Below are 55,867 nucleotides of genomic sequence, written 5' to 3'. Positions count from 1 at the left end.
GCACCAGGTCGAAGTCGGCGGCGGCGAAGGCCGCCAGCGCCTGGGCCCCGTCGTCGACGATGACCAGCTCGACATCCTGGCTGGCGAGGATGAGCTCGACGACGCGCTGGTTGGTCGGGTGGTCCTCGGCCAGCAGCACCCGCAGCGGCCCGGCGCGCGGAGTCGGCGCGGCGGGCGCGGCGTCCTCGCGGGCGTTGTAGGCGGCCAGAGGTTCGGCGCGCGGCAACGGCAAGGAAACGACGAAGCGGCTGCCGATCCCGGCCTGCGAGGAGGCCGAGATTTCGCCGCCCATCATCTCGGCCAGCGAGCGGCAGATCGAGAGGCCCAGGCCCGTGCCGCCGAAGCGCCGGCTGATGGTGGCGTCGGCCTGGCTGAAGCGGGCGAACAGCCGGGCGGCGTGGTCGGGGCCGAAGCCGACGCCGGTGTCTTCGACGCTCAGCACCAGGCGGGCGGCGTCGGTCGCGTCGGTCATGCCCATGCGCAGGGTGATCGCGCCGGCATGGGTGAACTTGACCGCGTTGGAGAGCAGGTTGGCGACGATCTGGCCCAGCCGGGCGCCGTCGCCGACGAAGCGGCCGCGGGCCTGGGCGTCGCATTCGACCTGGAACGCCAGGCCCTTGTCGTGCGCCCGGTAGCGCATGACCTCGATGCAGGGGCCGAGCGCCTCGTCGAGGTCGAAGGGCTGGACGTCCAGCTCCAGTTCGCCGGCCTCGATCTTGGAGACGTCGAGAATGTCCGAGACCAGCCGCTCCAGAATGGTCCCGGAGTTGCGGATCAGGGCGACCATCTCGGACTGGTCGACCGCCAGCGGCGTGCGGGCCAGGGCGTCGACGATGCCGATGACCCCGTTCAGTGGGGTGCGGATCTCGTGGCTCATATTGGCCAGGAAGTCGGACTTGGCGCGGCTGGCGGCCTCGGCCGCGGCCTTGGCCTCGATCAGGGCGCGTTCGGCGGCGACGCGGGCGGTGACGTCGCGGGCGACGCCGTAGATGTGGTCGCCGCGGCGCTGGGCGCGCCACTCCAGGGTCAGGTAGCGGCCGTCCTTGTGGCGGTAGCGGTTGGTGAAGCCGACCACGGGGTCGTCGGGCCGGCGGTTCTCAACCTCCTCGACGCTGCCTAGCGTGCCGGGCATGTCGTCGGGATGGACGAGGTCGAGCAACCGCCAGCCGACCATCGCGTCCGGATCATGGCCGAGCAGACTGCGCCAGGAGGCGCTGGCCTTGACCACGCGCCCCTCCAGGTCGCGGATCACCAACAGGTCGAGGGAGACGTCGAAGAACGCGCCCACGTCGGCCAGCTCGCCGAACGGCTCCGCGCCAGGAGCAGGGGCGGCGAAGGGCTCCTGGGGCATGACGCAAATCCTCGAAATCACTGAACTAAGGGCTAGAGGATTAGGCCGATTGGTTAAGCCTCGATTGCCGTTCCCCGCCGCGGCGTCAACCGCCTAGCCTGACTCCCGCCTCTGGGAGGAAGCCATGGCCTATCAGCACATCACCAGCAGTCTGCAGGACGGTGTTCTCGAAGTCGTCCTCAACCGACCCGACAAGCTCAACGCCTACACCGCCCTGATGGGCCAGGAACTGGCCGACGCGTTCCGAAGCGCGGACGCCGACGATGATGTTCGCGTGGTGCTGGTGACCGGCGCCGGGCGCGCGTTCTGCGCCGGCGCCGACATTTCGGCCGGGGCCGATGCGTTCGACACCACCTCGGCGGCGGGCTCGGCCTCGTTCGGCGACGTCAGCAAGGGGCCGCGGCAGGGAAGCGGCGGGGGTTTCGTCGAGGCGATCTACGAGTGCCGCAAGCCCTCGATCGCGGCCTTCAACGGCGCGGCGGTCGGGGTCGGGCTGACCCTGACCCTGCCGATGGACATCCGCATCGCCGCCGAGGGCGCGAAGTTCGGGTTCGTGTTCGCGCGCCGCGGACTGGTGCCGGAGGCGGGCAGCGCCTGGTTCCTGCCGCGGCTGGTCGGTCTGCCGCAGGCGCTGCGCTGGTGCCTGGACGGGGCGCTGTTCCCGGCCAGCGAGGCGCTGGCCGGGGGGCTGGTCAGCGAGGTGGTCGCGGCCGAGGAGCTGTTGCCGCGGGCGCGGGCCATCGCCCGCTCGATCGCCGACAACACCGCGCCGGTGTCGGTGGCCCTGACCCGCCAGATGCTGTGGCGGCTGTCGCAGGCGCCCTCGCCGGCCGACGTGCTGAAGATCGACGGGCGCATGGCGATGACCCTGGGGGCCGGCGGCGACGTCAAGGAGGGGGTGGCCGCGTTCCTGGAGAAGCGGGCGCCGAACTTCCCGGGCAAGGTCTCGGCCGATATGCCGCGCGGCTATCCGTGGTGGGGCGAGTAGGTCTTGCGGCGGCCATTGCCCCCTTGGGGAGCTGCCGGCCGAATGGCTGACTGAGGGGGGCTCCAGCTAGAGAGCAGTCCCCCTCCGTCTCGATCCACCTCCCCCTGCAGGGGGAGGAATTCAGGCCGCCTTCAGCGGGGCCGGGCCGACATAGACCGACTGCGGGCGGATCAGGCGTCCGCCAGCCACCTGTTCGCGGGCGTGGGCGATCCACCCGGCGACGCGGCCCATGGCGAAGACGCAGGTGAAGGCGCTGGGCGGGAAGTCGAGCGCCTCCAGCAGCAGGGCGGTGTAGAACTCGACATTGGTGTCGAGCGCCCGGTCGGGCTTGTGCTCCTTGAGGATCGCCAGGGCGGCGGCCTCGACGGCCTCGGCGAAGGCGACGCGGCCGGGGCGGACGTTGGAGCCGTCGCCCAGCCGGCGCACCGCGGCCTTCAGGGCGTCGGCTCGCGGGTCGCGGACCCGGTAGACGCGGTGGCCGAAGCCCATCAGCCGGTCGCCGCGGGCCAGGGCCTGTTCGATCCAGGCGCGGGCGTTCTGCGGTTCGCCGATCTCGTCGAGCATCTCGATCACCGGACCCGGCGCGCCGCCATGCAGCGGCCCCTTCAGCGCGCTGATCCCGCCGAGCACGGCCGAGGTTAGGCCGGCGCGGGTCGAGGCGATCACCCGGGCGGCGAAGGTCGAGGCGTTGAGGCCGTGATCGCTGACCGTGACCAGATAGGTGTCGAGCGCGTCGGACTGGGCCTTGGCCGGGACCTGGCCGGAGATCATCCGCAGCGCGTCGGCGGCGTGGCTGAGCGCCGGGTCGGGGGCGACCGGGGCCAGGCCCTGATGGGCGCGGACCACGGCGGCGGTGAACACGGCCGGCGCCGCGATCAGGCGCAGGGCGACAGCCAGGTCGTCGCCGTCCGGCAAGCGGGCGGTGAGGGCGCGCATGGCCTCGACCGGGGTCAGGTCGAGCAGGCCGGGATCGAGGGCGGCGACCTCGGAGAACACCTCGGCGCGGGCCGCGCCCAGGGCCGGGGCGAGATCGGCCGGCAGCGCGTCGAAGAAGCCGTCGAACAGGGTGCGGACCAAGTCCTCGAACCGGGTGGCGCCGGCTAGTTCGTCGAGGGAGTGGCCGCGGATGATCAGCACGCCGCGCTGGCCGTCGACTTCCGACATCACGGTGTTGGCGGCGACGACGTCTTCAAGACCGTCGGACATGGAAAGAACTCCTCTTGCTTGCCGCGATATTTGCCCGCAAGCTGGATGCGTCAATCTTGATCAATATAATCAACATATGACCGCGCAAGCCGCCGCCAGACCGCCCGAATGGATCGCCGCCGACGAGGCGCGCGCGCGGCTCGGCGTGCGGCCGCAGACGCTCTACGCCTATGTCAGCCGCGGGCGGGTGCAGGTGCGGCCCGATCCGCATGATCCGCGCCGCAGCCTCTACCGCGTCGCCGACATCGCCGCCCTGACCGACCGCAAGAGCCGCAGCCGCAAGGTGGCCGAGGTGGCGGCGGGCGCGATCTCGTGGGGCGAGCCGGTGCTGACCTCGGCGATCACCACGATCTCGGGCGGCCGGCTCTTCTATCGCGGGCGCGACGCGGCCGAGCTGGCGCAGACCGAGACCCTGGAGTCGGTGGCGCGGCTGCTGCGCGGCGGACATGGCGCGGCGCTGAAGCGGACGGACCGGCCGGCGCCGCCCGAGGGGGCGGACATGCGCTCGCGCGCGTTCCTGGCGCTGGCGGCGCGGGCCGGGCAGGACCCGCCGGCCCGCGGCCGCAACCCGCTGGCGCTGGCGGTCGAGGCCGCGACGTTGCTCGACGTGCTGACCGACGCGGTCGCCGGCCAACAGGGCGGCGGGGCGATCGCCGGGCGGCTGGCGCTGGCCTGGGGCCAGGGGCCGGGCGGCCCGGGGGCGGACCTGATCCGCCGGGCGCTGGTGCTGCTGGCCGATCACGAGCTCAACGCCTCGACCTTCGCGGCGCGGGTGGCGGCCTCGACCGGGGCGTCGCTGGCGGCCTGCGCTCTGGCCGGGATGGCGGCGCTGTCGGGACCGCGGCACGGCGGCGCGGCGGCGGCGGTGCAGAGCCTGGCGCGCGAGGCTGGCGAGATCGGACCGCGGGGCGCGGTGAACGCGCGGTTGGCCGAGGACCGGCACATCCCGGGCTTTGGCCACAACCTCTATCCGGACGGCGACCCGCGGGCCGCGGCGTTGCTGGAGCGGTTCGAGCCGGACCCCGAGATGCTTCGGCTGCAGGCGACGATCAGCGCCATGACCGGCCTGGCCCCCAATGTCGACTTCGCGCTGGTGGCGATGGCGCGGGCGCTGAGGCTGCCGACCGACGCGCCGTTCGCGCTGTTCGCCGTCGCCCGCTGCGCCGGCTGGATCGCCCACGCGATCGAACAAGGCCAGGGCGGCGGCGTTATCCGCCCACGGGCCCGCTATGTCGGCGTCGAGCCTGGCTGAAGCGGAGAGCGTGATGGAAGCTGCCGTCAGGCGATTGTTCGAGCGATACCAGCGCTTCTTCATGCGCGCCCTGGGCGGGGATCTCGACCTGGACGAGGCGACCTCGCTCTACGCCTCGGAGTTCATCGCCGCCACGCCGGCCGGGGTGATGGGCGGCAAGAACGACGCCGCGTTCGGCGAGGCCATGGCCAAGGGCTACGAGCGCTATCGGGCGATCGGGACCAAGGCGATGACGATCCGGGCGGTGCGGGTGTCTCCGATCGACGCGCTGCATTGCGTGGCCCACGTGGCCTGGACGGCGACCTATGCGCGGGACGGGCGGGAGGACGCCGTGATCGACTTCGTCGTCCACTACCTGGTCCAGGCGCTGGCCGGCGAGCCGAAGGTGTTCGGCTGGGTGTCGGGCGACGAAGAGGCGCTGCTGAAGCAGCACGGGGTGGGGTAGGTACGGCCCCGGTTTCAGGGCGCTGACCGATGGCGAGCCCTGCTTGCGGCTGAGACCTTCGCTCCGGACTGAGGAGCGGTGGAGATGGGCGCGACCCTGTTGGGCTGGCTGCTGCTGACCGCGGTGCTCGTACTGGCGGTCGAGCTGGGTTACCGGCTGCACAGCCACGCGCTGGACCGCGCCCGCGGCAGGGGCGAGCTGGAGGCGAGCGAGTCGGGCTCGGGCTCGGGCTATGTGCTGAGCGCGGCGCTGGGGCTGCTGGGCCTGTTGATCGCCTTCGTGTTCAGCATGGCCAACGACCGCTATGTCGAGCGCCGCCAACTGGTGACAGCCGAGGCGAACGCCATTTCGACGGCGGTGCTGCGCTACCAGTTGATGCCCGAGCCGCACCGCAGCGAGCTGCTGCGCAGCATGGCGCAGTACGTGAAGGTGCGGCTGCAGTTCTACGACCTGGGCGCCGACATGGAGCGGGTCGGTGAAGCCGAGGCGCGGGCCGAAGCCCTCCAGGCCACGATCTGGCGGCAGGTCAACGCGGCGGTCCGCACGCCAGAGGGCGCGCCGTACGCCATGGGCGTGATGATGCCGACCAACGACATGTTCAATCTGGAGGCCTCGCGGCGCGCGGCGCTGGAGGAGCGGGTGCCGCCGCGGGCGCTGCATGTGCTGGTCATCTTCGCGGTGGTGACCGCGGCGATCATGGGTCACGGCCTGGCGCACGGGCGACGACGGCATCTGGTCGCGACCTGCGGGCTGTTCGTGCTGGTGGCGATGGCGATCAGCCTGATCGTCGATCTGGACAACCCGCGGCTCGGCAGCGTGCGGGTGCCGCAGACGCCGATGGAGAACGTCGCGCAGAACGTGGAGGCGCTGGCGGCGGGGCTCGTCCCCGGTCCGCCGTGATCCGCCAACGGCCAGGACGCTTGGCGGACGGCGGCGCGAGCCGTGGCGCGCCGCTTCAGCGAAGGAGGGCCAAATGGCTCTGACCATTGCAAGCTGGCTGGGCCTGGCGGTCGTCATGATCCTCGCCGCCGAGATGAGCTTTCGCCTGAGCATGAGGCTGCGTCCGCGACGGCCGAGGGCCGACGATGGCGACGAAGGATCCGGCTACGTGCTGAGCGCGGCGCTGGCCCTGCTTGGCCTGCTTGTGGCCTTCGTGTTCGGCATGGCGGCCGAACGCTACGAGGGCCGCCGGCTGCTCGTCGTCGACGAGGCCAACGCCATTTCCACGGCGGCGCTGCGCTATCAGCTGCTGCCGGAGCCGAACCGCTCGGAGTTGATCCGGACCATGTCGGGCTACGTGAAGGTGCGGCTGGCCTTCTTCGACGCCGGCCGGGACAAGACCAAGGTCAAGGCGGCGGAGGCCGAGGCGGAGGCGGTTCAGGGGCGACTTTGGGAGCAGATCGGGCGGGCGATCCGCACGCCGGAAGGTGCGCCGCTGGTCGTGCCGGTGCTGACCGCCACCAACGAGATGTTCGACCTGGCCGCCGCCCGCCATGCGGCGCTGGACGCGCGGGTGCCGCCGCGGGCGCTGCAGGTGCTGGTGTTGTTCGCGGTGGCGGCCGCGGCGTTGATGGGCCACAGCCTGGCCGCGGACGGGCGACGGCACTTCGTCTCGACCTCGGGCCTGTTCGTGCTGGTGGCGCTGGCGATCAGCCTGATCGTCGATCTCGACAGCCCGCGGGCCGGCAGGGTGCTGGTGCCGCAGGGCCCGATGATCCACGCGGCCGAACAAGTCGAGGCGATGGCGGCGAGGCTCGATGCGCCGCCGCCCCCGTCACCCTAACCCTCTCCCCAAAGGGGGCGGCGCTAAGCTCGGTGATGCACCGCCTCTTCCTCGGCCAACGGCTTGTCGAGGCGGTGGACCATTTCCTTGGGGACGATCTGCCAGAACTTGGGCAGGCAGCGATCCCAGTCGCGCAGGATGGTGTCGGCGAGGACCGAGCCGGTTTCGCGGGCGTGCTCTTCGACCAGGGCCTTGAGCTCGGCTTCCCAGTGGCGGGTCCCGATCCGTTCGACCACGACGCTGTCGCGGTTGAGCATGGTCAGGAAGCGGTCGTTGAGGTCGAGCACGTAGGCCATGCCGCCGGTCATGCCGGCCGCGAAGTTGAAGCCGACCGGCCCCAGCACCACGGCGACGCCGCCGGTCATGTATTCCAGGCCGTTGGTGCCGCAGCCCTCGACCACGGTGACGGCGCCGGAGTTGCGCACCCCGAAGCGCTCGCCGGCCAGTCCGGCCGCGAACAGCCGACCGCTGGTCGCGCCGTAGAGCACCGTGTTGCCGATAATGGCGTTGGTCTGCGCGGCGGCCAGTTGCGGGGCGGGCCGGATCACGAGGGTCGCGCCGGACAGGCCCTTGCCGACATAGTCGTTGGCCTCGCCGGTCAGCTCGATGCGCAGGCCCTGGACGGCGAAGGCGCCGAGGCTCTGGCCGGCCGAGCCCTTGAGCTGGACGGTCAGGTGGCCGGGCGGCAGGCCTTCCATGCCGAACTTGCGGACGATGTGCGAGGAGGTGCGCGAGCCGATCGCCCGGGCGGTGTTTCGCACGGTGTAGGTCAGCTGCATCTTCTCGCCGCGCTCGAGCAGCGGGGCGGCGTCGCGGACGATCTGGGCGTCGAGGGTGTCGGGCACCTCATTGCGGCCCTCGACCGTACAGAATGGCGCGTGCGGGCCGGGATCGGCGCGGACCAGCAGAGGGTTCAAGTCGAGGTCGTCGAGGTGCTCGCCGCCGCGGGAGACTTGTTGCAGCAGGTCGGTGCGGCCGACGATCTCGTTGAGGCTGCGGAAGCCGAGGCCGGCCAGGATCTCGCGCACCTCCTCGGCGATGAAGGTGAAGAGGTTGATGACCTTTTCCGGGCTGCCGGAGAACTTGTCGCGAAGGGCTTGGTCCTGGGTGCAGACCCCGACCGGGCAGGTGTTGGAGTGGCACTGACGGACCATGATGCAGCCCATGGCGATCAGGCTGGCGGTGCCGATGCCGAACTCCTCGGCGCCGAGCATGGCGGCGATGACCACGTCGCGGCCGGTGCGCATGCCGCCGTCGGCCCGCAGCCGCACAGAGTGGCGCAGATTGTTGAGCGTCAGGACCTGGTTGGCTTCCGACAGGCCCATCTCCCACGGACCGCCGGCGTACTTGATCGAGGTCTGCGGCGACGCGCCGGTGCCCCCGACATTGCCGGAGATCAGGATCACGTCCGCTTTCGCCTTGGCGACCCCGGCGGCGATGGCGCCGATGCCGGTCATGGCCACCAGCTTTACGCAGACCCGGGCCTCGGGGTTGATTTGCTTGAGGTCGTAGATGAGCTGGGCCAGGTCCTCGATCGAATAGATGTCGTGGTGCGGCGGCGGCGAGATCAGCATCACGCCGGGCGTCGAGTGCCGCAGCTTGGCGATCAGCTCGGTGACCTTGAAGCCGGGCAGTTGGCCGCCCTCGCCGGGCTTGGCGCCCTGGCTGACCTTGATCTCGATCTCGCGGCACTCGTTGAGGTACTGCGCGGTGACGCCGAAGCGGCCCGAGGCGATCTGCTTGACTGCCGAGTTCGGGTTGTCGCCGTTGGGCAGCGGCTTGTAGCGGGCCGGATCCTCGCCGCCCTCGCCGGAGACGCTCTTCGCGCCGATCCGGTTCATGGCGATGTTGAGCACGCCGTGCGCCTCGGGGCTGAGCGCGCCCATGCTCATGCCGGGGGTCAGGAAGCGCTTGCGGATCTCGTTGACGCTCTCGACCTCGTCGAGGCTGACCGCGCGCTCGGGCGAGCGCAGGTCGAGCAGGTCGCGCAGCTGGATGGTCGGCATCCGCCGCATGCCGTCGGAAAAGGTCTTGTAGGCGGCGTAGCTGCCGGTGTCGCAGGCGCGCTGCAGGGCGTGGATCATCCGCGCCTCGAAGGCGTGGGCCTCGCCGGCGCGGCGGGCCTTGTAGAAGCCGCCGACCGGCAGGGTGATGGCCGCGGCGTCCCAGGCCTTGCGGTGCAGTTCGAGGGCCTTGGCCTCGATTCCGGCCAGGCCGATGCCGGAAATGCGCGAGGGCATGCCCGGGAAGAACTCGGCGACCAGGGCGCGGGATAGACCCAGGGCCTCGAAGTTGTAGCCGCCGCGATAGGACGAGATCACCGCGATGCCCATCTTGGCGATGATCTTTAGGAGCCCGCCCTCGATGGCGTGCTTGAAGTTCAGGCACAGCTCGCGAAGCGTCAGGTCGCCGGTCAGGCCGCGGTCGAGCCGGTCCTGGAAGCTCTCCTGCGCCAGGTAGGCGTTGACCGCCGTGGCTCCGACCCCGACCAGCACCGCGAAGTAGTGGGTGTCGAGGCATTCGGCCGACCGGACGATGAGCGAGACGTAGGAGCGCAGCCCCTTGGCGACGAGCGAGGAGTGCACCCCGCCGGTGGCCAGGATCATCGGCAGGGCGACGCGACCGGGGCCGCTGGCCTCGTCGGTCAGCACGATGGTGGCGCAGCCGCGCAGGGCGGCGTCCTCGGCCTCGGCGCGGATGCGGTCGAGGTTGGCGCGCAGGGCGTCGCCGTCGCGGCTCTCGGGCGCGGGCAGCGGCATGGTGCAGTCGATGACCGCGACGCTCTTCTCGCCGATGAACTCGACGATGCGGCCGTACATGCCGGTGGTCAGCACCGGGCTTTCCAGCACGAAGACGTCGGTCTGGGCCTCGTCCTGGGCCAGGATGTTGCCGAGGTTCTTGAATCTCGTCTTGAGGCTCATCACCGAGGTCTCGCGCAGCGAGTCGATCGGCGGGTTGGTCACCTGGCTGAAGTTCTGGCGGAAGAAGTGCGACAGCGGCCGGTACTGGTCGCTGAGCACGGCCAGCGGGGTGTCGTCGCCCATCGAGCCGACCGCTTCCTTGCCGTCCTCGACCATAGGGGCGAGGATCAGCTCTATGTCCTCCAGGCTCTGCCCGGCGGCGACCTGGCGGCGGACCAGCTCCTCACGCGAATAGGCGCGCGGCTCGGGGCCGGGGGCGATGGTCTTTTCCAGGTCGACCATGTTGCCGAGCCACTGGTCGTAGGGGTGGCGGACGGCGAGCTGGTCGATGATCTCGTCCTCGCCGTAGAGCCGGCCTTCGGCCAGGTCGACGGCGATCATCCGGCCGGCGGAGATGTGGGTCTTGCGGACGATGCGCGACTCCTCGACCCGGCACATGCCGGCCTCCGAGCCCATGATCAGCAGGCCGTCGTCGGTATAGGTCACGCGCAGCGGGCGCAGGCCGTTGCGGTCCTTGCCGGCCACCACCCAGCGGCCGTCGCTGGCGCAGATCGCGGCCGGGCCGTCCCACGGCTCCATCACCGAATTGCAGTAGGCGTAGAGCGCCTTGTGCGCCGGCTTGATCTGCTCGTCCGAGCGGGCGTTCCAGGCCTCGGGCATCAAGAGCGCCTTGGCCATCGGCGCGTCGCGACCGGCGCGGACCAGCACCTCGAAGGTGTTGTCGAGGGCCATGGAATCGGAGCCGTGCGGGTCCTGGATGACCGGCTTCACGTCGTCGCCCATCTCGCCGAAGGCGTCGGCCGCCATCCGGATCTCGTGCGACTTCATCCAGTTGACGTTGCCCTTCTTGGTGTTGATCTCGCCGTTGTGGGCGAGCATCCGGAAGGGCTGGGCCAGGCGCCATTCGGGGAAGGTGTTGGTCGAGTAGCGCTGGTGGAAGATCGCCACCGCGGCGGCGAAGCGTTCGTCGCGCAGGTCGGGATAGAACTCGTCGATGTGCTGGGCGAGGAACATGCCCTTGTAGATCAGCTGTCGGGCCGAGAACGAGCACAGGTAGAAGTGCTGGATGCCGGCGGCGGCGACGCGCTTTTCGATGCGCTTGCGGCACAGGAACAGGGCGCGCTCCAGCGCCTCGCCGGTCAGGCCGGCCGGCGGCGAGAGCATGATCTGCTCGATCTCGGGGCGGGTGGCGTTGGCCTTCTCGCCGATCACCGAGGTGTCGACCGGCACCTGACGCCAGCCGTAGATGTAGAAGCCGAAGCGAAGGGCCTCGGCCTCGACGATGGTGCGGGCCGCTTCCTGATTTCCGAGGTCGTTGCGCGGCAGGAACACTTGGCCGACGGCGATCGGGCCGGGGCGCAGGACGTGGCCGATGCGGGTCACCTGGTCGGCGAAGAAGTCCTGCGGCACGCTCAGCAGCACGCCGGCGCCGTCGCCGGTCTTGCCGTCGGCGTCGACCGCGCCGCGGTGCCAGACGCTCTTCAGGGCGGTGATGGCCAGCTCGACCACCTCGCGGCGGGGCTTGCCGTCCAGGGCGCAGACCAGGCCGACGCCGCAGGCGTCGCGCTCGTCGGCGGGGGAGTAGGCGTGGGCGGCGGTCAGGGCGGCGCGGTTGGCGGCGTACCGATCCAACTCATCGCTCGCCCCGGCGAAGGCCGGGGCCCAGGCCGAGGTTTGGTTCTGCACGGCTTGCGCGGCTTCGACGCTGTTCGGGTCCCCGCCTTCGCGGGGATGAGCGGTCTTCATCTGAGTCACTCCGCGGCCAGCAGCGCGCGCTGCGAGAGGTGTTGGTGGATGGCGTCGGCGGCGTCGCGGCCGTCGCGGATGGCCCAGACCACCAGCGAGGCGCCGCGGACGATGTCGCCGGCCGCGAAGACGCCGGGCAGGCTGGTCTGCATGGTCTTGAAGTCGGCCTTGAGCGTGCCCCAGCGCGAGACCGCGAGGTCGGGGGCGGCGAACAGGGTCGGCAGGTCCTCGGGATCGAAGCCGAGGGCTTTGATCACCAGGCCGGCGGGCAGGTCGAAGTCGCCGCCCTCGACCTCTTCAGGCGCCTGGCGGCCGGAGGCGTCGGGCGGGCCGAGCCGCATGCGGATGGCGCGCAGGCCGTCGGCGTGGCCGGCGTCGCCGAGCACGGCGCGCGGGGCGGCCAGCCATTCGAACACCACGCCTTCCTCCTCGGCGTGGGCGACCTCGCGGGCCGAGCCCGGCATGTTGGCGCGGTCGCGGCGATAGAGGCAGGTGACCGACTTCGCGCCCTGGCGCACGGCGGTGCGCACGCAGTCCATGGCCGTGTCGCCGCCGCCGACCACGACGACGTCGCGGCCCGCGGCGTTGAGCTCGCCGCTGTCGTAGGCCGGAACGCTGTCGCCGAGCCCTATGCGGTTGGAGGCGATCAGATAGTCGAGCGCCGGCGCGACCCCGGCCGAGCCGGAGCCGGGGGCGACGAGCTCGCGCGCCGCATAGACCCCCGTGGCGATCAGGATCGAGTCGTGGCGGGCGCGCAGTTCGTCGAGGCTGGCGTCGCGGCCGACCTCGAAGGAGAGCTTGAAGACGACCCCGCCCTCGGCGAGGCGGGCGGTGCGGCGCTCGACGACCTCTTTTTCCAGCTTGAAGCCGGGGATGCCGTAGATCAGCAGGCCGCCGGCGCGGTCGTGGCGGTCGTAGACGGTGACGTCATAGCCGCCTTCACGCAGCCGCTCGGCGGCGGCGAGGCCCGCGGGGCCAGCGCCGATGATCCCGACCGACTGGCCGCGGGCGGGGCCGGCGCGCAGCGGCTGGACCCAGCCTTCCTCCCAGGCCTTGTCGGTCAGGTAGCGCTCGACCGCGCCGATGGTGACGGTGCCGTGGCCGGACTGCTCGATGGTGCAGGAGCCCTCGCACAGGCGGTCCTGCGGGCAGATGCGGCCGCAGATCTCGGGCATCGAGTTGGTCGCCTGGGAGAGCGCATAGGCTTCCTCGAGGCGGCCCTCGGCGGTCATCCGCAGCCAGTCGGGGATGTTGTTGTGCAGCGGGCAGTGGGTCTGACAGAACGGGATGCCGCACTGCGAGCAGCGCGAAGCCTGCTCGGTCGCCTTGGCGTCGATGAAGTCGGCGTAGATCTCGTGGAAGTCGCCCGAACGGGTCTGCGCGGCGCGTTTGGCGGGCGTCGTGCGCTCGACCGTCGTGAACTTCAGCATGCGCTCGGCCATGGCCGCAAAACCTCCACACCCGGATGTCAGGCAGGGTCGTGTAGCGGCGAATGCGCGGCGGCAAAAGCTGATGGTAAAATTATGAGACCAATTGAGTCCTCGCGGCGGCGTGCATCGGTCAACTCGTCCACTGGTCGCCGATAAATAGTCCCAAAAATGGATGAACTGGAAATTTACCCTGTTCATCGCCCTTGATCGCTCAATCTCAATCCATGGAGTCGCCCGTGTCGGACTGGATCGCAGCCGTCATCCTCGGCCTTGTCGAAGGCCTGACGGAGTTCATTCCGGTCTCGTCGACGGGCCACCTGCTGCTGACCAAGAAGCTGCTGGGCCTGCCCAGCGGCTTCTGGGACACCTTCAGCGTCATGATCCAGCTGGGCGCGATCCTGGCGGTGGTGGTGATCTACTTCCAACGGCTGTGGGGGGTGTTCATCCGCCTGCCCAGCGACCCGAAGGCGCGGTGGTTCGCGGCCAGCGTGCTGATCTCGGTGCTGCCGTCGATGGTGGTGGCGTTCTTCGCGCACGACTTCATCAAGACCGTGCTGTTCGAGAGCATCGGCCTGATCTGCGTGATGCTGATCGTCGGCGGCGTGATCCTGCTGCTCGTCGACCGCTGGGCCCCGACGCCCAAGGAAGACGACGCCATGAACTTGACCTGGAAGCGGGCGCTGGGCGTCGGCCTCTGTCAGTGCCTGGCGATGGTGCCGGGGGTCTCGCGCTCAGGGGCGACCATCGTCGGCGGCGTGATGATCGGCATCGACCGGCGCGCGGCGGCCGAGTTTTCGTTCTTCATGGCCATCCCGACCATGGTCGGGGCGTTCGTGCTGGACTTCTGGTCCAACAAGGACGTGCTGACCGGCGACAATCTGGGGATCATCGCGATCGGCTTCGTGGTCAGCTTCCTGTCGGGTCTGGTCGTGGTGAAGACGATGCTCGACTTCATCAACCGCTTCGGGCTGGCGCCCTACGGCTGGTGGCGAATCTTCGCCGGCGTGGTCGGCCTGGGCGTGCTGTACCTGCACGGGGGCTGAGCCCCCGTGGCCGACGGCCCGATCAGGCCGCGGTGATGACCTGATCGGCGAACTGGCCGCCCTTGCGGAAGCGGTAGAGATAGGTCGGGGCGATGGCCTCGAGCGTCATCGGCGAAGTGACGCCGAGATCGGCCAGGCCCGGCAGGGCCGGATCGGCGACGTTGTCGGTCTTCAGCACCTCGACCTGGCCGGCGGTGATCGGCGGCGACAGCGGCGTGATCAGGCCGATCGGAGCGCTGAGCTTGGCCAGCAGGCCGGCGATCCCGAACGGCATCGGGACCAGGAAGCGGCGGCGGCCGGTTTCGGCGACCACCAGCTCGACGATCTGGCGCACGGTGAAGACGCCCGGGCCGCCCAGTTCGTAGGTGCGCCCGGCGCAGGCCGGGTCGGTGACCGCGGTGGCCGCGGCGCGGGCCAGATCGCCGACATAGATCGGCTGCAGGCGGGTCTCGGCGCCGATCAGCGGCAGCACCGGGCTGTAGACCGCCATCTGGCCGAAGGTGTTGAGCAGCTTGTCGCCCTGACCGAAGACCACCGAGGGCCGCAGGATGACGGCGTCGGGGAACTCGGCGCGGGTGACGGTCTCACCCTCGGCCTTGGAGGCGACGTAGTCGGCGGCGCCGGCGGTGTGCGCGCCGATGCCGGAGATCAGCACCAGGCGCTCGACGCCGAGGTCGCGGGCGGCGCGGGCGACGTTGCGCGCGCCGTCGACGTGGACCGCGGCCAGCTTCTGGCGGCCAGTGTCATGGAAGATGCCGACGGCGTTGATCGCGGCCTGAGCGCCGGTGAGCGCGCGGCGCACCGAAGCCTCGTCGCGGATATTGGCCTGGACGACCTCGACCTGACCCACGTCGCCCATCAGGCGCATGGTGTGGGCCAGGTGCGGCTGGCGAACGGCCACGCGAATGCGCAGGCCCTGCTTGGCGAGGGCCCGAACAATCTGGGTTCCGATGAAGCCTGATCCGCCGAAGACCGTGACCAGATCCTGCATGCCGTGCGTCCGCATATGAAAACAAAGAAGGTTCCGAGCCGCCCGGATAGACGAACCGGCCCGGCGCTGCAACGAGACTTCGAATATTGCGACAGAGCGTGTTGACCGCGGCTGAGCGGCGCCCTAAAGAGCGCCCTCCCCGATCCGAAGGGACCGGGCCCAGGTGGCGGAATTGGTAGACGCGCTGGCTTCAGGTGCCAGTGGCCGAAAGGTCGTGGAGGTTCGAGTCCTCTCCTGGGCACCACTCTTTGACAGAGTGGCGCTCGTTCAGCTCCCAGACATCATGGATCCTGCAGGTTGCGTCGGCGTTGCGCGGCCGCGACAGGTGTATGTCGATCGCCGGTCTGCGCCTGTGCGACGCAGATCGCGCGCTATATAGGGTGGCGCGACGTGAAGTTTCGGAGACGGTTCTTGGCCAATCACCTGCATATCGGCGACCTTCCCGACGGCCTGTTCGCGGACGCGGAGGCTGTCGCGATCGATTCGGAGACCATGGGCCTGCAACTCGGCCGCGACCCGCTGTGCGTGGTGCAGCTGTCCGACGGCAAGGGCGACGCCCACCTCGTCCAGCTGAACCGCGAGACCTATGACGCGCCGAACCTGAAGCGGGTGCTGACCGACCCGAAGATCCTGAAGATCTTCCACTTCGGGCGGTTCGACATCGCCATGTTCCACCTGCACCTGGGGGTGGTCACCGCGCCGGTCTACTGCACCAAGATCGCCTCGAAGCTGGCCCGCACCTATACGGACCGCCATGGCCTGAAGGATGTCAGCAAGGAACTGCTGGGCGTCGACATGTCCAAGGCCCAGCAGAGCTCGGACTGGGGCGCGGCCAAGCTGTCGGACGAACAGATCGCCTATGCGGCCTCCGACGTGCTGCACCTGCACGCCCTGCGCGCCAAGCTCGACGCCATGCTGGAGCGGGAAGGCCGCGACGGCCTGGCCCGCGCCTGCTTCGACTTCCTCCCGCACCGCGCCCTGCTGGACGTGAGGGGCTGGGAAGAGGTCGACATCTTCGCGCACGCCTGAGGCGCCGATGTCGCTGGCCGCCGCCACAGTCCAACTACCTGTCCGCAGCGACTTCGAGCGCTGGCGGCGGCGTTCGCGGCTGATCCGGCGGCTACGGGTCATCCTGCCGGCGCTGATCGTGGCGATCCTGGTCAGCCTGATCGGCTTCATCGTCCACACGACCTTTCTCGGCCGCGACGCCGCCCCGCGCGAGGCCGACGCCCCGATCGAGCTGGTCAATCCGCGCTTTGTCGGCAAGGACGACAAGGGCCGCGCCTTCGTGCTGACCGCGGCGACGGCGGTGCGCGACGAGAACGACTACCAGCGGGTGCTGCTGGACAAGCCGGCGCTGATCCTCGACGCCGAAGGGGTGAACCCGACGCGGGTGACCGCCAAGTCCGGCGTCTACAGCGAGGATCGGCGGGTGCTGAACCTGGACGGCGGGGTGAAGATGAGCGGCGGCGACGTGACCTTCGACACCGCCAGTTCGATCTTCAACACCGCGACGGGCGAACTGGAGGGCGAGGGGCTGATCTCCGGCGCCTCGTCGCTTGGCGAAATCACGGCGAAGTCCTATGGCGTGTACGACAAGGGCGAGCGCCTGGTCTTCAAGGGCGGGGTGCGCGGACGTATCGATTCGAAGTAGAGCTTGCGGACTCGATCTTTTCGCACTCGACTTTCGGACCGGGCTTCCCAGATGGGCTTCATGAGCATGAGCGGGCTTGAAATGACGAAGCTGGCGGCGCTGGTCGCAGTCACGATGGTGCTGGGCGCGGGCCCGGCCGCCGCGCAGCTGAGCCAGAGCTCGGACGCGCCGGTGGACATCACCGCCGACGCGCTGGAGGTCATCAACAACCAGTGCCTGTCGATCTGGAGCGGATCGGCCGAGGCGCTGCAGGACCGCACGCGGCTGCGCGCCGACGTGATCAAGACCTTCTCCAAGCAGCAGGCCGCGCGGCCGGGCGGCGCCGGCGGCGCGTGCGGCGCGCTGGACCGCATGGAGGCGATCGGCAACGTCTACTACGTGACCCCGCAGCAGAAGGTGCGCGGAGACAACGCCAACTATGACGTGACCGCCGAGCGCATCGTCATAACCGGCGACGTGGTCGCCGTCTCCGGTCAGAACGTGATCCGCGGCGACCGGCTGGTGGTCAATGTCGCGACCGGCGACGCGCAGATGCAGTCGGGCGCCAAGGGCCCCGGCAAGGCGCGTCCGCGCGCGGTCATCTTCCCGAACCAGCAGGCGGGCCAGCCCGCCGCCCGCCGCTAGGAGTTCACTTGGCCGAGGCCGAACAGTCGTTGCCGGGCCTGGCCGGCGAAGGTCTTGTCGTCGACAACATCGGCAAGTCCTTCCGCAAGCGTGCGGTGGTGAAGGGCGTGTCGCTGCGCCTGGCGCGCGGCGAGGTCGCGGGCCTGCTCGGCCCGAACGGCGCGGGCAAGACCACCTGCTTCTACATGATCACCGGCCTGATCCCGGCCGACTACGGCTCGATCTACCTGGACGGCGAGAACATCACCCGCCAGCCGATGTACCAGCGCGCCCGCATGGGCGTCGGCTACCTGCCGCAGGAAACCTCGATCTTCCGCGCCATGACCGTTGAAGAGAACGTCATGGCCGTGGTCGAGCTGCGCGAGCGCAGCCAGGCGCGCGCCAAGCAGACGGTGACCGAGCTGTTGCAGGAGCTGCGCATCGAGCATCTGCGCACCTCGCCGGCGGTGTCGCTGTCCGGCGGCGAGCGCCGCCGCGTCGAGATCGCCCGCGCCCTGGCCAGCGAGCCGTCGTTCATGCTGCTGGACGAACCGTTCGCCGGCATCGATCCGCTGGCCATCGCCGACATCCGCGAGGTGATCACCTACCTCAAGGGCCGCGGCATCGGCATCCTGATCACCGACCACAATGTCCGCGAGACGCTGGACATCATCGACCGCGCCTCGATCATCCACGCCGGCGAAGTGCTGTTCGAAGGCACTCCCGACCAGATCGTCGACGATCCGGAAGTGCGCCGGGTCTATCTCGGCGAGCGCTTCGGCCAGGACTGACCGGCAGCGCCTTCGGGCAAGATCGTCCGCATCTGGACAATCACCGCGCAAGTTCCTTCTATGGCGCCGCCGCGATAGGGCGGTCGGGGATGCTTCGCCTACATGCGTTACGCCAGTTTGCTTCTCGCGGCCTGCGCCGCTCTTTCCGTGACGCCGGCGCTCGCCCAGGTCGCGGAGGCGCCCTCGCGGGTGTTCGCGCCGCGCGACCTGTTCGGCCTGGAATACGCCTCCGATCCGCAGTTCCGGCCTGACGGCGGCGCCATCGCCTATGTGCGGGTCGCCAACGACATCATGACGGACCGGGCGCGGCGGTCGATCTGGCTGGTCGATCCGAAGACCGGCGCCCAGAGCCCGCTGATCGCTGACGAGCGGTCCAACAGCCGGCCGCGCTGGTCGCCGGACGGCCAGCGCCTGGCCTATGTGGTCTCCGGGCCCGGCGGCCCGCAGGTCCACGTGCGCTGGATGGCGAGCGGCCGTTCGGCCCAGGTCGCCACCCTGGAGCAGGCGCCCAGCGAGCTGGCCTGGTCGCCCGACGGCAAGTCGCTGGCCATCCTGATGCTGACCGCCGACGAGCCGGCCAAGCTGGGCGCGCCGCTGGCCAAGCCGGAGGGTGCGACCTGGGCTCCGCCGCTGAAGGTCGAGGACCGGATGACCTGGCGCGCCGACGGCGACGGCGAGCTGAAGCCCGGCTTCTCGCAGGTGTTCGTGGTTTCGGCCGACGGCGGCGCGCCGCGCCAGCTGACCTTCGGCAAGTTCGACGCCTTCGGGCCGCTGGCCTGGAGCGGCGACAGCCGCAAGGTGCTGTTCTCGTCCAACCGCAACAAGGACTGGGAGCGAAACTCGGCCGACAGCGAGATCTTCGCGGTCTCGGCGCTCGACGGGACCCTGACCCAGCTGACCCGCCGGGTCGGGCCTGACCGCGCGCCGGAGGTCTCGCCGGACGGGCGGCAGATCGCCTATCTCGGCTATGACGACGCCGCGCGGCGCAGCTACGAGAACGTCCAGCTCTATGTGATGGGCGCCGACGGCCAGGGTTCGCGTTCGCTGACCGCGGGCCTGGACCGCAGCATCGACGCGGCGCAGTGGTCGCACGACGGCCGCAGCCTGGTGGTGTCGTACGACGACCACGGCGTGAAGAAGCTGGCCAGGGTCTCCCTGGACGGCAAGATCCAGCCGCTGGCCGAGAGCGTGGCCGGTCCCGCGCTCGACCGGCCCTACACCGGCGGCGACTTCTCGCTGGCCCGCGACGGGGCGGTGGCCTTCACGCAAGGGTCTCCCGAGCGGCCGGCCGACATCGCGGTGGCCGGCAAGGGCGCGGCGCGGCGGCTGACGGCGCTGAACGCCGACCTGTTCGTCGGCAAGACCCTGGGCAAGGTCGAGAAGCTGGCGGTGACCTCCGCCTTCGACGGCAAGCCGATCGACGCCTGGATCGTCACCCCGCCGAACTTCGATCCGTCGAAGAAGTATCCGCTGGTGCTGGAGATCCACGGCGGGCCGTTCTCGGCTTATGGCCCGTACTTCTCGACCGACAACCAGCTCTATGCGGCGGCCGGCTATGTGGTGGTCTATTCAAACCCGCGCGGCTCGACCTCGTACGGGGCGGCCTTCGCCAACGAGATCGACAAGACCTATCCCGCCCACGACTACGACGACCTGATCAGCGTGGTGGACGCCGGGATCGCCAAGGGCTTCGTCGATCCGGCCCGCCTCTATGTCACCGGCGGATCGGGCGGCGGCCTGCTGACCGCCTGGATCGTCGGCAAGACCGACCGCTTCAAGGCCGCCGCGGCCCAGAAGCCGGTGATCAACTGGACCAGCCAGGTGCTGACCGTCGACGGGGCCAACTTCATGGCCGACTACTGGTTCGGCAAGATGCCGTGGGAAGACCCGCAGGGCTATTGGGCGCGCTCGCCGCTGTCGCTGGTCGGCAATGTGAAGACCCCGACCCTGGTGCTGGTCGGCGATCGCGACCTGCGCACGCCGGTCGGCGAGTCCGAGCAGTACTATCAAGCCCTGCGCCTGCGCGGCGTGCCGACGGCGTTCGTGCGCGTGCCGGAGGCCTCGCACGGCGGGCTGGCGGTGCGTCCTTCGCAGTCGGCCGCCCGGGTGCAGGCGATCCTCGCCTGGTTCGAGCGCTACAAGTAGGCGATCGGGCGGGTCGATCACTCGGCCCGCCCGGCCCTTGCAGACGTCCGGCTCGCGAGAGCGAGCCGGCGCGCCTTAGCCCTTCACGCAGACGACCTGGCGCAGGGTGTGGACGATCTCGACGAGATCGGCCTGGGCCGCCATGACCGCGTCGATGTCCTTGTAGGCCATCGGCGTTTCATCGATCACGTCGGCGTCCTTACGGCACTCGACCCCCGCGGTGGCCGCGACGTGGTCGTCCACCGTGAACCGGCGCTTGGCCTCGGTCCGGCTCATCGCCCGGCCGGCCCCGTGCGAGCAGGTGCAGAACGAGTCTTCGTTGCCCTTGCCGCGCACGATGAAGGAACGCGCCCCCATCGAGCCCGGGATGATCCCGAGTTCGCCGAGGCCGGCCCGCACCGCGCCCTTGCGGGTCACGAAGACGTCCTTGCCGAAGTGACGCTCGCGGCTGACGTAGTTGTGGTGGCAGTTCACCGCCATCTCCGTCGTCGCCAGGTCCGGGAACGCCGCGCGCAGCACGCCCAGCACCTGGTCCATCATCACTTCGCGGTTCGCCAGGGCGTACTTCTGCGCCCAGCTGACCGCCCGCACATAGTCGATGAAGCCGTCGGTCCCTTCCGGGAAGTAGGCGAGATCGACGTCGGGCAGGTTCACGAACCAGCGCCGCATGTCCTGCTTGGCCCGCTCGACGAAGTAGCTGCCGAAGCGGTTACCGACCCCGCGCGAACCGGAGTGCAGCATCACCCACAGGGCGCCGCCCTCGTCGAGGCAGAGCTCGACGAAGTGGTTGCCGGTCCCGAGCGTGCCCAGGTGGCCAAGGCCGCGCGGGTGCGCCGCCTTGGGATTGCGGGCGATCACGTCGTCATAGCCGTCCTTCAGCGCCGCCCACTTGGCCTGGGCGATCGCCGGCGGTTCGGCCGCCCAGGCGCCCTTGTCGTTGCGCCCGCCATTGTCGGTCCGGCCGTGCGGGACGGCCGCCTCAATCGCGGTGCGCAGCGCCAGCAGCGAGTCCGGCAGGTGCTCGGCGCGGATCGAGGTCCGCACCGCCATCATGCCGCAGCCGATGTCGACGCCGACCGCGGCCGGGATGATCGCGCCCAGGGTCGGGATGACCGAGCCGACGGTCGCGCCCATCCCCCAGTGCACGTCGGGCATCACCGCGACGTGCTTGTGGATGAACGGCAGGCTGGCGACGTTCTGCAGTTGTCGGCGGGCCGAGTCCTCGAGCGGGACACCGCGCGTCCACGCCTTGATCGGTTTGCCGGTGGTCTCGATGTATTCGAACCCGCTCATCGGGTTCTCCTTTCCTTGCCGCCCCACCCGGCGTCACGGCTGGAAGGGACCTCCGGAAACGAAGAACCCCTCCAGGCCGGGCCGGGAGGGGTTCTTCGTACAGTCCCAAGATCGACGGCGATCCTAGACCCGAGCTACCTCCCAGACATGAGCGTGCTTTTCCTCGACCTGGCGGCCGAAGAGCGAGACGCACATCTGATTGGTAGGCCGCAGGGCCATGGAGGGTCTCCGATTTGGGAGGCGCGGATTACAGAGTTCGCCGAAAGCGCGCCAGAGGGAAAAACCAGTTCACCCCGCCGGTGTGGCCGCAGCGTCACGGTCGGCGGCGTGCTGTTCCAGATAGCGTCGGTGCTCGGCCTCCAGCGCCGCGCGCCAGCGGGCGCGCAGCAGGGAGGGGCGGTCGGGATAGCGGTCTTCCAGGAACTGCGCGCTGACCACCCGGTCGGTGCGGAAGTTGCGGAAGTCGGTGCGCAGTTCGCACCAGGCGACCAGCATCCGCACCGTCTCGTGATAGCCGACCGTGACCGGCCAGACGGTGCGCTGGCTCTCGCGATCCTGCTCGTCGCGGTACTGCAGCGTGATCTTGCGGCCGGCGCGGATCGCGGCGCGGACCTGGGCCATGTCGAGCTGGTCGGGCGCGGCCGAGCGCCAGGCCGGGACGGCGCGGCCGGCCGGTTCGAGCACATAGGGGCGCAGGCGCTCGGGCACCGAGGCGCCGATCTTGGCGATCAGGTCCTGGGCGGCGCGGGCCAGGGAAGGGTCGCCGCGGCTGGCCACCCACTGGGCGCCGAGCACGGCGGCCTCGATCTCGTCGGGGGTGAGCATCAGCGGCGGCAGGTCGAAGCCCTGGTCGAGCACGTAGCCCATGCCGGCCTCGCCGCGGATCGGCACCCGCTGGCCCATCAGGGTCGCGATGTCGCGATAGACCGTCCGCTTGGAGGTCTCGAGCTCCTCGGCGATGGCGTCGGCCGTGATCGGCGCGCGCGCCCGGCGCATGATCTGGATGATCTGGAACAGGCGGTCGGCGCGACGCATGGAGATCCGCTTCATGGGGCTGGAGCATCGGCGAGGGATGCTGACAGCATGGTGGCAGTAGCTCGGTTCTAAGCCAACGGAGTTCTTTCAGGGAGAGACTCCATGATCACGCTTTACGGAATCGGTGCGAATTTCGGCCTGCCCGAGGCGAGCCCCTATGTGACCAAGACCGAGGTTCACCTGCGCATGGCCGGCCTGGCCTACGCCAAGGAAGTCGCCCCGCCGCAGATGTCCCCCAAGGGCCAGCTTCCGTGGCTGGAAGACGACGGCGAGCTGATCGCCGACAGCCACTTCATCCGCCAGCATCTGGAACGAAAGTACGGCGTCGACTTCGACGAAGGGCTCGGCGTCGCCGAACGGGCCCAAGCCTGGGCGATCGAGCGGATGGTGGAGAATCATCTCGGCTGGACGCTGATCAACGTCCGCTGGCTGATCCCGGAAAACTACGCCAAGGGGCCGGCGCAGTTCTTCCAGGCGATGCCGCCGGCCATGCAGGAAGACATGCGTCGCGACATCCAAGCCCGGATGACCGAGAGCCTGCGGGCGGTCGGCATCGGCCGGCACAGCGACGAGGAGATCCTGAGCCTGGGCGTGCGCTCGCTGGCGGCGCTCTCGGCGCTGCTGGGCGACAAGCCGTTCCTGATGGGCGCGCGGCCGACCGGCGTCGACGCCATCGCCTTCGGCATGCTGGCCGGGCTGATGATCCCGTTCTTCGAAGCGCCGCTGCGCGACCGCGCGATGAGCTTCTGCAACCTGGCGCGATACGTCGATCGGATGATGGCCGGGGTCTACCCTGAGTTCGACTGGGCCCCGCTGGCCGCGGCGCGCGAGACCATGGCGGCGTAAACGAAGCGTCGCCGTGCGGTTAACACTTCGGTTGTGATGAGCGCGCTAACCTCGCCAGCAAGAAACAGGCCAGGAGGCGGATTTGGCGCTCGGCGCGCGTTTGGAGCTGAGGCAGGGGCAGGGGCTGGTCATCACGCCCCAGCTGCAGCAGGCGATCAAGCTGCTGCAGCTCTCGAACCTTGAGCTCGAAGCCTTCGTCGAGGGCGAGCTGGAGCGCAATCCGCTGCTGCAGCGCGACGAGCGCGAATCAGAGCCCGACCGCGAAGAGCAGCCGCGCAGCGAGGCCGACGACTATTCCGCCGACCAGGTCAGCGACCACGCCGCCGCGGCGGAGATGGACACCTCGCACGACCAGGCCTCGCCCGGCGAGCACGCGACCGGCGACGCTCAGGAAGCCCAGCATGCGGGCGGGGCGGTCGACTGGTCGAAGGCCGGCAAAGGCGGCAGCTTCGAGGACACCGACGATTTCGAAGGCCGGCTGACCCGCGAAAAGACGCTGAGCGAGCACCTGCACGATCAGTTGGCCGTGGCCGGGCTGAGCCCGACGCAGAACGCCATCGCCGCCATCCTGATCGACGGGGTCGACGACGGCGGCTACCTCCGCGTCGACCTGCTCGAGACCGCCGAGCGGCTGGGCTGCGACCTGGTCGCTGTCGAGGGCGTGCTGACCACGCTGCAGGGCTTCGAGCCGACCGGCGTCTTCGCCCGCGACGTGCGCGAATGCCTGATGCTGCAGCTCAAGGAACGCGATCGCTGCGATCCGGCGATGGTGGCGCTGCTGGACAATCTGGAGCTGCTGGCGCGGCGGGACATGAGCGCGCTGCGCAAGGTCTGCGGCGTCGACGACGAGGACCTGCGCGACATGGTCGCCGAGCTGCGCGGCCTGACCCCGCGCCCCGGCGCGGCGTTCGGCGGCGAGGCGAGCCAGCCTGTGGCGCCCGACGTGTTCGTGCGCGAGGGCCTGGGCGGCCTGTGGCACGTGGAGCTGAACACCGACACCCTGCCGCGGCTGCTGATCGACCAGCGCTATCATGCCCGTGTGGCCGGCGGCGCGCGGACCGACCAGGAGAAGGTCTTCGTCTCCGACTGCATGGCCAGCGCCAACTGGCTGGTGAAGAGCCTGGACCAGCGCGCCAAGACGATCCTGAAGGTGGCCAGCGAGATCGTGCGCCAGCAGGACGGGTTCCTGGCCTTCGGGGTCGAGCACCTGCGGCCGCTGAACCTGAAGACCGTGGCCGACGCCATCGGCATGCACGAATCCACCGTCAGCCGAGTGACCTCGAACAAGTACATCGCCACGCCGCGCGGCATGTTCGAGCTGAAGTTCTTCTTCACCTCGTCGATCGCTTCGACTTCGGGCGGGGAAGCGCACTCGGCCGAAAGCGTGCGCCACAAGATCAAGCAGCTGATCGACACCGAGCGCGGCGAGCGCGACGTGCACTCCGACGACCGGATCGTCGAGATCCTCAAGGAAACCGGCGTCGACATCGCCCGCCGGACCGTCGCCAAGTACCGCGAGGCGATGCGCATCCCCTCGTCCGTCGAGCGTCGGCGGATGCTGAAGGAAGCGGTCTAGCCGCCCGGCGCCGCGGCGGCCGGCAGGGCCGTCAGATAGGCTTCCAGCAGGCGAACCAGTTCATCTTCGAGCGCGGCCGGGTCGAGGCCCAGGCCGGGTTCGGCCGCGGCCGCGCGCAGCAGGCTGATCGGCGCGTGGGTGAGCACGAAGGCGCGCTCGGGGGTCAGCTCCATGGAGAACTGGGCCTTGCCCTCGATGGCGGCCAGGAACGCCTGGTGGTGCTGGGCCAGCCCGCCGTCGTCGCCGCGCCGCCGGTAGAGCGCGTCGAGCAGGGCGGCGCGGCCGCGCGGCGCGTCGTCGAAACTGCGGGTCAGGGCCTGGACGATGGCGCGCACGGCGTTCGCGCCCGGCGGGCTGATCACCAGGTCGGCGATGTCGTCGCGCACTGCGCTGGCGCGCTGCTCGGCCAGGGCGGCGAGGATGTCGTCCTTGTCGCGGAAGTACTGGTAGACGGTGCCGATGCTGACCCCGGCGCGGGCGGCGATATGGTTGGTGGTCAGCCGCTGGGCGCCCTCGGCTTCGAGAAGTTGAAAGGTGGCGTCGAGGATCACCTTGATCGTCGACTCGGCGCGCGCCTGGCGCGGCGTTCTGCGTTGTCTTTCAGTCATTTGGCGAAACCGAAGGGCGGCGGCGCGCGGCCGCGTGAACGCGAGTAGGAATGTGAGGAATGCTTACATATCGTTCCTGGCAGACCAAGACCTGATCGCCCGGAGATGTCCATGAGCCTCGCCGTCGAGCGCGCCCGCCAGCGGATCGCCGCCCAGAAGGCTGAGCTGCCGCTGATGTACGGGGCCGTGGACTTCGATCGCCAGCCGGAGCGGTTCACCGACGACCCCGCGCTCGCGGTGGTGCGCGACCGCGCGCCGCTGGGCGTGCAGGTGACCGACGAGGAGATCGAGCTGGTCCGCGCCTATTCGATGCTGGGCGACGTGGTGGCCGACGCCTATGCGGCGCTGATCCCGAAGCACGGCTTCCGGGGCCTGATCGCCATGCTGGTGCAGGCCTGTGACCACGGGATCGAAGCGGTCGAGGACGCGCCGCCGGAGCTGGCCGCGTTCATCGCCGCGATGGAGGCGACTCCGGACTGGGTGAACATGGACCTCGTCGCCGAGGGCGCGCGGCTAGACCGCAACGCCACCGCCAACCTGGCGCCGTTCGCGATCCGCGGGGCGTTCATCGCCACCTTCCTCAACAAGTACTCCGCCCTGCCGATGGCCCTGACCGGGACCTTGAGCAACGACACCGCCGCGCGGCGGGTCAACGAGACGGCGACCTTCTTTGCGACCACGGTGCTGCCCGGCGCGCTGGAGCGCCACGGTGAAGGCTTCAAGGCCGCGGCCATGGTGCGGCTGATGCACTCGATGGTGCGGTTCAACGCCCTGCGCACCGGCCGCTGGGACAGCGCCGTCTACGGCGTGCCGATCCCGCAGGTGGACCAGATGCCGGCCGGTCTGATCCCGATCTTCCTGATGGCGTTCAAGTTGGTCGGCCAGGGGCGGCGCGAGTTCACGGCCTCCGAGCGAGCGCAGGTCGAACTGGCCCGCTACCGCTGCTTCCTGCTGGGCCTGCCCGAGGAGCTGCTGGCGACGACGCCCGAGGGGATCGTGCGGATCATGACCGCGCGCAACTCGACCCTGCGCCAGGGCTTCGACGACGAGACCTGCGGCGAGCTGATCCGCGCGACGCTGTCGGCCTATCTGCCGGCCAGCCGCTCGCCGATGGCGCGGCTGCACAACGTGGTCGAGAAGAGCTTCGCCAAGGCGTTCTTCCTGCGCCAGTTCCTGAAGGGCGACCAGGCGGCGGCGCAGCGGATGGGCGTGCCGGTCAGCGGTCTGGACCGGGCGGTGTTCGCGGCGGTGGCCGTGGCCATCGGTCTGCGGATGGCGGCCTATCGCTGGGCCGGGCGGATCCCGGGCTTGCGCGGGGCGGCCGACGCGGCCCTGGTGCGCAAGATCCGCGCGCTGCTGCAGCGCTATGGCCACGCCGAGTTCACGACCGACGCCGGCGCCTATCGGCCGACCCATGGCGTGCGCGCGGCGGCCTGATTTCGGCAAGAACGCGCCCGGACCTGCGGGCTTTGCAAGAAATTCTGTCTTGAGCCTGGCGGGCGTCCGGATAGGGATGCCCGCGTGATCAGCTTTCAATCCGTCGGCAAGACCTTCACGCGCGCCGCCGCGCCCGCGCTCCATGACGTCACCATGCAGGTGCAGGCCGGCGAGGTGTTCGGCGTCATCGGCCAGTCGGGGGCCGGCAAGTCGACCCTGATCCGGCTGATCAACGGGCTGGAACGGCCGAGCGCGGGGAAGGTGATCACCGACGGCGAGGATGTCGGGGCGCTGGACGCCGCCGCGCTGCGGGCCCTGCGCCGCCGGGTGGGGATGATCTTCCAGCACTTCAACCTGCTGTCGTCGAAGACCGTCGCCCAGAACGTCGCCTATCCGCTGAAGGTGGCGGGCGTAGCCAAGGCGCAGATCGGCCCGAAGGTCGAACTGCTGCTGGCGCGGGTCGGCCTGAGCGACCAAGCGCACAAGTATCCGGCCCAGCTGTCGGGCGGACAGAAGCAGCGGGTCGGCATCGCCCGCGCGCTGGCCAACGGCCCGAAGATCCTGCTGTGCGACGAGGCGACCAGCGCGCTGGATCCGCAGACCACGGAGCAGATCCTCGACCTGCTCAGCGAGCTGAACCGTGAGCTTGGCCTGACCATCGTACTGATCACCCACGAGATGGAGGTGATCCGCCGCGTCTGCCATCGCGTCGCCGTGCTGGACGCCGGATCGGTGGTCGAGAGCGGCGAGGTGGCCGAGGTGTTCCTGCATCCGCAGCATGACGTGACGCGGGCGCTGGTGGCCGACGCCGCTGGGTTGGGCGCCGCGGCGACGCCCGGGGCGCTGCGCCTCACGTTCCGCGGGCAGGCGACTTATGAGCCGATCCTGGGACGCATCGCCCGCGACACCGGCGTCGACTACTCGATCCTGGCCGGCCGCATCGACCGCATCCGCGACGAGCCCTATGGCCAGCTGCTGGTCTCGCTGGTCGGCGGCGATGTCGCTGCGGCGCGCGAGCGGTTGGTCGCCGCCGGCGTGCGGGTCGAGGAGGCCTAGATGTTCGCCAATATCAACTGGGCCGACATCGGCCAGGCGAGCCTCGACACCCTGGTCATGCTGGCCGGGTCGCTGGGGTTCTCGGTGCTGCTGGGCCTGCCGCTGGGCGTGATCCTGTTCCTGACGGGAAAGGGCAAGCTGCTCGACAACGCGCCGGCGCACGCGGCGCTGTCGTTCGCGGTCAATGTGCTGCGCTCGGTGCCGTTCGTGATCCTGCTGATCGTGATGATCCCGCTGACCATGCTGCTGGTCGGGACGTCGCTGGGCGTGGCCGGAGCGATCCCGCCGCTGGTGGTGGGCGCCGCGCCGTTCTATGCCCGCCTGGTCGAAACGGCGCTGCGCGAAGTCGACAAGGGCGTCATCGAGGCGGCCCAGGCGATGGGCGCCAGCCCGCGGCAGATCGTGTTCGGAGCGCTACTGCCCGAGGCCCTGCCCGGCATCGTGGCCGGCGCGACGGTGACGGCGATCGCGCTGGTCTCCTACACCGCCATGGCCGGCGTGGTCGGTGCGGGCGGGCTGGGCGACCTCGCCATCCGTTTCGGTTACCAGCGGTTCCAGACCGACGTCATGGTCGTGACGGTGCTGCTGCTGCTGGCCCTGGTGCAGGGCCTGCAATGGGCGGGCGACCGCCTGGTCATCAAGCTCAGCCGCCGTTGAGCTGCGAAAGGAAGTCCATGCTGAACAAGCGCACCCTGATCTTGGCCGCCGCCGCCCTGGCGCTGGCCGCCTGCGGCCAGAAGCCGGCCGCGCCGTCCGACACCCTGGTGATCGCCGCCACGCCGGTGCCGCACGCCGAGATCCTGGAGGTCGTGCGCCCGATCCTGGCCAAGGAAGGCGTGAAGCTGGATGTGAAGGTGTTCAACGACTACGTGCAGCCGAACCTGCAGGTCGCCCAGAAGCAGCTGGACGTGAACTACTTCCAGACCGCGCCCTATCTCGACGAGTTCAACAAGGCGCGCGGCACCAACCTGGTGAAGGTGGTCGGCGTGCACATCGAGCCGATCGGGGCCTATTCCAAGAAGATCAAGTCGCTGGCCGAGCTGCCGCAGGGCGCCAGCGTGGCGATCCCCAACGAGCCGAGCAACGGCGGCCGGGCGCTGCTGCTGCTGCAGAAGGGCGGCCTGATCACCCTGAAGGATCCGGCCAACCCGCTGTCGACGCTGAACGACATCGTCGCCAACCCCAAGGGCCTCAAGTTCAAGGAGCTGGAGGCTGCGACCCTGCCGCGGGTGCTGGGCGAGCTGGACCTGGCGGTGATCAACACCAACTACGTGCTCGACGCGGGGCTGAACCCGGCCAAGGACGCGCTGATCCTCGAGGATGGGAACAGCCCCTATGTGAACCTGCTGGTCGCGCGGCCGGACAACAAGGACGACCCGCGGGTGCAGAAGCTGGCCAAGGCGCTGACCGGGCCCGAGGTGAGGGCGTTCATCGCCCAGAAGTACGCCGGCGCGGTGCAGCCGGCGTTCTGACGCCGAAGGTTGTCGGCAGGTTGATCCTAGACGTCCCTCTCCCCGCTTGAGGGGAGAGGTGAGGTGAGGCGGCGCGAAGCGTCGCATTGCGGCCGACGCCGTGGTCCCCCTCACCCCAACCCTCTCCCCCAAGGGGTGAGGGAGCGGTCGGCACTACCGGGCGACGACTTCGGCGATCTGGACGGCGTTGAGGGCCGCGCCCTTCAGCAGCTGGTCGCCGACCACGAACAGGCTGAGCGTGCGGCCGGTGGGGTCCGACAGGTCGGCGCGGACGCGGCCGACCAGCACGTCGTCGCCGCCCGAGGCCTCGTTCGGCATTGGGAAGTGGTTGCGCAGGGCGTCGTTGACCAGCTTCACGCCCGGGGCGGCGGCCAACCACTCCACGGCCTCTTCCGAGGTGATCGGGTTTTCGAACTCGACGGTCAGCGACATCGAGTGGGCGCGCAGCACCGGCACCCGGACGCAGGTGAACGACAGGCGCAGGTCGGGCGCGGACATGATCTTGCGGATCTCCTCCATCGCCTTGAGTTCCTCGCCGTTGTAGCCCGTCTCGGCGTCGACGCCGGCGTTGTGGCTGAACAGGTTGAAGGCGTAGGGGTGCGGCAGCACCTTCGGCTCGAACGCCTCGCCGGCCAGGTAGGCGGCGGTCGACTGCTCGAGCTCGGCCATGGCGGCGGCGCCCGCGCCCGAGGCCGACTGGTAGGTCGCGGCAATCACGCGCTGGACCGTGTTGCGGGCGTTGAGCGGGGCCAGGGCCATCACCGCGATGGCGGCGACGCAGTTGGGGTTGGCGATGATGCGCGGCTGCTCGCCCAGCAGGCCGCCGTTCACCTCCGGCACCACCAGCGGGATCTCGGCCTGCATGCGGAAGGCTGAGGAGTTGTCGACCACGACGCAGCCCTTGGCCGCGGCGATCGGCGCGAACTCACGGCTGATGCTGGCGCCGGCCGAGAACAGGGCGATGTCGACGCCGGTGAAGGATTCGGCGGTCAGCGCCTCGACGGCCACCTGGCGGCCCTGGAAGACGTAGGTGCGGCCGGCCGAACGCGGTGAGGCCAGCAGCTTCAGCGAGCGGACCGGGAAGTTGCGGCGCTCGAGGCACTCCATGAGCTCGACGCCGACAGCGCCGGTGGCGCCGACGATGGCGACGTTGAACAGACGTTGGCCGGCGGGGCGGGCGACTTCAGTGGAAAGCATGACTCTATCGTCTCCGGTGGTGAGTTCCGGGAGGCCGAGGTCTTTCGCTTTTCGAGAATGCGACCCCAGCCTGCCGGCGGGGTCCTTGGGGTCTTACGCGGCGAGCACGCGCGAACCCCCAAGCCCCGCGGGCATGGTGGTTTTAATCGCGCTTTTAATGGTCGAACGACGCATGGCGCTCCGATATGGCAAGAGGCGCCTGCTTGTAAATGAAGAAATGCAGGCCAGATCCAAAACACGTCCCGGGCGTTGTGGTCACGCTGGGAAACGACGAGGGGCCGCCGCGGCGAGGCATGAGCGACGACGACACCGACCACACCTCCATCTCGGCCATCGTTCGTGAGCTGAGCGCGCGCGACAGCGTGAGCGTTGGCGAGATCATCGACCGGTTCGGAACCCGCGCCTTCGGGGCGCTGCTGTTCATCTTCGCCCTGCCAAACCTGCTGCCGCTGCCGCCGGGATCCTCGACTGTGCTGGGCGCGCCGCTGCTGCTGCTGGCGCCGCAGGTGGCGCTGGGGGTCGACGCGCCGTGGCTGCCGCGCTCGGTCGACGGGCGGCGGATCAGCGGGGCGGACCTCAACAAGGTGTTCGGACCGCTGCTGCCGTGGGTCGAGCGGTTCGAGAAGATCTCGCGCCCACGCATCGGTCTGCTGTTCAGCCCCTGGGGCCAGCGGTTGATCGGCGTGATCTGCTCGCTGCTGGCGTTCGTGCTGATCCTGCCCATTCCGCTGGGCAACCTGCTGCCCGGCCTGACGATCGGCGTTCTGGGGTTTTCGCTGTTCCAGCGAGACGGCTTTTTTGCGGTCGCCGGGTACATCCTGGCGGCGTTCAGCGCCTTTCTTTTGTACGTGGCCGCGGACGCCGTGGTCGCCGGTGTTCGCCTTCTCGTGAACTGGCTCGGGGGAGCTTGACACCCAAGCCGCACGGGCGCGTTGTTACGTCATGCAAGTCTTAGTCTCTGGCAAGCATGTCGCCGTCGGGGAGGCCCTGCGCGAGCGGGTCACCGACGAAATCACCGGTTCCATCGGTAAGTACTTCGAACGTGGCGGAGACGCCGACGTCGTGGTCAGCCGTGAGGGCCATTCCTTCCGAGTCGACTGCGCGGTGAAGCTGGCCTCAGGCCAGGCGTTGCAGTCCCATGGTCTGGGGAGCGATGCACACGGCGCATTCGACGCCGCGCTCGCCAAGATCGAGACTCGCATCCGACGCTACAAGCGTCGGCTGAAGAGTCATTCCGCCGCGGCGAACGCCAAGCAGGCGGAAACGGCGTCCTATTTCGTCATCCGCGCCCCCGAGGGGGACGAGGATGTCGACTGGGACGACGGCGAAACGTCGCAGCCCGCGCACCAGCCGCCTTCGGGAATGGTGATCGCAGAAACCGAAAAGCCGGTTCGCGAAATGACCGTTTCTATGGCGGTCATGGAGTTGGACTTGACGGAATCTCAAACAATCGTGTTTAGGAACGCCGCTCACGGAGGCTTGTCCGTGGTGTACCGCCGGCCGGATGGGAATATCGGCTGGATCGATCCCGAACGTACGAAGTCGCTCGATGGGAACGGCATAAACGGAGTTGGCGTCTAGGCGCTGTCTCCCGCCGTCCTCAGAGCCGGACAACGTCGGTCGGGCTTTGTTCGAGTTTGGGCGTCACGAGATTATGCAAATAGGCGACATCCTGGACCGCGCGGCGATCGCGGCGCGTGCGAGCGCGCCGAGCAAGCGTCAGGCCCTGGCCGTGGTGGCGGAGATCGCCGCCCGGCACTTCGGGCTGGACGCGGGCGTCGTGGTGGACGCGCTCATCGAGCGTGAGAACGCAGGCTCGACCGGCGTCGGCCATGGCGTGGCCGTGCCGCATGCGCGGCTGGAGGGCCTGACTCAGATGCGCGGCGTGTTCGTGCGCCTGGACCAGCCGGTCGCTTTCGAGTCGGTGGACGAGCAGCCCGTGGATCTGATCTTCGCGCTGTTCGCGCCGCCGAACGCCAGCTCCGAGCATCTGCGGGCCCTGGCCCGGGTGTCGCGGATGCTGCGTCAGGGCGACCTGCGCGAGCATCTGCGCCAGGCGAGGACGCCTGACGCCATTCATGCTCTGCTGGTTCAGGAGCGGCCGTCCGCGGCGGCCTGATAGGGCCGCTGGCCGGGCCCTCCAGGCCCGACCAGCATTCTTCCTATTCGACTAGTGCACCGACACCGGCGCCAGTTCGTGGGCCAGCGCCGCGGCGACGGCCGAGTCCTTATCGGTCAGCACCGCCAGGCGTTCGCCGTCGGCGCGGTGGACCGCGTACAGAATCTGATCGGGATCGAGCTGAAACCCCTGGATCTGTGCAGCGGGCGTGCTCGCCATGATCTCGGCGGCCTTGATCGGACGGACGTAAACGAGGTCCGGGGCGCCGAGAGCGGCGAAAGCTTCAGTCGTAAGATTGGGCGTCATCATGACCACCTCCGTAAAACTCAACGCGTCGAACGGCCGCCGGTTCAGACGGCCGTCTTGATCGGGATCCGCTGGACGAGGCGTTCCGGTTCCGGGCGGATCAGGTCGATGTGCAGCAGTCCATGGGCCAGGGTGGCCCCTTCGACCTTCATGCCGTCCGCCAGGACGAACGTGCGGATGAAGCCCCGCGCCGCGATGCCGCGGTGCAGATAGGCCTCCTCCGAGCCGCCTTCACGCTTGCCGGCGACCACCAGTTGGCGGTCGTCCTCGACCGTCACCTGCAGCTGGTCGGGGGTGAACCCGGCCACGGCCAGGGTGATCCGCAGGGCGCCCTCGCCGCGGTCTTCCACGTTGTAGGGCGGATAGCTCTCGGCGGCGGCCTTGGCCGCGCGCTCGATCAGGCTGCGGGTATGATCGAAACCCAGCAGGAAAGGGCTGTCGAAAACAAGCGACCGGTTCATTCCAGAGTCCTCGGCTTAAGCGACTCCCCGGAACCTCCGCCCAAAGCTCGGCGCGGCGGTCCGGTTGGATTTCATGTGGCGATTAGGTCGCGTGATTTCAACGGCGCAGCCGGTGGGGCGGGCTGACGCGGACAAAGGCTGACACGCTGCTGACAGAATTCGGCTGCTGGCGCGTTAGCTAGGTTGCATTGTCCATGGAGCCAAGCCGATGCCCCTGATCGCCTCCTGCCACTGCGGCGCCACCAAGATCCAGGCGCCCGTCCCGACCAGCGCCACCAAATGCAACTGCACGTACTGCGCGCGCACCGGCGCGGTGTGGGCGTATTACAAGCCCGGCGAGATGCAGATGCTCTCGCAGGACGGCGAGGGGACCTACTCGGCCAGCGACGCCGGCAACCTGCATCACTTCTGCGGCCGCTGCGGGATGCAGACCTGGGGCGATTCCCCGGACTGGGCTTCGGTCTACAATGTGGACGGGACGCCGAAGCCGGGGTTCGAGGCCGGATCGTTTCCGACGGCGCGAATCCAGGCGCTGAACCTGCGGCTGGTGGACGACCTCGATTGGTCGGCGATCGCGGTGGAGAAGGTGGACGGCCGCAACAGCTGGTAAGGCGGCGGCGAGGTCGAAACCCAGAAAAGGCGAAGGCCCGCAGGGTGTCCTGCGGGCCTCCATGGTGGAGCTAAGGAGAGTCGAACTCCTGACCTCTTGAATGCCATTCAAGCGCTCTACCAACTGAGCTATAGCCCCGAGGTCTCGGGTCTCTTCAGTGGTCGCCCCCCGAAGAGGCGCGGAACCTAGTCTGAGAGTTTCGTGCGATCAACCCACCCTGAAAGAAAAATTTGAGCGGGTTGTCGCACCCCGGATTTTACCGGTCGTCGTCGTCCCCTTCGCCGGGGAGTCCTTCGATTTCGGTGTCGTCGAAATCGTCCTCGTCCTCGTCTTCCAGGAACGGCACGTCGTCGCTTTCCTCGTCCTCGAGTTCGTCCTCGGAGAATTCGGACAGCTGGTCTTCCGGCGTGGCGTCGGGCGCCTCGTCGTCATCGTCCGAAACCAGCGGGGGTTCGTTGGCGACCTCGTCGAGTTCAGGGGTCGACGCGTCGTCTTCCTCTTCGTCCTCGTCCTTGGCCTTGCCGCGGACCTGATCCTCGGCGTCCTCGTGATCGTGGTCGACGGGGGCGGCGCGGGCGCGAACCCGGCGATTGCGGACGGCTTCGTCCGGGTCGAACTCCGTGCCGCATTTAGGGCAGACGGCGGGCCGGCGGGTCAGGTCGTAGAACTTTGCCTGACAGTTGGGGCAAATTTGCTTTGCGCCCAGTTCTGGATTGGCCAAGGGGCGTTGCCTCATAGAGAGGTTGGAATTGAAGCCGGCTCCCTTGCCATGGGCAGGGAGCGCTGTCAAAAGCAAACCCCTTTTCGAAAAACAGCAAGGCCTTAAGGAGGCTTGGCAATCCCATGACGTCAGCAGGACTGACCGCGAAACGCGGCGGCCCGCTGCGGGGCCGCGTGCGCGCCCCAGGCGACAAATCGATCTCCCACAGGTCGCTCATTCTTGGCGCGTTGGCGCAGGGGACGACCGAGATCGAAGGGCTTCTCGAAGGGGACGACGTGCTCCGCACGGCCGCGGCGATGCGCAGCTTCGGCGCCAAGGTCGAGCGGCTCGGCGAAGGCCGTTGGCGCGTCGAGGGCGCAGGCGGATTTTCCGAACCCTCGGACGTGATCGACTGCGGCAACGCCGGCACCGGCGTGCGCCTGATCATGGGCGCAATGGCCGGCTTTCCGTTCGCCGCGACCTTCACGGGCGACGAGTCTCTGCGCGGCCGGCCGATGCGCCGGGTGCTGGGGCCGCTGAGCCAGATGGGCGCGAGCTTCATGGGCCGCTCGAACGGCCGCCTGCCGCTGACCTTGCAGGGCGGGGCGCTGAGGCACCTGGCCTACCGTCTGCCCGAGCCGTCGGCGCAGGTGAAGTCAGCGGTGTTGCTGGCCGGGCTGCACGCCGAGGGCGGCGCCCAGGTGATCGAGCCCGAAGCCACCCGCGACCACACCGAGCGGATGCTGCGCGCTTTCGGGGCCGTGGTCGACGTCCAGGACAAGGCCGACGGCCGCTGGATCACCCTGCCGGGCGGCCAGAAGCTGACCGGGACGCATGTGCGGGTGCCGGGCGATCCGTCCTCGGCGGCCTTCCCGCTGGTGGCCGCGCTGGTCACGCCAGGGTCGGAGGTGACGGTCGAGGGCGTGCTGCTGAACGAGCTGCGCACCGGCCTCTTCACGACCCTGCAGGAGATGGGCGGCGACCTGGTGATCTCCAACGAGCGCGAGGAGAGCGGCGAGCAGGTCGGCGACATCACCGCCCGCCATTCGGCGTTGAAGGGCGTGGCGGTGCCGCCGGAGCGGGCGCCGTCGATGATCGACGAGTATCCGATCCTGGCGGTGGCCGCGGCCTTCGCCGACGGTTCGACCTACATGCGCGGCATCGGCGAGATGCGCGTCAAGGAGAGCGACCGGATCGCGCTGATGGCGGCGGGCCTGGCGGCCTGCGGCGTCGGCGTCGAGGAGGAGCCGGAAGGCCTGATCGTGGTCGGCTCGGCCCGCGGCAATCACCCGGTCGCCGGCGGCGCGCGCGTGACCACCAAGGGCGATCACCGGATCGCCATGTCGCACTTGGTCATGGGCCTGGCGTCGGACGAGGCGGTCGCCGTCGACGAGCCCGGCATGATCGCCACCAGCTTCCCCGGCTTCGTGGAGCTGATGCGCGGCATGGGCGCGGAGATCTCGTGAAGACCCCGTTCGTCATCGCGGTCGACGGGCCGGCGGCGTCGGGCAAAGGCACGATCGCCAGCCGTCTGGCCGGCGCCTACGACATGCCGATGCTGGACTCCGGCCTGCTCTACCGGGCGGTCGGGGTGCTGCTGGCGCGGCATGGCGGCGACCTCGACGACGTCGCCGCGGCGACACAGGTCGCGCGCGAGCTGACCGCCGAGATGCTGACCGACCCGGCGTTCCGCACCCGCGACGCCGGCGAGGCCGCGAGCCGCGTAGCGGTCCACCCGCCGGTGCGCGAAGCGCTGCGCGACATGCAGCAGGACTTCGCCCGCCGGCCGGGCGGGGCGGTCATCGACGGACGAGACATCGGCACGGTCATCGCCCCCCAGGCGCCGGCCAAGCTCTATGTCACGGCCGCGCCGGAGGTCCGCGCCGAGCGGCGCTTCAAGCAGTTGCTGGCCCAGGGCGAGGCGGTCGCCTACGAGGACATCCTCGCCGACATCCTCAAGCGGGACGCCCGCGACGGCGGGCGGGCCGACAGCCCGATGCGGCCGGCCGACGACTCCGTCTTGCTGGACACCAGTGAAATGACTATAGAGCAGGCCACCGATGCGGCCCGCCGTATCGTCGAGGCGGCGCGCGCGCGCTGGGAGCTTTCCTAGAGAAAGTTGTCGGCCCGCAAATCCAACCGCGCCCTTCCCTCGCACGGCTGCGGGCAAATCACCGGCGCGGGGTCTCCCGCGTCATCGGTCGCAACCCTCAACCTGACGCCGGGACTCCGTCCGAACTCCGTTCGGCTGGGGCCATGCCCTTTCCGAAGGGAGCCGACGTCATTCAAGACGAAAGAACATCAATGGCTGACGATCTTAGCCTGAACCCCTCGCGTGACGATTTCGCCGCGCTGCTCGACGCCTCGATGGGCGGCCGTGACTTCATGGAAGGCACCGTCGTCAAGGGCGCCGTGGTCGGCATCGAAAAGGACTTCGCGATCATCGACGTCGGTCTGAAGACCGAAGGCCGCGTGTCCGTGAAGGAATTCGGCCTGGGCGAAGACGGCAAGCCGACCCTGAAGGTCGGCGACACTGTCGAAGTCTTCCTGGAACGCGTCGAAAACGCCATGGGCGAAGCGGTCATCAGCCGCGACAAGGCCCGCCGCGAAGAAGCCTGGACCCGTCTGGAAGGCGTCTACGAGAAGAACGAACCGGTCATGGGTTCGATCGTGGGCCGCGTGAAGGGCGGCTTCACCGTCGACCTGGGCGGCGCCTCGGCGTTCCTGCCGGGTTCGCAAGTCGACATCCGCCCGGTGCGCGACGTCGGCCCGCTCATGGGCAAGGAACAGCCCTTCGCCATCCTCAAGATGGACCGTCCGCGCGGCAACATCGTCGTCTCGCGTCGCGCCATCCTGGAAGAAGCCCGCGCCGAACAGCGCACGGAGCTGGTCAGCCAGCTGCAAGAGGGCGAAGTCCGCGAAGGCGTGGTCAAGAACATCACCGACTACGGTGCGTTCGTTGACCTGGGCGGCATCGACGGCCTGCTGCACGTCACCGACATGAGCTGGAAGCGCGTCAACCACCCGAGCCAAGTGCTCGCGGTCGGCGACACCGTGAAGGTCCAGATCGTGAAGATCAATCCGGACACCCAGCGCATCAGCCTCGGCATGAAGCAGCTGCAGTCCGACCCGTGGGACGGCGTCGAAGCCAAGTACCCGGTGGGCGCCAAGTTCACCGGCCGGATCACCAACATCACCGACTACGGCGCCTTCGTGGAGCTGGAGCCGGGCGTCGAAGGTCTGGTCCACGTCTCGGAAATGTCCTGGACCAAGAAGAACGTCCATCCGGGCAAGATCGTCTCGACCTCGCAAGAAGTCGACGTGGTCGTGCTGGACGTCGATCCGTCGAAGCGCCGCGTGTCGCTGGGCCTGAAGCAGGCCATGGCGAACCCGTGGGACGCCTTCGTGGCCGCTCACCCGATCGGCTCGACCGTCGAGGGCGAAGTCAAGAACGCCACCGAGTTCGGCCTGTTCATCGGCCTGGACAACGACATCGACGGCATGGTGCACCTCAGCGACCTCGACTGGTCGGTGCCGGGTGAAGAAGCGATCGCCAAGTACAACAAGGGCGACGTGGTCAAGGCCCGCGTTCTCGACGTCGACGTCGAGAAGGAACGCATCTCGCTGGGCATCAAGCAACTGGCCGGCGATCCGATGGAAGGCGACACCTACCGTCGCGGCCAGACCGTCACCGTGACCGTCACCGAGATCACCACTGGTGGTATCGAAGTGAAGTTCGGCGACGACGAAGCCCCGATGACCGCCTTCATCCGCAAGTCGGACCTGTCGCGCGACCGCGCCGACCAACGTCCGGAGCGCTTCGCCGTGGGTGACCGCGTCGACGCTCAAGTGACCCAGATCGACAAGGCCGCTCGCCGCGTGTCGCTGTCGATCAAGGCGCTGGAAATGGCCGACGAGAAGGAAGCCATCGAGCAGTTCGGGTCTTCGGACTCGGGCGCTTCGCTGGGCGACATCCTCGGCGCGGCCCTTCGCGAGAAGGCCGGCAAGGAATAAGCCTCATAGCCGCATAGCGGTTTGAAGCTGGCGGCGGATCGGGAAACCGATCCGCCGTTTTCTTTTCTGAGGTTGGGGAGCGGGAAACCGGTCCGCCGTTTTCTTTTGCGGGCAGGCCGGTATCGTGCGCGGGCCGGAGCCTGTCGGGCTCGTATCGCCTGGAGGCCCGTGCTTGTTGTTCCGTCTCGCCCTGGCGGCGTCTGTCGCCATGCCGCTCGCCGCCGCTTCGACCGTAGTGCTCGCCGCCGATCGGCCGAGCTTCGGGCCGCCGGCCGCGTGGGTCGCGGTGGCCGAGATACCGCAAGCCCCGCCCGAAGACGGCGCGGCGGCGGTGCAGGTGGTGCTGGACGACAACCAGACGCGGTTCTCGCCGGACGGCGACGCCTACTACAATCGACGCATCTATCGGGTGACGCGCCCCGAGGGGCTGGCCGGCTTCCAGTCGCGCAACGTGACCTGGGATCCCTCCGTGGAGCAGGTGGCCTGGCACAGCCTGCGGATCGTCCGCGACGGCAAGACCGTCGACCTGCTCAAGGGCGGCAAGGACCTGTTGGTGTTGCGCCGCGAGACCAACCTGGAGCGGGCGATGCTGGACGGGCGCATGACCGCCAGCCGCCAGATCGAGGGGCTGCAGGTCGGCGACCTGGTCGACATGGCCTGGACGACCACCCGCCGCGACCCGATCGTCGAAGGCCGCTCCTATGACTACGAGCGCATGCAGTTTCCGGGCGCAGCCGGGCGTTATCGCGTGAGGGTCTCATGGCCGCAGGAGCGCGCGGTGCGCTGGCGTGGGACCGAAGGTTTCGGCGAACCGACCCTGGCCAACAAGGACGGCTGGACGATCCTCGAGAGCGACCTGGCTTTGGCCACCGCGCCGAAGCCGCCGCTCGGCGCGCCGCTGCGGTTCCAGCGGCTGGGCGATCTGGAGGTCTCCAGCTACGGCGCCTGGGCCGACGTCTCGAAGATCATGCACCCGCACTTCGCCAAGGCCGCGACCTTGGGCCCGGGCTCGGAGGTGAATGCCCAGGCCGCCGCCATCGCGGCCGCGCAGAAGTCTCCCAAGGACCGCGCCTTCGCGGCGCTCAAGCTGGTCGAGGACCAGACCCGCTATCTGTTCCTCGGCATGGGCGAGGGCGGCTATGTCCCGGCCTCGGCGGAGGAGACCTGGCAGCGGCGGTTCGGCGACTGCAAAGGCAAGACCGTGCTGCTGCTGGCGCTGCTGAAGGAGTTGGGGATCGAGGCCGAGCCGGCGCTGGTGTCGCTGGGCGGCGGGGACGGGATGGACGAGCGGCTGCCCTCGCTGTCGGCCTTCAATCACGTGCTGGTACGCGCCAGGATCGATGGCAAGACCTACTGGCTGGACGGCACGCGCACCGGCAACCGCGGTGGAATCGACGTTCTGCCGGCCCCTGGTTGGCGCTGGGCGTTGCCGCTGCGCGCGGACGGCGCGACCCTCGAGCGCGTCGCCGAGGCGCCGCCGGCCCTGCCGCAGATCGTCTCTGTGATTCACCTCGACGCCTCCAAGGGGTTGTCGGAAGCCGCGCCGGCGCGGGTCGAACTGCGCATGCACGGCGACGCGGCGGCGGGATTCCGGCAGGTCGCGGCGCGGGCGCCCAAGGACGACCTGGAGCGCACCTTCCGGCAGGCGTTCTCCTCGACCTACAGCTGGATCGAGCTGGACAGCGTCACGTGGGACAGCCGGCCTGACGACAACAGCTTCTCGCTGGTGATGACCGGCAAGGCCGAGGTCGACTGGCGCGAGAACCCCGACCTCGGGGTGCGTGAGTTCAAGCTGCCCGGCGCCGGGGGCGGCGTGGCCGCCTATCCGCGGCGCGAGCCCGGCCCCAACCGCGATGCGCCCTATGCGGTCGCCTATCCGACCTTCCGCGAGTCGGTGACCGAGGTCGTGCTGCCGGACGGCGGACGCGGCTTTACGATCCGCGGTCCGAACGGCGATCAGTCCATCGGCGGCTACGAGGTGAAGCAGTCTTCGGCGATCGCCGGGCAGGTGGCGCGGTTCTCGACCCAGGTCCGTTCGCTGACGCCCGAGATTCCGGCTGGCGAAATCGAGACGGCGAATCGCGGACTGCGGGCCCTCGCCGCCCAGGAATACTTCGTGCGGGCGCCCAAATGACGTCGCGTGACACTTACCATGCGTCACCTGACGGTTGAAAAACCGGCGAACGGGCGTGGTGCAAGGGGCGTGAACCTTCTTTGCGCCTTGAACATCCAATCGGACTCGACCATGGTCCCGCTCGCTTCCAGCGATTTCTTGCGAGGCGCGCCGTCTGGCGAAGTTGTTGCTCCTAGTTGAAAGCCTATGAGCCGTCTCCCCACGGCTCGGGGACCCGGAAATAGGCATGATCAAGTCGGAACTTATCGCCCGCTTGTCGGAGGAAAACCCGCACCTGACCCAACGCGACGTCGAGCGCGTGGTCGGGGTGATCCTCGAGCGGATGATCCAAGCTTTGGAATCGGACGGCCGCGTCGAGCTGCGCGGCTTCGGAGCGCTTTCCGTCCGTTCGCGCGACGCCCGCGCCGGCCGCAACCCGCGCACCGGCGAGTCGGTCGACGTCCGCGCCAAGCATGTGCCGTTCTTCAAGAGCGGCAAGGAACTGCGCGAGCGGCTCAACGCCGACTGATCGCCTCACAGAGGTTTGCAGTTGACCGTAAGGAAGGGCTCAGTCGATCCTGGCCTTTCTTTTCGACGACCAACGGTGATCCATGGGCATCTTCTCTGAATTCCGCGAGTTCATCGCGCGCGGCAATGTCATCGACCTTGCGGTCGGCGTGATCATCGGCGCGTCGTTCAACAAGATCGTCGAAAGCCTGGTCACCCAGGTGGTCATGCCGCCCATCGGCCTGCTGACCGGCGGGCTCGACTTCTCGAAGCTGCAATGGGTGCTCAAGCCGGACGATCCGGCCACCGCCGCCAGCGAACTGGTGGCGATCCAGTACGGCGCCTTCATCAACACCCTGATCCAGTTCCTGATCGTGGCCTGGGTGATCTTCCTGCTGGTCAAGGGCGTGAACAGCCTGCGCCGCAAGCAGGAGGAAGCGCCGGCCGCGCCGAGCGCGAGCGAGGCGCTGCTGACCGAAATCCGCGACCTTCTGAAGACCAAGTCCTGATCCGGCTTGGCTTGGCGCGCCGGCGGGTCTAACTGCGGCCCATGACCGTGCGCGCCAAGATCTGCGGACTTTCGACGCCTGAGACCGTGCGCGCGGCCGCCGACGGCGGCGCCAGCCACATCGGTCTCAACTTCTTTCCCAAGAGCCCACGCTATGTCGAGCTCGAGCCGGCCGAGATCCTCGCCCGGCCGGCGCGGGCCCGCGGGGTGAAGATCGTGGCGGTGACGGTCGACCCTGACGACGCCATGCTCGACCGGCTGATGGCGATCCTGAAGCCCGACCTGATCCAGCTGCACGGTAAGGAGACCCCGGCCCGCGCGCATCAGGTCGCCGAACGCACCGGCGTGGGGATCGTCAAGGCGCTGTCGATCTCGGACGCTTCGGACGTCAGCGCCGCCACCGCGTTCGAGCCGGTGGTCGAGCACCTGATGTTCGACGCCAAGCCGCCGAAGGACTCCGAACTGCCGGGCGGCACCGGCGCGCGCTTCGACTGGACGATCATGGCCGGGCGGCGCTTCCAGCGACCCTGGCTGCTGGCCGGCGGGCTCGATCCGTGGAACGTGAGCGAGGCGATCAGGCTGTCGGGCGCGCCGCTTGTGGACGTTTCTTCTGGCGTGGAACGCGGTCCCGGACTAAAGGACCCGGCTCTGATCTCGGCGTTTCTGGACGCCGTCCGCCGCGCTTGAAGTTGCAGATTCCTGTGAACGCCCCAGCGAAACCGAACGACTACACCGCCTATCCGGACGCGTCCGGCCGCTTCGGCGACTACGGCGGACGCTATGTCCCCGAGACGCTGATGCCGCTGGTCCACGACCTGGACGCGGCCTACACGGCGGCCAAGAACGATCCGGCCTTCCAGGCCGAGCTGCGCAGCTTCCTGACCCACTATGTCGGCCGGCCGAGCCCGCTCTACTTCGCGGAGCGGCTGACGAAGCACTACGGCGGCGCGAAGATCTATCTGAAGCGCGAAGAGCTGAACCACACCGGCTCGCACAAGATCAACAACTGCATGGGCCAGATCCTGCTGGCCATGCGGATGGGCAAGACCCGGATCATCGCCGAGACCGGCGCCGGCCAGCACGGCGTGGCCACGGCGACCGTCTGCGCCCGCTTCGGCCTGCCCTGCGTGGTCTATATGGGCGCGGTCGACGTCGAGCGACAGAAGCCGAACGTCTTCCGGATGAACCTCCTGGGCGCCCAGGTCGAGGCGGTCACCGCCGGTTCGGCGACTTTGAAGGACGCCATGAACGAGGCCCTGCGCGACTGGGTCACCAACGTTCACGACACCTATTATCTGATCGGCACGGCGGCGGGCATGCACCCGTACCCGGCCATGGTCCGCGACTTCCAGGCCGTGATCGGCAATGAGGTGAAGCAGCAGATCCTGGAACTGGAAGGCCGCTTGCCCGACGCGGTGGTCGCTTGCGTCGGCGGCGGGTCGAACGCCATCGGCCTGTTCCATCCGTTCCTGAACGACGAAGGCGTGCAGCTTATCGGCGTCGAAGCGGCGGGCGAGGGCATGGACACCGGCCGTCACGCGGCGGCGATCAACGGCGGCCGTCCCGGCGTCCTGCACGGCAACATGACCTATCTGCTGCAGGATGACGAAGGCCAGATCACCGAGGCGCACTCGATCTCGGCCGGCCTCGACTATCCTGGCATCGGGCCGGAGCACTCGTGGCTGCACGACGTCGGCCGGGCCAAGTACCTGACCTGCACCGACCAGGAGGCGCTGGACGCCTTCAAGCTGCTGGCCGAGCTGGAAGGCATCCTGCCGGCGATCGAGTCTTCGCACGCCCTGGCCCGACTGCCGGACGTGGTGAAGGACGTCGGCAAGGACGGCATCGTGGTGCTGAACCTGTCCGGGCGCGGCGACAAGGACGTGCAGACCGTCGCCGACCACCTGGGCCGCCAGATTTGACCGCGTCGATGGATCGGCTGAAGTTCGCCCTGCAGATCGTCGCCGCCGTGGCGCTGCTGCTGGGCGCCGCCTGGGCGACCGGCGTCGTCAAGGTGAACGTCGAACGCGATCCGACCCCCACGGTGCACAGGGCGTCCCAATGACCAAAGCTCGTATCGAGGCCCGCTTCGCCCAGCTGAAGGCGGAGAACCGGGCGGCGTTCGTCGCCTATGTGATGGCCGGCGATCCCGACTATGCGACCGGCCTGGAGATCTTGCAGGGTCTGCCCGCGGCGGGCGCGGACCTGATCGAGGTGGGTTACCCGTTCTCCGATCCGATGGCCGAAGGCCCGCCGATCCAGCGCGCCGCCCAGCGAGCGCTGGCCAAAGGCCAGACCCTCAAGAAGACCCTGGCGATGGTCGCCGAGTTCCGGAAGACCGACCAGACGACGCCGATCATCATGATGGGCTACGCCAATCCGCTGGTGCATCACGGCTATGCGGCGTTCGCGCGCGACGCCGCGGCGGCCGGGGTCGACGGCTTGATCTGCGTCGACATCCCGCCGGAAGAGGCCGATCCGCTGGCCGACGCCCTGGACGCAAGCGAGCTGTCGCTGATCCGGCTGGCGACGCCGACCAGCGACGACAAGCGGCTGCCGGTGGTGATCCGTCGGACCTCGGGCTTCGTCTATTATGTCTCGGTCGCCGGGGTGACCGGCGTGAAAGAAGCGGACGCCGCCGCCGTGGCCCCGAACGTCGAGCGCATCCGCGCCGCGTCGGGCCTGCCGGTGGCGGTCGGATTTGGAATCAAGACGCCCGAGCGCGCCGCCGAGATCGCCCGCGTGGCGGACGCGGCGGTGGTCGGTTCGGCGCTTGTCGAAGAGGTCGCAACAGGCTTGGCAATGAACGAATCTGTGACCGCCCGGGTTCTTTCCAAAGTAGAATCCTTGGCTAAGGCTGTGCGCTCCGCGCGAGTCGAAAGCCTCACGGTGTAGAACCCCATGGCGATGGCTGAACAGCGAAACGACAAACCGGGCAAAGGCCCGCAAGCGCCCCGCGAACGTCGCGGCTGGCTGTCCCGGATTGCGCCCGGCGTGCGCAATCTGGTCGCCAAGCGCGAGACCCCGGAAAACCTCTGGGTCAAGTGCCCGGACACCGGCGAGATGATCTATCGCTCGGATCTGGAGACGGCCCTGTGGGTCACTCCGTCCGGCCACCACATGCGGATCGGCGCCGAGCAGCGCCTGCGCTACACCTTCGACGACGGCCAGTACGAGAAGCTGGAAGCGCCGAAGGGCGTGGTCGACGATCCGCTGAAGTTCCCCGACACCAAGCCCTACATGGAACGCCTGAAGGCGGCCCGGAAGGCGAGCGGCGCGCAGGACGCGATGAGCTCGGGCTACGGGACCATCGAGGGCGTGCCCTGCGTCGTCTCGGTGCAGGACTTCAGCTTCATGGGCGGTTCGCTCAGCGTCGGCGTCGGCGAGGCCTTCATCAAGGCCGCGCAGGAAGCCGTGAAGCGCGGCGTGCCCTACGTGATCTTCACCGCCGCCGGCGGCGCGCGCATGCAGGAGGGCACGCTGGCCCTGATGCAGATGGCCCGCACCACCCTGGCGCTGAACGAGGTGAAGGCCGCCGGCCTGCCCTACATCGTGGTGCTGACCGACCCGACCACGGGCGGGGTCTCGGCCTCGTACGCGATGCTCGGCGACATCCACCTGGCCGAACCGAACGCCATGGTCGCCTTCGCCGGCCGCCGGGTGATCGAGCAGACCATCCGCGAGACGCTGCCGCCGGGTTTCCAGCGCGCCGAGTTCCTGGTCGAACGCGGCCAGATCGACCGGGTGGTGACCCGCGCCGAGATGCGGCCGGTGCTGGGCTCGCTGCTCAAGACCCTGATGATGGGACGCGACCGTTCGAAAGCCGCCTAGGCCTTGCCATTGCGCCCCCTTTGGGGGAGCTGTCAGCGAAGCTGACTGAGGGGGACTTTGACTTCGAGCGTTGCGGCGGCTGCGGCCCCCTTCACCACTTCGTGGTCCCCCTCCCCCAGTGGGGGAGGAACTAGACATGTATGATCCCATCCGTGCTTCGGACGAGGCGATCCTGCGGCTGCGGGCGCACCATCCCTCGCTGATCGACCTGACGACCGGCCGCGTCGAGCGGCTGCTGGCCGCGCTGGGCCATCCCGAGCGCCAGCTGCCGCCGGTGATCCATGTCGCGGGCACCAACGGCAAGGGCTCGACGGTGTCGTACCTGCGGGCGATCGCCGAGGCGGCGGGCCTGAAGGTCCATGTCATCACCTCGCCGCACCTGGTGCGGTTCGCCGAACGGATCCGGGTGGCGGGCGAGCTGATCAGCGACGCGCGGATGAGCGAGCTGATCGACAAGCTCGAGGCGGCCAACGCCGGCGAGCCGATCAGCTTCTTCGAGATCACCACGGTGCTGGCGATCCGGGCCTTCGCCGAGACGCCGGCCGATCTCTGCATCGTCGAGGTGGGCCTGGGCGGCCGGTTCGACGCCACCAACATCTTCGACGCCCCCGCCGTCAGCGTGATCACGCCGGTCGACTACGACCACCTGGAGATGCTGGGGCCGGAGCTTTCCAAGATCGCCTGGGAGAAGGCCGGGATCATCAAGCAGGGCCGCCCCGTCGTGGTCGCCCGGCAGATGGAGGAGGGCGAGGCCGTCATCCTCGACGAGGCCGAGAAGCTCGCCGCGCCGGTCACCCTGATGGGCCGCGACTTCGATGCCTGGGAAGAGCGCGGCCGGCTGCTGGTGCAGATGCCCGACCAGCTCTACGACCTGCCGGCGCCCAGCCTGTTCGGCGGCTATCAGTTCGCCAACGCCGGCCTGGCCGTGGCTGCGGCCTTGGCGCTGGACGATCCGCGCATCGACGAGGCGGCGCTGGCCAAGGGAGTCTCCAGCGCCGTCTGGCCGGCGCGCTTCCAGCGGCTGACCGAGGGGCCGATGGCGCGGCTGGCGGCCGAGCGCGGCTCTGACCTGTGGCTGGACGGCGGGCACAATCCGCACGCGGGCCGCGCCCTGGCCGAGGCGGCCGGGCGGCTGACAGCGCGCGATCCGCGGCCGCTGGTGCTGGTCGCCGCGATGTTCGCCCGCAAGGACGCCCTGGGCTTCTTCCAGCCGTTCGCCGACCTCAAGCCGACCGTGTTCGCCACCACCTTCGATTCGCCCAATGCGGCGCCGGCCGACGAACTGGCCGCCGCCGCCGCCCAGGCCGGCCTGGCCGTGGATGAGGTCGCCGACGTCGAGGCGGGCGTCCGCCGCGCCCTGGCCATGCCGGGGCCTGCGCCGCACATCCTGATCTGCGGCGGGCTGCACTTCGCCGGCGAGGTGCTGGCCATGAGCCCCGAGACCTGGCCGACATGATCCCGTGGCTTCACCTCGGAACCGCGGTCGTGCCGGGCGATGGCGGCGAACTGCGGCTGATGCAGCGCGGGACCGAGTTCTCGATCATGTCGGGCGCCATCGAATTGATGAGCAGCCGGCTCAGCGGCTCGGAAAAGGCGCTGGCCACCCTGGCCTGCGATCGCCTCAAGGACCGTCCCCGGCCGCACTTCCTGATCGGCGGCTTCGGCATGGGCTTCACCCTGCGCGCGGCCCTGGAGAACCTGGGCCCGTCGGCACAGGTGACGGTCGGCGAACTGGTGCCCGAGATCATCGACTGGGCGCGTGGGCCGATGGCCGACCTGTCGGGCGAGTGCCTGAAGGACCCGCGCCTGACGATCGCGCTTGGGGATGTGGGCGACCTGATCCGCGCGGGCCGAGAGAGCTACGACGCCATTCTGCTGGACGTCGACAACGGTCCGGAAGGCCTGAGCCGGGCGGAGAACGACAGGCTCTACAACGATGGTGGTCTGGCCGCGGCGCGCCGCGCTCTGCGGCCGGGCGGGATCCTGGCCGTCTGGTCGTCGGCCCGCGACGAGCGCTTCACCAAGCGCCTGCGCAAGGCGGGCTACGATGTCGAGGAAGTCGGGGTGCGCGCCACGGGCGGCAAGCGCGGCGCGCGGCACGTCATCTGGATGGCGACCGCGCCCGCGAAAGGCTGACGCAGCCGGACCCGCGGGGCCCGGCTGCGCAGAGGCAGTCAGATGCCGGCTTCGTTAAGCCACTCGACGATCTTCTGCTTGGGCATGGCGCCGACCTTCATCGACGCCATCTGGCCGCCCTTGAACAGCATCATCGTCGGGATGCCGCGCACGCCGTAGCGCGACGGAGTCGTCGGGCTGTCTTCGATATTCAGCTTGGCCACGGTGACCTGCTCGCCGAGTTCGGCGGCGATCTGCTCCAGGGCCGGAGCGATTTGCTTGCAGGGGCCGCACCACTCGGCCCAAAAGTCCACCAGCACAGGCTTGGAGGCCTGCAGAACGTCCTTGTCGAAGGATTCGTCGGTGACCGTCACGGTGCTCATGAAAAGCTCCTTATAGCCCAGCCTGAAAAACGCGTGGCTGCGGCTCTCGATCCGCCGATGTAGGCGGGCATGGCCCTGGTATCAACCTTCACGATGGAGGTCGGCAAGGGTCTGACGCCACAGGTTTTCTGGAACCGCCATCAGCTTCGGGCCATCGGTCCAGACCAGGGCCGCCTCGATGCACCGGCCTTCGAAGATGTCCTCCAGCACCGCGGCGTAGATCGCCATCTGCCGCAGATAGGCGCGGTCGGCGTCCTCGATGCGGTCGGGCGAGGGGCGGTTGGTCTTGAAATCCGCCACCAGGACACGGTCTTGCAGCACCACCAGCCGGTCGATGCGCCCGGAAATGGCCAGGCCCGGCGGCAGGCCGCGGGCGGTCCCGGCGACCGAGACCTCGGCCCGGCTGCCGGGCCCGAACACCTCGGCGAAGCGGGCGTCGGTGAGCACGCCTAGGGCTGCGGCGGTCATCTCGGCGCGCTGCGCGTCGGTCAGATCACGTTCGCGCGAGAGGATGCGGCCGGCGGCGGCTTCGCGCTCCGCGGGCGGCAGATCGGGCAGGATCTGCAGCAGCCGGTGAATCAGGTCGCCGCGCCGGAAGCGCCCCAGACCCTCGGTGCGGATCAGCGGCGAGGTGGCGGGCGTGGCCACGTCCTCGCCGAGCTGCGAGGGCGAGGCGTAGCGGGCGAAGGCCTCGGCGGGCGGGGCGATCTGGGCCCACGCCGGCAGCGGCGCGACAACTTCGCTGTGCGCCTGGGCGCGGCCGAGCGGGACCGGATCGGGGCCGAAGCGCACGAACTCCCGGCCGCCGCCGACGATGGTGCGCTTGTCGCCGCCGACGTCGGCGTGGTCGAAGGCGGCGACCGCCGCTCCCCACCAGCCCTTGATGTTCTCTTCCTTGGCGGTGGCCGACACCCGGCCGCAGAGCACGAGGCGATCGCGGGCGCGGGTCAGGGCGACATAGAGCAGGCGCGCGGCCTCCTCCTCGTCCTTGCGGGCGCGCCATTCGCGGGCTTCGAGCGAGGCGGCGCAGTCGGTCCCCTTCGACGCGCTCCAGAGGAAACCGCCCTGCGGCGTGCGCATCAGCGGCGAGCCGCGGGCGGTGCGACCCAGCGTCGTCTCCGGCAGGAAGACGATCGGCGCCTCCAGGCCCTTGGCGCCGTGCGCGGTCATCACCCGCACCTCGTCGCGGCCGGCTTCCATCTCGCGCTTGACGGTGATGTCGAGGCTGGCGAGCGCGGCGGCCAGGCTCTCAAGGTCCTCGACCCCGCGGCCCTCGGCGGCCAGCACCTGGGCTAGGAATTCGTCGAGCGCGTCCTCGGCCTCGGCGCCCAGCCGTTCCATCAGCCGTCGACGCATCGAGCGGCCGCCCTCGTCGCGCAGGGCCAGCAGCCGCGAATAGAACTCGAATGGGCGGGCGGCGCGGTTGGCGACCAGCCATTCAACGAGGTCGGCGGCCGCGGCCCACTGGGGCGTCTCCTCCCGCCGACGGCGCAGCAGGGCGGCGAGGTTCTCCCGCCCCCGCCCATGGGCCAGAGCGTAGAGGCTGTCGTCCGAGAGATCGCAGAACGGGCTGCGCAGCAGGGACGCCAGGGTCAGCTCGTCGGCGGGGAACTGGGCGAAACGGGCCAGGGCCAGCAGGTCGTCGAAGACGATGTGCTCGCTGAGCGCCAGCCGGTCGGCGCCGGCCACCGGGATCTTGCGATGCTTGAGCGCGCGCAGGATCTCCTCGAACAGCGCCTTGCGGCGGCGGACCAGGATCAGCACGTCGCCGGCGGTGGCCGGGCGCGGCTGGCGGCTGTCCTTGTCGAGCACGGCGTCGCCGCGTTCGATCAGGGCGGCGATCTCGGCGGCGATCTTCTCGGCCAGGCGCTTGTTGGCGCTGGCCTGACCTTCTTCGTCGAGCGGCGCGTCCCAGGCGTCGCGGACATCGCCCTTCTCCTCGCGCTCCAACGGCCAGAGATCGACGCAGCCGGCGTCGGAGCGCACCGCCTGGTGGACGATAGCCTCGGCCTCGACGCGGGGTAGGATGGCGGCGGCGAGCTCGGGCGGGGAGAAGGCGGCGTCGACGAAGCGCAGCACCTGCGGCGTGGAGCGCCAGGAGGTCAGCAGGTCGACGCGCTCGAAGCGGAAGCCGGCGCCGGTGGCGCGCTCGCGGTGGAACTCGAACTCCTGGATCAGCAGCTCGGGCCGCGCGCCCTGGAAGGAGTAGATCGACTGCTTCTCGTCGCCGACCACGAACATGTTGCGGTCGAGCAGGCGTTCGGTGGGCTGGCCGGCGCCGGAGAAGAACTCTTCGGTGAGGGCGCGGACGATTTCCCACTGCTCGGGAGCGGTGTCCTGGGCTTCGTCAACGAGGACATGATCAACCCCTCCGTCGAGCTTGTAGAGCACCCAGGCGGCCATGGGCCGCGAGGCGACGAGATCGCGTGTTTTTTCAATAAGATCGGTGAAGTCCAGCGCGCCGGAGGCGGTCTTCTCGATGGCGTAGGCGGCGAGGTAGGCGCTGGCCAGGATCAGCGCGCCGTGGGTGTCGTGCGCCACCCGCGCGGCGCGGCGGCGTTCGCGGGCGATCTCCAGGCGGTCCTGCTCGGCCAGCAGGAAGAAGCGCAGGTCTTCGCGGACCTTGAGGCCGGCGGTCTTGGCGACCCAGGCGACCGGCGTGCTCTCGCCCTTCTCGGTGAAGAGCGCGGCCAGGGCCTCGTCCAAACCCGCGCCGGGGGCGAGGGCGGCGGCCAGCTTGGCGGAGTTGGTGATGTCGGCCTTGCCGCCCTGGGCCAGCACCTCGACGCAGTCACGCCAGACCGAGCGGTTCATCTCGGCCAGCGCCTGGGCTTCGACCTCGTCGGGATCGGTCGGGGCGTCGAAGTCGCAGACCTGCCAGACGTGCTCGACCACGCCCTGAAGGCCGCCATGGCGGTCGAAATAGGCGCCGAGCGCGCCGCGCTGGCTCTCGAAGGTGGCGAACATGCCCTGGAAGCTCTGGAAGTCGAGGGCGACCGAGAAGCGGGCATAGGCCTGGGCGACCGCGCCCTCGCCGCGCAGGGCGTGACGGGCGACGGCCTTGCGGGCGGCGTCGGCGACCGCGGCGCTGGCGCTGTCGTCCATGACCCGGAAGCCGGGCGAGACGCCGGCCTCCAGCGGGAAGCGGCGCAGCAGCTTTTCGCAGAAGGCGTGGATGGTCTGGATCTTCAGCCCGCCCGGCGTCTCCAGGGCGCTGGCGAACAGGGCGCGGGCCTTCGACAGGCTGCGCGCGTCGTAGGCGTCCGGGGCGCGACCCTCGAGCTTGGCCAGCTCGGCGCGCAGGCTGTCGTCGTCATAGACCGACCAGCCGCCCAGCAGGTGATAGAGCCGGCGCTGCATCTCGGCGGCGGCGGCCTTGGTGTAGGTCACGCAGAGGATGGTCTCGGGCTTGGCCCCAGCCAGCAGCAGGCGGGCCACCCGGTCGATCAGGGTCTTGGTCTTGCCCGAGCCGGCGTTGGCGGTGACGAAGGCCGAGATGGCGGGGTCGGCGGCCAGGCGCTGCGGGTCCCCGGCGGTGATGATCGCGTTCACTCGCCGTCCTCCTCGCCGCTGGTCGACCACTCGAAGACGCGGGCCAGGTGGTCGTAGTCGCTCATGTGCAGCTTCACGAACTGCGGGGCGACGCGCGAGGCGTAGGGGCGGCCGCGGTCGAACTGGTCGATCAGCTTGGCCAGGCCCTCCAGGGCGCGAGCGGCGGCGTCGGCGCTCTCCTCGCCGGCGGCGGCGCGGACCTCCTCGCGGCCGGCGGGCTTGCGGCCGGTGACCTCCAGATAGGTCAGCTCGCCGGGCTCGGCCCGGCCGATGTCGGGGAAGCCGCCGCCGGCCAGGATGGCGGCGGTGAGGGTGAGCTGCGGCGAGAAGCCGGTCTCCACGACCTTCTTCGACGGGGCCTTGCCGGTCTTGTAGTCGAGGATGTGGCCATAGCCGTGGGCGTCGACCTCGATGCGGTCGGCCTTGGCGGTGACGGTGAATGGGCCGGCGAGGGCCTCGATGGTGCGTTCGCCGGCCTTCTCGACGTGGATGGCGCGGCCGTCGGCGCGGCGGCGGGCTTCGAGGTCGGCGACCCAGAGCGCGGCTTCGCGGGCCAGGGCGGCCTCGCGGGCCAGGGCCTCGTGCGGCATGCCGGCCGCTTCCAGCTCGGCGACGTACATCGCTTCGAAGATCGCCGCGGCGTCGGGCGGCAGCTCGCGCGGGTAGTCGAGGGCGAACCGCTCGAAGGCGGCATGGATGGCGGTGCCGCGGGCGCGGGCCTCGACGGCCTCGTCGGGGCGGTCCAGCGGGAAGAGCTTGAGGATGTCGCGGGCCCAGACGCCGTACGGGTCGCGGGTCAGGGCTTCGATGCGGGTGACCGCCATTTTGCGGGGGCGGTCTTCGATCGGCGGCGAGGGAGCCGGGCGCTTGGCGGGCTCGTACTTCTGGGCGGCGTCGAGGGCGCGGGCCCAGTCGAGCACGTCGGGACGGCCGGGCAGCAGTACGCCGGCGCCGCGGGCCAGGGTCTCCAGCCGCCAGAGCCAGCGCGACTTGACCGCCGGGGCGCCCTCGCGGCGTTCGGAGTGCAGCAGGATCACCTCGGGCGCGCAGGCGGCCTGGGCGAAGTCGTGGGCGGCGAGACCGACACGGCGTTCGGGCGGCGGCAGGCCCAGGCGCTCGCGCATCGGCCGCGACAGGAACGGGTCGAGCGGGGCGCCCTGCGGCCAGACGCCTTCCTCCAACCCGGCCACCACCAGCCGGTCGGCGCGGGTCAGGCGCGCCTCGATGGCGCCGAGGATGCGCAGGCGCGGATGGGTCGAACCGCCGGTCCGCACGCTCTCGCCGGCCATCAGCCGCGAGAGCAGGTCGGCGAAGCCGCGGGCGGTGACGTGCGGCAGGCCCTCGGATTCGTCGATCAGCCCGGCCAGCAGCCGGCCGAGCGCCTCGCCGCCGTGGTCGGCCCAGAGGTCGCCGCTGTCGCCGAGCGGATCGGCGGCCAGGGCTTCGAGCGTTTCGGTCAGCCGCCGCGCGGCGTCGGCCGGCGCCTGGTCGGGCGTGTCGATCAGCAGGCGGGCGAGGCCGGCCTGCAGCGTGCGGGCCAGGGCCAGCGCAATCTCGGACTTGCCGAGCCGGGCCTCCAGGGCCGGCCAGGTCGTACAGCGCGGGCCGCGAAGCCCCTCCCGCTCCAGCGCCGCGCGGGCCTCGACGAGATGCTCGGGATCGAGGCCCAGGCGCACGAGCGGATGCTTGAGGATCGCCAACAGGGTGATCGGGTCGAGCGGATCGATGGCGGCCTTGGCGACCAGCCCGGCCAGCACCCCGCCGCCGTAGCCCGACAGCGACAGGCCGGCCGAGGAGTCGGCGGCGACGCCCCAGCGGGCCAGCTTGGCGGCGACGCGGCGGGCCAGGGCCTGGTCGGGGGCGACGAGGGCGGCGGTGCGGCCGGGCGTCTCCAGCGCCTCGCGCAGCAGCAGGGCGGCGGTGGTGGCGGCCTCCTCCTCGGCGCGGGCGGTGACGACGGAAAGGCCGGACAGGCCCTCGGCGATGGCGTCGACGCCGTCCTTGTCGCCCTCGCGGCGCAGGCTCTCGATCACCGACAGCCAGTCGGCGGTGCGCTCGGCCGGGCGCAGGGCCTCGTTGATCACCCGGCGGCGCCAGCGGCCGCGCGAGTCGAGGGTGAAGGAGGCCGGCCACTCCATGACGTCGCGGCGCTCGACCCCGGCGCGGTGCAGCAGGCGGCGCATGGCGCCTTGGGGATGCTGTTCGCCGACCTCGATCCAGGCGCTCTCGGCCAGGCTGTCGTCGAGGCCGGGCAGAACCACGGCGCCCTGCGGCGCGGCGGCGACCACGGCCAGCAGGTCGGCGGTGGCCGGCGCGGTGCCGGTCGAGCCGGCGGCGATCAGCACGCCCTGAGGCGGCCGGTCGGTCCAGGCCTGGGCCAGCTTGCGCAGTAGGGCGACGCGCCGCTGGGAGACGTCGACGAGGCCGAGTTCGGCCAGGCGCGCGGGCCAGGCGACCTGGGCCATCTCCAGGAATTCGCGGCTGATGCGCCAGTGCTCGGCCAGGTCGGCGCCGACCAGCTCGGCCAAGCCGTCGCCGCTGACCTCCTCGATCTGCAGGCTGTCCAGGAACGAGCCGAGCGCGTCGGCCAGCTCCAGGGCGGCGGAGGCGTCGAGCTCGCGGCCGAGCTGCTTCTCGTGGGTCTTGACCAGGCGGGTCAGCTCGAAGCGGCGGCGCAGCGAGCCGATGGCGGCGGGCAGTTCGACGGCCAGGTCGCCCGGCTCGAACGGCGGCTCGCCCTCGTCGAGGTCGCCCAGCGGGCGGATCTGCGGCGGCAGCACGGCCTGGCCGCCGGCCGCGGCGATGAAGGCGTCGGCCAGGGCCCGCGCGCCGCGCCGGGTCGGGGTCAGGATGATCGCCTGCGAGAGCGCGTCCGGGCCGAGCGGGGTCAGGGCGTCATAGAGCCCGGCGGCCAGGTCCTGCACGAACGGCCGGTGGGCGGGGATGTTGAACCAGCGCGGGCCAGGGCGGGTGAAGAGGTTCATGGGGAGTTCTTCTCCTCCCCTGCGAAGCGGGGGAGGGGGACCGCCCGAAGGGAGGTGGAGGGGGCGAGCGGCCGGCGTCGTGTTTGCGGCCGCCCCCTCCACCGGCTGCGCCGGTCCCCCTCCCCTATCAGGATGGGGGAGGAATAGAGCCGGCAGTCCCCCTCAGTCAGCCATGCGGCTGACAGCTCCCCCAGGGGGGGAGCATCTCGGTGTGCGCGCGTCACCGCAGCTTCGCCTCGGTCGCCTCCCGGGCGGCGGGGTCTCCGACGTGCATCCAGAAGCCGTCCATCACCGCGCCATGGAGCCGGCCCAGTTCGGAGAGGCGCCACCAGATCGGGACGATCGAGAAGGCGCCGTCCGGCTCGCCGTCGAGGATCTGCGGCTTGAGGATCTGGAAGCCGACATTGGCGTAGGGCGTCGGCGGCTCGGGCTTGGCTGAGTGGGTCAGGCGGCCGGCCTCGTCCATGAAGAAGCCCTGCGGTCCCTCGAAGCCGATGCCATGGCCGCGGCGGACCAGCAGCAGGCAGAGGTCCATGGCCTCCGGATCCCAGGTCGCCTTGAGGGTTTCCAGGGCCGGGGTCTCGCCCTCGATCCAGAGCGAATCGATGTTGGCGATCAGGATCGGGTCGTCGCCCAGCAGATGGCGGGCGTGCTTGATGCCGCCGCCGGAGTCGAGCAGGGCGTCGCGCTCGTCGGAGATCACGATCTCTATGTCGCGGCGGCCGGCGAGATGGGCTTCCATCTGGTCGGCGAAGTGATGGACGTTGACCACCGCCCGCTCGATCCCGGCCGCCA

General features: G+C 69.7%; 50 protein-coding genes and 2 tRNA genes (2 of these 52 only partly in view). 35 read left to right on the top strand and 17 right to left on the bottom strand.

The annotated features are described in order from the left end of the window. A protein-coding gene (locus ACSQ2H_RS21110) for an ATP-binding protein (protein ID WP_436063324.1) crosses the window boundary here: on the bottom strand, positions 1–1,351 show its 5' portion. 242 nt of this gene lie to the left of the window's left edge; the window shows 1,351 of its 1,593 coding nt (coding positions 1–1,351); its start codon is at positions 1,349–1,351; its stop codon lies off the left edge, out of view. Positions 1,352–1,475: 124 nt separating this feature from the next. On the opposite strand from ACSQ2H_RS21110, the gene ACSQ2H_RS21105 reads away from it, so the two are divergent. Further along, positions 1,476–2,339 carry an enoyl-CoA hydratase-related protein gene (locus ACSQ2H_RS21105; protein WP_436063323.1) on the top strand — a complete coding sequence of 288 codons (864 nt, stop codon included), beginning with the start codon at positions 1,476–1,478 and terminating at the stop codon, positions 2,337–2,339. Between the two features lie 120 nt (positions 2,340–2,459). Here ACSQ2H_RS21105 and ACSQ2H_RS21100 read toward each other — a convergent pair whose 3' ends face one another. Then, on the bottom strand, positions 2,460–3,545 hold the full coding sequence (locus ACSQ2H_RS21100) for a citrate synthase/methylcitrate synthase (RefSeq protein WP_436063322.1): 1,086 nt from the start codon (positions 3,543–3,545) through the stop codon (positions 2,460–2,462). 76 nt (positions 3,546–3,621) lie between these two features. Here ACSQ2H_RS21100 and ACSQ2H_RS21095 point away from each other — a divergent pair, with 76 nt between their 5' ends. The 4 genes from ACSQ2H_RS21095 (at position 3,622) to ACSQ2H_RS21080 (ending at position 7,025) form a co-directional block, all read left to right on the top strand. Further along, positions 3,622–4,797 carry a citrate synthase gene (locus tag ACSQ2H_RS21095; RefSeq protein WP_436063321.1) on the top strand — a complete coding sequence of 392 codons (1,176 nt, stop codon included), beginning with the start codon at positions 3,622–3,624 and terminating at the stop codon, positions 4,795–4,797. Positions 4,798–4,810: 13 nt separating this feature from the next. Beyond that, complete coding sequence (locus ACSQ2H_RS21090) at positions 4,811–5,242, top strand: nuclear transport factor 2 family protein (protein WP_436063320.1); 432 nt, start codon at positions 4,811–4,813, stop codon at positions 5,240–5,242. Positions 5,243–5,326: 84 nt separating this feature from the next. Further along, positions 5,327–6,142 (top strand): hypothetical protein, encoded by an 816-nt coding sequence (locus ACSQ2H_RS21085; RefSeq protein WP_436063319.1) that lies wholly within the window; start codon positions 5,327–5,329, stop codon positions 6,140–6,142. Between the two features lie 73 nt (positions 6,143–6,215). Continuing rightward, on the top strand, positions 6,216–7,025 hold the full coding sequence (locus ACSQ2H_RS21080) for a hypothetical protein (protein ID WP_436063318.1): 810 nt from the start codon (positions 6,216–6,218) through the stop codon (positions 7,023–7,025). A 23-nt stretch (positions 7,026–7,048) separates the two neighbouring features. Here ACSQ2H_RS21080 and gltB read toward each other — a convergent pair whose 3' ends face one another. Further along, a complete protein-coding gene (gene gltB / locus ACSQ2H_RS21075) occupies positions 7,049–11,692 on the bottom strand; it encodes a glutamate synthase large subunit (protein ID WP_436063317.1) in 4,644 nt (1,547 codons plus the stop codon). A gap of 5 nt (positions 11,693–11,697) precedes the next feature. Further along, a complete protein-coding gene (locus ACSQ2H_RS21070; protein ID WP_436063316.1) occupies positions 11,698–13,134 on the bottom strand; it encodes an NAD(P)-dependent oxidoreductase in 1,437 nt (478 codons plus the stop codon). A gap of 224 nt (positions 13,135–13,358) precedes the next feature. Here ACSQ2H_RS21070 and ACSQ2H_RS21065 point away from each other — a divergent pair, with 224 nt between their 5' ends. Next, entirely contained in the window at positions 13,359–14,165 is an 807-nt protein-coding gene (locus ACSQ2H_RS21065) for an undecaprenyl-diphosphate phosphatase (RefSeq protein ID WP_436063315.1), read from the top strand. Positions 14,166–14,187: 22 nt separating this feature from the next. Here the strand turns inward: ACSQ2H_RS21065 and ACSQ2H_RS21060 are convergent, their stop codons facing one another. Next, positions 14,188–15,156: a complex I NDUFA9 subunit family protein gene (locus ACSQ2H_RS21060; protein WP_436063314.1), complete on the bottom strand. Its 969-nt coding sequence runs from the start codon at positions 15,154–15,156 to the stop codon at positions 14,188–14,190. Between the two features lie 157 nt (positions 15,157–15,313). Here ACSQ2H_RS21060 and ACSQ2H_RS21055 point away from each other — a divergent pair. The 6 genes from ACSQ2H_RS21055 to ACSQ2H_RS21030 all read left to right on the top strand — a co-directional run bounded on the left by ACSQ2H_RS21055 (position 15,314) and on the right by ACSQ2H_RS21030 (position 20,349). After that, a tRNA-Leu gene (locus ACSQ2H_RS21055) sits at positions 15,314–15,400 on the top strand. Positions 15,401–15,567: 167 nt separating this feature from the next. Beyond that, positions 15,568–16,185, top strand: a complete 618-nt coding sequence (locus ACSQ2H_RS21050) for a ribonuclease D (RefSeq protein ID WP_436063313.1) — start codon at positions 15,568–15,570, stop codon at positions 16,183–16,185. Positions 16,186–16,192: 7 nt separating this feature from the next. Next, positions 16,193–16,810 carry an LPS export ABC transporter periplasmic protein LptC gene (gene lptC, locus ACSQ2H_RS21045; RefSeq protein WP_436063312.1) on the top strand — a complete coding sequence of 206 codons (618 nt, stop codon included), beginning with the start codon at positions 16,193–16,195 and terminating at the stop codon, positions 16,808–16,810. Positions 16,811–16,891: 81 nt separating this feature from the next. After that, entirely contained in the window at positions 16,892–17,434 is a 543-nt protein-coding gene (locus ACSQ2H_RS21040; protein WP_436063311.1) for an LptA/OstA family protein, read from the top strand. A gap of 29 nt (positions 17,435–17,463) precedes the next feature. Next, entirely contained in the window at positions 17,464–18,204 is a 741-nt protein-coding gene (gene lptB, locus ACSQ2H_RS21035) for an LPS export ABC transporter ATP-binding protein (RefSeq protein WP_183772402.1), read from the top strand. A gap of 102 nt (positions 18,205–18,306) precedes the next feature. Continuing rightward, entirely contained in the window at positions 18,307–20,349 is a 2,043-nt protein-coding gene (locus ACSQ2H_RS21030) for a S9 family peptidase (RefSeq protein ID WP_436063310.1), read from the top strand. A gap of 75 nt (positions 20,350–20,424) precedes the next feature. Here ACSQ2H_RS21030 and ACSQ2H_RS21025 read toward each other — a convergent pair whose 3' ends face one another. Next, positions 20,425–21,642: an RtcB family protein gene (locus ACSQ2H_RS21025; RefSeq protein WP_436063309.1), complete on the bottom strand. Its 1,218-nt coding sequence runs from the start codon at positions 21,640–21,642 to the stop codon at positions 20,425–20,427. A gap of 288 nt (positions 21,643–21,930) precedes the next feature. Continuing rightward, positions 21,931–22,677, bottom strand: coding sequence for a helix-turn-helix transcriptional regulator (locus ACSQ2H_RS21020; protein WP_436063308.1), 747 nt, complete (start codon positions 22,675–22,677; stop codon positions 21,931–21,933). A gap of 102 nt (positions 22,678–22,779) precedes the next feature. On the opposite strand from ACSQ2H_RS21020, the gene ACSQ2H_RS21015 reads away from it, so the two are divergent. Both ACSQ2H_RS21015 and rpoN read left to right on the top strand, forming a co-directional pair. Next, positions 22,780–23,523: a glutathione S-transferase family protein gene (locus tag ACSQ2H_RS21015; protein ID WP_436063307.1), complete on the top strand. Its 744-nt coding sequence runs from the start codon at positions 22,780–22,782 to the stop codon at positions 23,521–23,523. Positions 23,524–23,605: 82 nt separating this feature from the next. Then, positions 23,606–25,099 (top strand): RNA polymerase factor sigma-54, encoded by a 1,494-nt coding sequence (gene rpoN, locus ACSQ2H_RS21010; RefSeq protein ID WP_436063306.1) that lies wholly within the window; start codon positions 23,606–23,608, stop codon positions 25,097–25,099. On the opposite strand, the gene ACSQ2H_RS21005 is transcribed toward rpoN, so the two are convergent. After that, entirely contained in the window at positions 25,096–25,707 is a 612-nt protein-coding gene (locus ACSQ2H_RS21005; protein ID WP_436063305.1) for a TetR/AcrR family transcriptional regulator, read from the bottom strand. The genes rpoN and ACSQ2H_RS21005 overlap by 4 nt on opposite strands. A gap of 111 nt (positions 25,708–25,818) precedes the next feature. Here ACSQ2H_RS21005 and ACSQ2H_RS21000 point away from each other — a divergent pair, with 111 nt between their 5' ends. From ACSQ2H_RS21000 to ACSQ2H_RS20985, 4 genes are all read left to right on the top strand, one after another. Beyond that, positions 25,819–27,144 (top strand): oxygenase MpaB family protein, encoded by a 1,326-nt coding sequence (locus ACSQ2H_RS21000; protein ID WP_436063304.1) that lies wholly within the window; start codon positions 25,819–25,821, stop codon positions 27,142–27,144. An 84-nt stretch (positions 27,145–27,228) separates the two neighbouring features. Next, complete coding sequence (locus tag ACSQ2H_RS20995) at positions 27,229–28,200, top strand: methionine ABC transporter ATP-binding protein (RefSeq protein WP_436063303.1); 972 nt, start codon at positions 27,229–27,231, stop codon at positions 28,198–28,200. Then, positions 28,201–28,857, top strand: a complete 657-nt coding sequence (locus ACSQ2H_RS20990) for a methionine ABC transporter permease (RefSeq protein ID WP_436063302.1) — start codon at positions 28,201–28,203, stop codon at positions 28,855–28,857. 17 nt (positions 28,858–28,874) lie between these two features. Further along, on the top strand, positions 28,875–29,672 hold the full coding sequence (locus tag ACSQ2H_RS20985) for a MetQ/NlpA family ABC transporter substrate-binding protein (protein ID WP_436063301.1): 798 nt from the start codon (positions 28,875–28,877) through the stop codon (positions 29,670–29,672). A 153-nt stretch (positions 29,673–29,825) separates the two neighbouring features. On the opposite strand, the gene ACSQ2H_RS20980 is transcribed toward ACSQ2H_RS20985, so the two are convergent. Then, positions 29,826–30,869, bottom strand: coding sequence for an aspartate-semialdehyde dehydrogenase (locus tag ACSQ2H_RS20980; RefSeq protein WP_436063300.1), 1,044 nt, complete (start codon positions 30,867–30,869; stop codon positions 29,826–29,828). Between the two features lie 293 nt (positions 30,870–31,162). Here ACSQ2H_RS20980 and ACSQ2H_RS20975 point away from each other — a divergent pair, with 293 nt between their 5' ends. From ACSQ2H_RS20975 to ptsN, 3 genes are all read left to right on the top strand, one after another. Continuing rightward, complete coding sequence (locus tag ACSQ2H_RS20975; RefSeq protein WP_436063299.1) at positions 31,163–31,780, top strand: exopolysaccharide biosynthesis protein; 618 nt, start codon at positions 31,163–31,165, stop codon at positions 31,778–31,780. A 31-nt stretch (positions 31,781–31,811) separates the two neighbouring features. After that, positions 31,812–32,450 carry a ribosome hibernation-promoting factor, HPF/YfiA family gene (gene hpf, locus ACSQ2H_RS20970; protein WP_436063298.1) on the top strand — a complete coding sequence of 213 codons (639 nt, stop codon included), beginning with the start codon at positions 31,812–31,814 and terminating at the stop codon, positions 32,448–32,450. A 73-nt stretch (positions 32,451–32,523) separates the two neighbouring features. Next, complete coding sequence (gene ptsN, locus ACSQ2H_RS20965) at positions 32,524–32,988, top strand: PTS IIA-like nitrogen regulatory protein PtsN (RefSeq protein WP_436063297.1); 465 nt, start codon at positions 32,524–32,526, stop codon at positions 32,986–32,988. A 51-nt stretch (positions 32,989–33,039) separates the two neighbouring features. Here ptsN and ACSQ2H_RS20960 read toward each other — a convergent pair whose 3' ends face one another. Together ACSQ2H_RS20960 and ACSQ2H_RS20955 are read right to left on the bottom strand one after the other, a co-directional pair. Further along, entirely contained in the window at positions 33,040–33,294 is a 255-nt protein-coding gene (locus ACSQ2H_RS20960) for a DUF1150 family protein (RefSeq protein ID WP_183772404.1), read from the bottom strand. Between the two features lie 44 nt (positions 33,295–33,338). Further along, the gene (locus tag ACSQ2H_RS20955; protein WP_436063296.1) at positions 33,339–33,755 is read right to left on the bottom strand and encodes an Hsp20 family protein; all 417 of its coding nucleotides are present in this window, start codon (positions 33,753–33,755) and stop codon (positions 33,339–33,341) included. Between the two features lie 208 nt (positions 33,756–33,963). On the opposite strand from ACSQ2H_RS20955, the gene ACSQ2H_RS20950 reads away from it, so the two are divergent. Continuing rightward, positions 33,964–34,365 (top strand): GFA family protein, encoded by a 402-nt coding sequence (locus ACSQ2H_RS20950; RefSeq protein WP_436063295.1) that lies wholly within the window; start codon positions 33,964–33,966, stop codon positions 34,363–34,365. 62 nt (positions 34,366–34,427) lie between these two features. On the opposite strand, the gene ACSQ2H_RS20945 is transcribed toward ACSQ2H_RS20950, so the two are convergent. Together ACSQ2H_RS20945 and ACSQ2H_RS20940 are read right to left on the bottom strand one after the other, a co-directional pair. Next, positions 34,428–34,503, bottom strand: a tRNA-Ala gene (locus tag ACSQ2H_RS20945). A 118-nt stretch (positions 34,504–34,621) separates the two neighbouring features. After that, positions 34,622–35,086, bottom strand: coding sequence for a TIGR02300 family protein (locus ACSQ2H_RS20940; RefSeq protein WP_436063294.1), 465 nt, complete (start codon positions 35,084–35,086; stop codon positions 34,622–34,624). A 122-nt stretch (positions 35,087–35,208) separates the two neighbouring features. Here ACSQ2H_RS20940 and aroA point away from each other — a divergent pair, with 122 nt between their 5' ends. The 13 genes from aroA (at position 35,209) to ACSQ2H_RS20875 (ending at position 48,174) form a co-directional block, all read left to right on the top strand. Continuing rightward, positions 35,209–36,531 (top strand): 3-phosphoshikimate 1-carboxyvinyltransferase, encoded by a 1,323-nt coding sequence (gene aroA, locus ACSQ2H_RS20935; RefSeq protein ID WP_436063293.1) that lies wholly within the window; start codon positions 35,209–35,211, stop codon positions 36,529–36,531. Next, positions 36,528–37,178, top strand: coding sequence for a (d)CMP kinase (gene cmk / locus ACSQ2H_RS20930; RefSeq protein ID WP_436063292.1), 651 nt, complete (start codon positions 36,528–36,530; stop codon positions 37,176–37,178). Before aroA ends, cmk begins: the two co-directional genes overlap by 4 nt. A gap of 191 nt (positions 37,179–37,369) precedes the next feature. After that, on the top strand, positions 37,370–39,079 hold the full coding sequence (rpsA, locus tag ACSQ2H_RS20925) for a 30S ribosomal protein S1 (protein WP_436063291.1): 1,710 nt from the start codon (positions 37,370–37,372) through the stop codon (positions 39,077–39,079). A 172-nt stretch (positions 39,080–39,251) separates the two neighbouring features. After that, entirely contained in the window at positions 39,252–41,213 is a 1,962-nt protein-coding gene (locus ACSQ2H_RS20920) for a DUF3857 domain-containing protein (RefSeq protein WP_436063290.1), read from the top strand. Between the two features lie 226 nt (positions 41,214–41,439). After that, positions 41,440–41,721: an integration host factor subunit beta gene (locus ACSQ2H_RS20915; protein ID WP_183771142.1), complete on the top strand. Its 282-nt coding sequence runs from the start codon at positions 41,440–41,442 to the stop codon at positions 41,719–41,721. A gap of 82 nt (positions 41,722–41,803) precedes the next feature. Then, positions 41,804–42,208: a large-conductance mechanosensitive channel protein MscL gene (gene mscL / locus ACSQ2H_RS20910; RefSeq protein ID WP_436063289.1), complete on the top strand. Its 405-nt coding sequence runs from the start codon at positions 41,804–41,806 to the stop codon at positions 42,206–42,208. 41 nt (positions 42,209–42,249) lie between these two features. After that, positions 42,250–42,894, top strand: coding sequence for a phosphoribosylanthranilate isomerase (locus tag ACSQ2H_RS20905; RefSeq protein WP_436063288.1), 645 nt, complete (start codon positions 42,250–42,252; stop codon positions 42,892–42,894). 14 nt (positions 42,895–42,908) lie between these two features. Further along, on the top strand, positions 42,909–44,129 hold the full coding sequence (gene trpB, locus ACSQ2H_RS20900) for a tryptophan synthase subunit beta (protein WP_436063287.1): 1,221 nt from the start codon (positions 42,909–42,911) through the stop codon (positions 44,127–44,129). A gap of 8 nt (positions 44,130–44,137) precedes the next feature. Continuing rightward, positions 44,138–44,272, top strand: a complete 135-nt coding sequence (locus tag ACSQ2H_RS20895) for a hypothetical protein (protein ID WP_436063286.1) — start codon at positions 44,138–44,140, stop codon at positions 44,270–44,272. Next, entirely contained in the window at positions 44,269–45,102 is an 834-nt protein-coding gene (gene trpA / locus ACSQ2H_RS20890) for a tryptophan synthase subunit alpha (protein WP_436063285.1), read from the top strand. The genes ACSQ2H_RS20895 and trpA overlap by 4 nt, the downstream gene beginning before the upstream one ends. A 6-nt stretch (positions 45,103–45,108) precedes the next feature. Beyond that, on the top strand, positions 45,109–46,038 hold the full coding sequence (gene accD / locus ACSQ2H_RS20885) for an acetyl-CoA carboxylase, carboxyltransferase subunit beta (protein WP_436063284.1): 930 nt from the start codon (positions 45,109–45,111) through the stop codon (positions 46,036–46,038). A gap of 136 nt (positions 46,039–46,174) precedes the next feature. Beyond that, positions 46,175–47,494: a bifunctional folylpolyglutamate synthase/dihydrofolate synthase gene (locus tag ACSQ2H_RS20880; RefSeq protein WP_436063283.1), complete on the top strand. Its 1,320-nt coding sequence runs from the start codon at positions 46,175–46,177 to the stop codon at positions 47,492–47,494. Next, entirely contained in the window at positions 47,491–48,174 is a 684-nt protein-coding gene (locus tag ACSQ2H_RS20875) for a spermidine synthase (RefSeq protein WP_436063282.1), read from the top strand. The genes ACSQ2H_RS20880 and ACSQ2H_RS20875 overlap by 4 nt, the downstream gene beginning before the upstream one ends. Positions 48,175–48,212: 38 nt before the next feature. On the opposite strand, the gene trxA is transcribed toward ACSQ2H_RS20875, so the two are convergent. The 4 genes from trxA to ACSQ2H_RS20855 form a co-directional block, all read right to left on the bottom strand. Beyond that, positions 48,213–48,536, bottom strand: coding sequence for a thioredoxin (gene trxA, locus ACSQ2H_RS20870; RefSeq protein WP_183771157.1), 324 nt, complete (start codon positions 48,534–48,536; stop codon positions 48,213–48,215). A gap of 81 nt (positions 48,537–48,617) precedes the next feature. Next, on the bottom strand, positions 48,618–52,088 hold the full coding sequence (gene addA / locus ACSQ2H_RS20865; protein ID WP_436063281.1) for a double-strand break repair helicase AddA: 3,471 nt from the start codon (positions 52,086–52,088) through the stop codon (positions 48,618–48,620). Then, positions 52,085–55,072 carry a double-strand break repair protein AddB gene (gene addB / locus ACSQ2H_RS20860; protein ID WP_436063280.1) on the bottom strand — a complete coding sequence of 996 codons (2,988 nt, stop codon included), beginning with the start codon at positions 55,070–55,072 and terminating at the stop codon, positions 52,085–52,087. Before addB ends, addA begins: the two co-directional genes overlap by 4 nt. 220 nt (positions 55,073–55,292) lie before the next feature. After that, positions 55,293–55,867 carry the 3' portion of a nucleotidyltransferase family protein gene (locus ACSQ2H_RS20855; RefSeq protein WP_436063279.1) on the bottom strand. The gene runs 136 nt beyond the window's last position, so the window shows 575 of its 711 coding nt (coding positions 137–711); its start codon lies beyond the right edge, outside the window; it ends in the stop codon at positions 55,293–55,295.

The organism is Phenylobacterium sp. LjRoot97 (assembly GCF_964254345.1).
Lineage (GTDB): Bacteria > Pseudomonadota > Alphaproteobacteria > Caulobacterales > Caulobacteraceae > Phenylobacterium.
The sequence above is the reverse complement of the archived record's forward strand: the minus strand, read 5'-3'. Positions and strand labels throughout refer to the sequence as shown.

Bases quoted from the DNA above. Each gene is read 5' to 3' on its own strand.
- ACSQ2H_RS21105 (WP_436063323.1), top strand. From the start codon at position 1,476: ATGGCCTATCAGCACATCACCAGCAGTCTGCAGGACGGTGTTCTCGAA.
- ACSQ2H_RS21100 (WP_436063322.1), bottom strand. From the start codon at position 3,545: ATGTCCGACGGTCTTGAAGACGTCGTCGCCGCCAACACCGTGATGTCG.
- ACSQ2H_RS21095 (WP_436063321.1), top strand. From the start codon at position 3,622: ATGACCGCGCAAGCCGCCGCCAGACCGCCCGAATGGATCGCCGCCGAC.
- ACSQ2H_RS21090 (WP_436063320.1), top strand. From the start codon at position 4,811: ATGGAAGCTGCCGTCAGGCGATTGTTCGAGCGATACCAGCGCTTCTTC.
- ACSQ2H_RS21085 (WP_436063319.1), top strand. From the start codon at position 5,327: ATGGGCGCGACCCTGTTGGGCTGGCTGCTGCTGACCGCGGTGCTCGTA.
- ACSQ2H_RS21080 (WP_436063318.1), top strand. From the start codon at position 6,216: ATGGCTCTGACCATTGCAAGCTGGCTGGGCCTGGCGGTCGTCATGATC.
- gltB (WP_436063317.1), bottom strand. From the start codon at position 11,692: ATGAAGACCGCTCATCCCCGCGAAGGCGGGGACCCGAACAGCGTCGAA.
- ACSQ2H_RS21070 (WP_436063316.1), bottom strand. From the start codon at position 13,134: ATGGCCGAGCGCATGCTGAAGTTCACGACGGTCGAGCGCACGACGCCC.
- ACSQ2H_RS21060 (WP_436063314.1), bottom strand. From the start codon at position 15,156: ATGCAGGATCTGGTCACGGTCTTCGGCGGATCAGGCTTCATCGGAACC.
- lptC (WP_436063312.1), top strand. From the start codon at position 16,193: ATGTCGCTGGCCGCCGCCACAGTCCAACTACCTGTCCGCAGCGACTTC.
- ACSQ2H_RS21040 (WP_436063311.1), top strand. From the start codon at position 16,892: ATGACGAAGCTGGCGGCGCTGGTCGCAGTCACGATGGTGCTGGGCGCG.
- ACSQ2H_RS21030 (WP_436063310.1), top strand. From the start codon at position 18,307: ATGCGTTACGCCAGTTTGCTTCTCGCGGCCTGCGCCGCTCTTTCCGTG.
- ACSQ2H_RS21025 (WP_436063309.1), bottom strand. From the start codon at position 21,642: ATGAGCGGGTTCGAATACATCGAGACCACCGGCAAACCGATCAAGGCG.
- ACSQ2H_RS21020 (WP_436063308.1), bottom strand. From the start codon at position 22,677: ATGCGTCGCGCCGACCGCCTGTTCCAGATCATCCAGATCATGCGCCGG.
- ACSQ2H_RS21015 (WP_436063307.1), top strand. From the start codon at position 22,780: ATGATCACGCTTTACGGAATCGGTGCGAATTTCGGCCTGCCCGAGGCG.
- ACSQ2H_RS21005 (WP_436063305.1), bottom strand. From the start codon at position 25,707: ATGACTGAAAGACAACGCAGAACGCCGCGCCAGGCGCGCGCCGAGTCG.
- ACSQ2H_RS21000 (WP_436063304.1), top strand. From the start codon at position 25,819: ATGAGCCTCGCCGTCGAGCGCGCCCGCCAGCGGATCGCCGCCCAGAAG.
- ACSQ2H_RS20990 (WP_436063302.1), top strand. From the start codon at position 28,201: ATGTTCGCCAATATCAACTGGGCCGACATCGGCCAGGCGAGCCTCGAC.
- ACSQ2H_RS20985 (WP_436063301.1), top strand. From the start codon at position 28,875: ATGCTGAACAAGCGCACCCTGATCTTGGCCGCCGCCGCCCTGGCGCTG.
- ACSQ2H_RS20980 (WP_436063300.1), bottom strand. From the start codon at position 30,869: ATGCTTTCCACTGAAGTCGCCCGCCCCGCCGGCCAACGTCTGTTCAAC.
- ACSQ2H_RS20975 (WP_436063299.1), top strand. From the start codon at position 31,163: ATGAGCGACGACGACACCGACCACACCTCCATCTCGGCCATCGTTCGT.
- hpf (WP_436063298.1), top strand. From the start codon at position 31,812: ATGCAAGTCTTAGTCTCTGGCAAGCATGTCGCCGTCGGGGAGGCCCTG.
- ptsN (WP_436063297.1), top strand. From the start codon at position 32,524: ATGCAAATAGGCGACATCCTGGACCGCGCGGCGATCGCGGCGCGTGCG.
- ACSQ2H_RS20960 (WP_183772404.1), bottom strand. From the start codon at position 33,294: ATGACGCCCAATCTTACGACTGAAGCTTTCGCCGCTCTCGGCGCCCCG.
- ACSQ2H_RS20955 (WP_436063296.1), bottom strand. From the start codon at position 33,755: ATGAACCGGTCGCTTGTTTTCGACAGCCCTTTCCTGCTGGGTTTCGAT.
- ACSQ2H_RS20950 (WP_436063295.1), top strand. From the start codon at position 33,964: ATGCCCCTGATCGCCTCCTGCCACTGCGGCGCCACCAAGATCCAGGCG.
- aroA (WP_436063293.1), top strand. From the start codon at position 35,209: ATGACGTCAGCAGGACTGACCGCGAAACGCGGCGGCCCGCTGCGGGGC.
- rpsA (WP_436063291.1), top strand. From the start codon at position 37,370: ATGGCTGACGATCTTAGCCTGAACCCCTCGCGTGACGATTTCGCCGCG.
- ACSQ2H_RS20915 (WP_183771142.1), top strand. From the start codon at position 41,440: ATGATCAAGTCGGAACTTATCGCCCGCTTGTCGGAGGAAAACCCGCAC.
- mscL (WP_436063289.1), top strand. From the start codon at position 41,804: ATGGGCATCTTCTCTGAATTCCGCGAGTTCATCGCGCGCGGCAATGTC.
- ACSQ2H_RS20905 (WP_436063288.1), top strand. From the start codon at position 42,250: ATGACCGTGCGCGCCAAGATCTGCGGACTTTCGACGCCTGAGACCGTG.
- ACSQ2H_RS20895 (WP_436063286.1), top strand. From the start codon at position 44,138: ATGGATCGGCTGAAGTTCGCCCTGCAGATCGTCGCCGCCGTGGCGCTG.
- trpA (WP_436063285.1), top strand. From the start codon at position 44,269: ATGACCAAAGCTCGTATCGAGGCCCGCTTCGCCCAGCTGAAGGCGGAG.
- accD (WP_436063284.1), top strand. From the start codon at position 45,109: ATGGCGATGGCTGAACAGCGAAACGACAAACCGGGCAAAGGCCCGCAA.
- ACSQ2H_RS20880 (WP_436063283.1), top strand. From the start codon at position 46,175: ATGTATGATCCCATCCGTGCTTCGGACGAGGCGATCCTGCGGCTGCGG.
- ACSQ2H_RS20875 (WP_436063282.1), top strand. From the start codon at position 47,491: ATGATCCCGTGGCTTCACCTCGGAACCGCGGTCGTGCCGGGCGATGGC.
- trxA (WP_183771157.1), bottom strand. From the start codon at position 48,536: ATGAGCACCGTGACGGTCACCGACGAATCCTTCGACAAGGACGTTCTG.
- addB (WP_436063280.1), bottom strand. From the start codon at position 55,072: ATGAACCTCTTCACCCGCCCTGGCCCGCGCTGGTTCAACATCCCCGCC.